General features: G+C 51.4%; 44 protein-coding genes and 3 pseudogenes. 10 read left to right on the top strand and 37 right to left on the bottom strand.

Features of this window, described 5'->3' with window-relative positions:
- Nucleotides 1-92 precede the first annotated feature (92 nt).
- From J3482_RS13005 to J3482_RS12990, 4 genes are all read right to left on the bottom strand, one after another.
- Nucleotides 93-572, bottom strand: a complete 480-nt coding sequence (locus J3482_RS13005; protein WP_206922508.1) for an FAD-dependent oxidoreductase — start codon at nt 570-572, stop codon at nt 93-95.
- Between the two features lie 68 nt (nt 573-640).
- A complete protein-coding gene (locus J3482_RS13000) occupies nt 641-1,456 on the bottom strand; it encodes an alpha/beta fold hydrolase (protein WP_223204191.1) in 816 nt (271 codons plus the stop codon).
- A 115-nt stretch (nt 1,457-1,571) separates the two neighbouring features.
- Nucleotides 1,572-2,621: a 2,5-dihydroxypyridine 5,6-dioxygenase NicX family protein gene (locus J3482_RS12995; RefSeq protein WP_188332292.1), complete on the bottom strand. Its 1,050-nt coding sequence runs from the start codon at nt 2,619-2,621 to the stop codon at nt 1,572-1,574.
- Nucleotides 2,622-2,642: 21 nt separating this feature from the next.
- Complete coding sequence (locus tag J3482_RS12990) at nt 2,643-3,296, bottom strand: isochorismatase family protein (RefSeq protein ID WP_146823704.1); 654 nt, start codon at nt 3,294-3,296, stop codon at nt 2,643-2,645.
- A gap of 686 nt (nt 3,297-3,982) precedes the next feature.
- On the opposite strand from J3482_RS12990, the gene J3482_RS12985 reads away from it, so the two are divergent.
- Nucleotides 3,983-4,759: an isochorismatase family protein gene (locus J3482_RS12985; RefSeq protein WP_223204192.1), complete on the top strand. Its 777-nt coding sequence runs from the start codon at nt 3,983-3,985 to the stop codon at nt 4,757-4,759.
- Between the two features lie 111 nt (nt 4,760-4,870).
- Here the strand turns inward: J3482_RS12985 and J3482_RS12980 are convergent, their stop codons facing one another.
- The 14 genes from J3482_RS12980 to J3482_RS12915 form a co-directional block, all read right to left on the bottom strand.
- Complete coding sequence (locus tag J3482_RS12980; protein ID WP_206922506.1) at nt 4,871-5,902, bottom strand: Gfo/Idh/MocA family protein; 1,032 nt, start codon at nt 5,900-5,902, stop codon at nt 4,871-4,873.
- Between the two features lie 35 nt (nt 5,903-5,937).
- Nucleotides 5,938-6,906, bottom strand: coding sequence for a sugar phosphate isomerase/epimerase family protein (locus tag J3482_RS12975; RefSeq protein ID WP_206922505.1), 969 nt, complete (start codon nt 6,904-6,906; stop codon nt 5,938-5,940).
- A gap of 43 nt (nt 6,907-6,949) precedes the next feature.
- On the bottom strand, nt 6,950-7,780 hold the full coding sequence (locus J3482_RS12970; RefSeq protein WP_206916087.1) for a carbohydrate ABC transporter permease: 831 nt from the start codon (nt 7,778-7,780) through the stop codon (nt 6,950-6,952).
- A 13-nt stretch (nt 7,781-7,793) separates the two neighbouring features.
- Nucleotides 7,794-8,705: a carbohydrate ABC transporter permease gene (locus tag J3482_RS12965; RefSeq protein ID WP_236018218.1), complete on the bottom strand. Its 912-nt coding sequence runs from the start codon at nt 8,703-8,705 to the stop codon at nt 7,794-7,796.
- A gap of 69 nt (nt 8,706-8,774) precedes the next feature.
- Nucleotides 8,775-10,037 (bottom strand): ABC transporter substrate-binding protein, encoded by a 1,263-nt coding sequence (locus tag J3482_RS12960; RefSeq protein WP_206922504.1) that lies wholly within the window; start codon nt 10,035-10,037, stop codon nt 8,775-8,777.
- A 196-nt stretch (nt 10,038-10,233) separates the two neighbouring features.
- The gene (locus J3482_RS12955; protein ID WP_206922503.1) at nt 10,234-11,259 is read right to left on the bottom strand and encodes a 2-keto-3-deoxygluconate permease; all 1,026 of its coding nucleotides are present in this window, start codon (nt 11,257-11,259) and stop codon (nt 10,234-10,236) included.
- A gap of 53 nt (nt 11,260-11,312) precedes the next feature.
- Complete coding sequence (pdxA, locus tag J3482_RS12950) at nt 11,313-12,344, bottom strand: 4-hydroxythreonine-4-phosphate dehydrogenase PdxA (RefSeq protein ID WP_146823713.1); 1,032 nt, start codon at nt 12,342-12,344, stop codon at nt 11,313-11,315.
- Between the two features lie 23 nt (nt 12,345-12,367).
- Nucleotides 12,368-13,663: a four-carbon acid sugar kinase family protein gene (locus J3482_RS12945; RefSeq protein WP_206922502.1), complete on the bottom strand. Its 1,296-nt coding sequence runs from the start codon at nt 13,661-13,663 to the stop codon at nt 12,368-12,370.
- Between the two features lie 14 nt (nt 13,664-13,677).
- Nucleotides 13,678-14,436: a DeoR/GlpR family DNA-binding transcription regulator gene (locus tag J3482_RS12940; protein ID WP_146823717.1), complete on the bottom strand. Its 759-nt coding sequence runs from the start codon at nt 14,434-14,436 to the stop codon at nt 13,678-13,680.
- A gap of 690 nt (nt 14,437-15,126) precedes the next feature.
- Nucleotides 15,127-15,756, bottom strand: a complete 630-nt coding sequence (locus tag J3482_RS12935) for a ThuA domain-containing protein (protein WP_146823719.1) — start codon at nt 15,754-15,756, stop codon at nt 15,127-15,129.
- Nucleotides 15,757-15,829: 73 nt separating this feature from the next.
- A complete protein-coding gene (locus J3482_RS12930) occupies nt 15,830-18,205 on the bottom strand; it encodes a glycoside hydrolase family 3 N-terminal domain-containing protein (protein WP_206922501.1) in 2,376 nt (791 codons plus the stop codon).
- Nucleotides 18,206-18,225: 20 nt separating this feature from the next.
- The gene (locus J3482_RS12925) at nt 18,226-19,104 is read right to left on the bottom strand and encodes a carbohydrate ABC transporter permease (RefSeq protein ID WP_146823723.1); all 879 of its coding nucleotides are present in this window, start codon (nt 19,102-19,104) and stop codon (nt 18,226-18,228) included.
- 1 nt (nt 19,105) lies between these two features.
- Nucleotides 19,106-19,996 (bottom strand): carbohydrate ABC transporter permease, encoded by an 891-nt coding sequence (locus tag J3482_RS12920; protein WP_206922500.1) that lies wholly within the window; start codon nt 19,994-19,996, stop codon nt 19,106-19,108.
- A 63-nt stretch (nt 19,997-20,059) separates the two neighbouring features.
- Nucleotides 20,060-21,400 (bottom strand): extracellular solute-binding protein, encoded by a 1,341-nt coding sequence (locus J3482_RS12915; protein WP_146823725.1) that lies wholly within the window; start codon nt 21,398-21,400, stop codon nt 20,060-20,062.
- A gap of 308 nt (nt 21,401-21,708) precedes the next feature.
- On the opposite strand from J3482_RS12915, the gene J3482_RS12910 reads away from it, so the two are divergent.
- Both J3482_RS12910 and J3482_RS12905 read left to right on the top strand, forming a co-directional pair.
- Entirely contained in the window at nt 21,709-22,650 is a 942-nt protein-coding gene (locus tag J3482_RS12910; protein ID WP_206922499.1) for an HD-GYP domain-containing protein, read from the top strand.
- Between the two features lie 12 nt (nt 22,651-22,662).
- A complete protein-coding gene (locus J3482_RS12905; protein WP_146823726.1) occupies nt 22,663-22,878 on the top strand; it encodes a hypothetical protein in 216 nt (71 codons plus the stop codon).
- Nucleotides 22,879-23,089: 211 nt separating this feature from the next.
- Here J3482_RS12905 and J3482_RS12900 read toward each other — a convergent pair whose 3' ends face one another.
- The 10 genes and pseudogenes from J3482_RS12900 to J3482_RS12860 all read right to left on the bottom strand — a co-directional run bounded on the left by J3482_RS12900 (nt 23,090) and on the right by J3482_RS12860 (nt 31,268).
- A complete protein-coding gene (locus J3482_RS12900; RefSeq protein WP_236018217.1) occupies nt 23,090-24,400 on the bottom strand; it encodes a hemolysin family protein in 1,311 nt (436 codons plus the stop codon).
- A gap of 50 nt (nt 24,401-24,450) precedes the next feature.
- Nucleotides 24,451-24,774 (bottom strand): DUF2653 family protein, encoded by a 324-nt coding sequence (locus J3482_RS12895; RefSeq protein WP_146823727.1) that lies wholly within the window; start codon nt 24,772-24,774, stop codon nt 24,451-24,453.
- Nucleotides 24,775-24,820: 46 nt separating this feature from the next.
- Nucleotides 24,821-27,385 (bottom strand): sensor domain-containing protein, encoded by a 2,565-nt coding sequence (locus tag J3482_RS12890; protein ID WP_206922498.1) that lies wholly within the window; start codon nt 27,383-27,385, stop codon nt 24,821-24,823.
- 130 nt (nt 27,386-27,515) lie between these two features.
- A complete protein-coding gene (locus J3482_RS21850; protein ID WP_146823729.1) occupies nt 27,516-27,608 on the bottom strand; it encodes a zinc ribbon domain-containing protein in 93 nt (30 codons plus the stop codon).
- Nucleotides 27,609-27,652: 44 nt separating this feature from the next.
- Nucleotides 27,653-27,826: pseudogene (locus tag J3482_RS21845) on the bottom strand (transposase); the annotation flags it as partial.
- The gene (locus J3482_RS21840; protein ID WP_438938621.1) at nt 27,783-27,902 is read right to left on the bottom strand and encodes a hypothetical protein; all 120 of its coding nucleotides are present in this window, start codon (nt 27,900-27,902) and stop codon (nt 27,783-27,785) included. The gene J3482_RS21840 and the pseudogene J3482_RS21845, both read right to left, overlap by 44 nt.
- 83 nt (nt 27,903-27,985) lie before the next feature.
- A pseudogene (locus J3482_RS12875) lies at nt 27,986-28,153 on the bottom strand (transposase); the annotation flags it as partial.
- 135 nt (nt 28,154-28,288) lie between these two features.
- Complete coding sequence (locus J3482_RS12870) at nt 28,289-29,383, bottom strand: pyridoxal phosphate-dependent aminotransferase (protein ID WP_206922497.1); 1,095 nt, start codon at nt 29,381-29,383, stop codon at nt 28,289-28,291.
- Nucleotides 29,384-29,475: 92 nt separating this feature from the next.
- On the bottom strand, nt 29,476-30,453 hold the full coding sequence (cbiB, locus tag J3482_RS12865; protein ID WP_206922496.1) for an adenosylcobinamide-phosphate synthase CbiB: 978 nt from the start codon (nt 30,451-30,453) through the stop codon (nt 29,476-29,478).
- Nucleotides 30,454-30,458: 5 nt separating this feature from the next.
- On the bottom strand, nt 30,459-31,268 hold the full coding sequence (locus J3482_RS12860) for an adenosylcobinamide amidohydrolase (protein WP_146823733.1): 810 nt from the start codon (nt 31,266-31,268) through the stop codon (nt 30,459-30,461).
- Nucleotides 31,269-31,507: 239 nt separating this feature from the next.
- Here J3482_RS12860 and J3482_RS12855 point away from each other — a divergent pair, with 239 nt between their 5' ends.
- The gene (locus J3482_RS12855) at nt 31,508-32,311 is read left to right on the top strand and encodes a DUF2935 domain-containing protein (protein WP_146823734.1); all 804 of its coding nucleotides are present in this window, start codon (nt 31,508-31,510) and stop codon (nt 32,309-32,311) included.
- A gap of 457 nt (nt 32,312-32,768) precedes the next feature.
- Nucleotides 32,769-34,835 (top strand): peptidoglycan D,D-transpeptidase FtsI family protein, encoded by a 2,067-nt coding sequence (locus J3482_RS12850; protein WP_146823735.1) that lies wholly within the window; start codon nt 32,769-32,771, stop codon nt 34,833-34,835.
- 91 nt (nt 34,836-34,926) lie between these two features.
- Here J3482_RS12850 and hbs read toward each other — a convergent pair whose 3' ends face one another.
- From hbs to J3482_RS12830, 4 genes are all read right to left on the bottom strand, one after another.
- On the bottom strand, nt 34,927-35,199 hold the full coding sequence (gene hbs / locus J3482_RS12845) for a non-specific DNA-binding protein Hbs (protein ID WP_021297794.1): 273 nt from the start codon (nt 35,197-35,199) through the stop codon (nt 34,927-34,929).
- A gap of 303 nt (nt 35,200-35,502) precedes the next feature.
- Nucleotides 35,503-36,528 carry a zinc-binding alcohol dehydrogenase family protein gene (locus J3482_RS12840; RefSeq protein WP_223204196.1) on the bottom strand — a complete coding sequence of 342 codons (1,026 nt, stop codon included), beginning with the start codon at nt 36,526-36,528 and terminating at the stop codon, nt 35,503-35,505.
- 181 nt (nt 36,529-36,709) lie between these two features.
- Nucleotides 36,710-37,531 (bottom strand): G1 family glutamic endopeptidase, encoded by an 822-nt coding sequence (locus J3482_RS12835; RefSeq protein WP_236018216.1) that lies wholly within the window; start codon nt 37,529-37,531, stop codon nt 36,710-36,712.
- Between the two features lie 92 nt (nt 37,532-37,623).
- Entirely contained in the window at nt 37,624-38,025 is a 402-nt protein-coding gene (locus tag J3482_RS12830) for a hypothetical protein (RefSeq protein WP_146823736.1), read from the bottom strand.
- 239 nt (nt 38,026-38,264) lie between these two features.
- Between J3482_RS12830 and J3482_RS21585 the strand changes: the two genes are divergently transcribed.
- Entirely contained in the window at nt 38,265-38,822 is a 558-nt protein-coding gene (locus tag J3482_RS21585; RefSeq protein WP_188332295.1) for a C40 family peptidase, read from the top strand.
- Nucleotides 38,823-38,897: 75 nt separating this feature from the next.
- On the opposite strand, the gene J3482_RS12820 is transcribed toward J3482_RS21585, so the two are convergent.
- A complete protein-coding gene (locus J3482_RS12820) occupies nt 38,898-39,233 on the bottom strand; it encodes a hypothetical protein (protein WP_223204198.1) in 336 nt (111 codons plus the stop codon).
- A gap of 92 nt (nt 39,234-39,325) precedes the next feature.
- On the bottom strand, nt 39,326-39,505 hold the full coding sequence (locus J3482_RS12815) for a hypothetical protein (protein WP_146823738.1): 180 nt from the start codon (nt 39,503-39,505) through the stop codon (nt 39,326-39,328).
- Between the two features lie 494 nt (nt 39,506-39,999).
- Here J3482_RS12815 and J3482_RS12810 point away from each other — a divergent pair, with 494 nt between their 5' ends.
- Complete coding sequence (locus J3482_RS12810) at nt 40,000-40,383, top strand: DoxX family protein (RefSeq protein ID WP_146823739.1); 384 nt, start codon at nt 40,000-40,002, stop codon at nt 40,381-40,383.
- 124 nt (nt 40,384-40,507) lie between these two features.
- Here the strand turns inward: J3482_RS12810 and J3482_RS12805 are convergent, their stop codons facing one another.
- A complete protein-coding gene (locus tag J3482_RS12805) occupies nt 40,508-41,572 on the bottom strand; it encodes an NAD(P)-dependent alcohol dehydrogenase (RefSeq protein ID WP_146823740.1) in 1,065 nt (354 codons plus the stop codon).
- A gap of 326 nt (nt 41,573-41,898) precedes the next feature.
- Here J3482_RS12805 and J3482_RS12800 point away from each other — a divergent pair, with 326 nt between their 5' ends.
- The 3 genes and pseudogenes from J3482_RS12800 to J3482_RS20960 all read left to right on the top strand — a co-directional run.
- On the top strand, nt 41,899-43,068 hold the full coding sequence (locus J3482_RS12800; RefSeq protein WP_146823741.1) for an ROK family transcriptional regulator: 1,170 nt from the start codon (nt 41,899-41,901) through the stop codon (nt 43,066-43,068).
- 285 nt (nt 43,069-43,353) lie between these two features.
- Complete coding sequence (locus J3482_RS12795; protein ID WP_328702701.1) at nt 43,354-43,557, top strand: diadenylate cyclase domain-containing protein; 204 nt, start codon at nt 43,354-43,356, stop codon at nt 43,555-43,557.
- Nucleotides 43,558-43,569: 12 nt separating this feature from the next.
- Nucleotides 43,570-43,832 (top strand): annotated as a pseudogene (locus J3482_RS20960) (diadenylate cyclase); the annotation flags it as partial.
- Nucleotides 43,833-43,900: 68 nt separating this feature from the next.
- On the opposite strand, the gene J3482_RS12785 reads toward J3482_RS20960, so the two are convergent.
- Nucleotides 43,901-45,487 carry an APC family permease gene (locus J3482_RS12785; protein ID WP_146823742.1) on the bottom strand — a complete coding sequence of 529 codons (1,587 nt, stop codon included), beginning with the start codon at nt 45,485-45,487 and terminating at the stop codon, nt 43,901-43,903.
- A 258-nt stretch (nt 45,488-45,745) separates the two neighbouring features.
- Entirely contained in the window at nt 45,746-46,201 is a 456-nt protein-coding gene (locus J3482_RS12780; protein WP_146823743.1) for a hypothetical protein, read from the bottom strand.
- Between the last annotated feature and the right edge of the window lie 214 nt (nt 46,202-46,415).

Raw genomic sequence — 46,415 nt, 5'->3', positions numbered from 1 at the left:
GCAACGCAAAAGGAGACGTCCTTTTCCATTCCTAGGATAAGGACATGATATACGTCAACTCCTGGACAGGCAATTCAGTCAACTTTCGGCCATTATGGATTGGCCAAAACAATATCTGCTTCAAAACTGCTCCCGTCATCAAATCGCGCAACAGGTTTTTCTTGATCCCAATCTATCGCAACGCACCTCGTATTAAACGTGATACAGTCTTTTGACAATCCCTCCGTTAAAATTGCATGCAAGTCAGCCCGATGCACATGATAAAAATTTGCTCCGTACAGACTTGGGCAGACGCCTTTCAGCGGCGTGTGGAACAATTCCTTACCTGAATGCCAATCCCGTCCAACCATCGCTTCGGGCAAAAAGCCGACTTCGCGTAACTCGTCCCCAAGTTTCAATTGTTCCAGAACCTTGACGGCGTTAGGGGTCATTTGAATCCCCGCTCCTACTTCCCCAAATTGTGGCGCCTGTTCAAACAAATGATAAGGAATCCCTCTTTGTTGAAGTGTTCTTGCCAATGTGACACCGCCGATACCAGCGCCGATGATACAGATAGTCGGTGAATTTTTCATTCAAACCCTTCCTTTGCAGTAGTTTAGAAAGTCCAGCAAATCTCTATGTTTTACGTCTGAATGCAACGTCACGGTGCTAGCTTATCAACAAATTGTGTCACGTAATCCGTGAAGCGTTCCGGGTCGTCCTTGTAAATCATGTGACCAACTCCAGGAACCCGTATCGCCTCCATAGCGGGATTAAGTCGACTTAGCAATTGAAATTCTTCATCCAAAATGGTACCACCGAGCTCTGCGGCCAATAACAACGTAGGACAGTCTAGCGCCTTCACGTAGACGTGGAACGGCTCGGTAAAGAAGGCGTCATACGACTGGACAATGGCCTCTACGCACACATTTTGGTACTCTTCCTCCCGCAGCTGAACCAGCATTTCCGAGAGGCCTGGAAACTGCGCCTGAAACGCTTCCCGACGACCACTGTCTGCGAGACGCTTTTGATAGAGGAAAGTATCGAGTGGTGTTGGATACTCGTCGCGTTGCCCAGGACCGTGAATGGGCGGATCGACAAGAACGATGCCACTCACCAATTTGGGATACCGAGTGGCAAACGCTGCAGCCACGCGCGCCCCCATGGAGTGTCCTACAAGAATGGGCGAGATAGGGTTATCAATGAGCAAATTTACCACTGCCAGGACGTCGCTGACATAGTCACTCATCCGATAATGATCTTTCACGTGTGTCGAACGTCCACGGCCACGCATGTCTACCGACACGCAGTAATAAGAGTCGGGCAAGCGTTCAACGATGCCATTAAAGGACTTGGCAAGGCTTGTAATCCCAGGGAGAAACACCAACGGAACCCCGTTTGGGGAGCCAGAGGTCAATAAGTGCAGCTCTACATCGCCAGTGTTTAGTAAACGGCTTTCCATCTTCTTTTCTGGCAAAGTGATTTCCTCCAGTCCGTGTGTATCATTACCTCAATCAAATTACAACGTCTACCAATCGAGCACATGCATTACTCCATGTGGTAGATCTCATAGCTGACAATCGTACACAAATTTATAGCGTTTCCTTTACTACTCCATTAGGAAGTAACGAAGGAATGACAATTTCACCTTTATCAACAATCAGTGTGTCGTCCAACCACAGGGAGCAGTTGCACATCGGGATATCTAGGTGACACGCCGTGTCGTTCGTGCCGCCAATCTCCGCATTCGGCCCGGTAGAGAACAAAACATTGCCGAGGAAAGCCCGACCATCCATGCCAATTCCACGCGTCTCGGTCACCAACGCATCCCAGCGAGCGCGTTCATTTAATCCAAATCCGATGTGAGAAATTCCATAAGCGTTCGGGTCGTCAAAGCTCTTCATGTATTCAGAAATAAGCTTGGCATCAAAACCGCCTTCAACACTCACCACGCGCCCCTTGCGAATTGTGAAGCGAACCGGTTCCTGGACATAACGTTTAAACGGAAAGACAATGTCGCCCTGTTGAAGCACGACCACACCATTTACCCCATCATCATTGCCACCTGTAAAGGCAAAGCCACTTGTAAAGTGATCCCAACGGCCTGGCTCGTCTGCGAAGCCATACTCGGCAACAGCCGGATATTGCCCCAATTCATATGTGACATCTGTCCCCGCGTCATTCGTAAAGCGCAGCGTTTTCGCCTGTTCGAGCATACGTTTTTCTTCCAAAACGCGCCGCTTATCATCTTCCTTGGGGAACATCCGCATCAAGGTTTCTGGAGGTTCGACACACAAGAGAATGCGCGTGTTCGCCGCCTGGATAGCAAGCTGTTCCTTGGAAAAAAGGAGGAAGACGAGGTCGATAAGCAAATCAGACTGCTTAAACGCCTCTACAACCAACGGATGGTCGCCCAGGCCCGTTTGTCCCACGCGCCACTCCACGTCCCCGGCCGCTTGTGGAGACGGCAAATCGACATGAAAGACTTTCGCCCCGAGTTCGGTAGCAGCTGCACTAAAGGCTTGTGCGTAATCTAGTCGTTCAAGGCCTTGAGTCAGAATGCCAACCGTTTCACCGGGCCGAACCTTACACATCCTGAGTTCCTCTCGGAACATGGGCAACAATTTCACTGCACTACTCATCAAACATCCTCCTCTATGTCCCTATGCCTTTGCGGCGTGCTCATAGCGTTGTGCCAACTGTGTGAGTACGGTGTTACAATCTACGATGTCCGCATATTTTTGACGCATATCAAAGAGACCGACACGATGGGAGTCTGGCCACCTATCTCCAACACAATCTTCCACCACAATCGGTTTAAATCCGTACTGTAACGCATCGACTACCGTCGCACGTACGCACCCACTTGTGGTGCATCCGGTAACCAACACCGTATCCACATGATCGTTGATGAGTCGCGACACCAAATCCGTCCCAAAAAACGCAGAAGCGAACTTCTTTGTCAATAAGGCATCTTCATCTTTCACGTGAAGTCTGGCATCGAGTTCAACGGTGCGTGTCCCCCTTACCAGCGTTTCAAGACCTTGCATCTTGTGCGCCCAAATCCCTGCATCCGACATCGATGCATCGTACGCTATCGTGGTAAAGTACACGGGTATACGATGGGCATGAACAAAGTCGAGCAATCGATTCATTTGCTCTATTTGAAACGAGAGGTCAGAACCCATCGGTAAACTTGAATCTGTAAACCCCACGATGACATCTACGACGATAAGTGCTGGTTTCTCACCAAGTTCGAAAGGTTGACCGAACCCTCGCTCTGCAAAAAATACCTCCGCTTCCTGTGTTGTGCTCATATGCTGTCTCCTTAATTTCATTCTAGATGGCTCATTCTCGTATCGCTGTTGACCAGACAATGGACAACGCCATCCTTCACCGCCGGCCAGTGTAAGCGAATTCATTCCAGGTTTCGATTAAACAGTCTTCACTTGCAAATATTTTCGGTTGTACCAAATGATCAGTAATACAAAAAGGGAGAAATAACCTTTCCAACATCTAGGAAACCATGCGGTGTCAGACACAAAACCGTATTTTTGATTTCAAAATCTGTACCCATTGTGCAACGTAAAGGCGAAGGACAAATTATGTGGATTTAGGCGTTTCGTTACATAGCTATTGAGTTAAATTATCTAACACGTAAAGCGGTTGAATTTCACCTCCTCAAATCGTGTACCTTCATAAAAACCACCCAAAAATAACTAAAGCTATCATATGATAAGTTTTGTTGCGTGTCAATACGGTTTATCTAAATTGACAGAATCATTTCAGGGAGGTATATAAGATAAGTCCACAGAAGCACCTCACAAAACATTCCGTTCCAGAGACGATTTATGTAAATTATATTTACATATATTTCTCATCTTGGATGCAAACTGCATCAAATATTGATTGGACATTCCAGCGGCCAACATGTTAAATGGTTACAGGAATTGATCAACATTGTCAGATGACAAGTAATAACCTTCTGGAGGCGATGCTTAGCATGCAAAATATGTTGAATATATCACAGGCAGCTAAGCTCCTCGGCGTATCACCTAGCACGCTTCGGCGTTTAGAGAAGGACGGCGTTGTCGAGGGGTACGGGCTGAAAGTCGTGTATACACCCGGTGGGCAGCGTCGATATATCTTTGACGAAGTTCAGCTGTTGTATACACAGGAAGGATTTTCTGGACAACTCGGCTTTGGCAGGCGACCATTATTGATGGTTCGAGATCTCGTCGCCGCGTTTACAGACCCAAATTCTCGTCTCGCCATTGAACTAGACAAACAAGTCGAAACGACCAAGGCGCTGATTGAGTTATGTATAGGGAGGAACATTCCGGTCACCTTCACCCGCACAATCTATGATCCGACCAATCTCAGTTCACAGTTGTGGGGGCAAAAATTTCCGTCGATTTGCGCGTTAGAGGACAAAAAATGGATCCAGATTCACCCTGAACTCACCGACTATTCATACAGTATTATCAGCGACACGCCCTACATCACAAACTTTCACAAATCACCCATCGAACGTTTCGTTGAGGAAAATGAAATCGACACCGTGATTCTCGTCGGTGCGACGACCAGTGGTAGCATTCGAGCCACCGCGGTGGATGGTATCCAACGGGGGTTGCGCGTGATTATTCCGAAAGAAGCGGTGGGGGACCGAAACCAGACGATACAAGCTAGCGCCTTAACAGATCTCAACGCGCGCTATGCAGACGTGATGAACGCATCGCGCGTTTTGCAGACCTTAGAGGTAATGACTTCATCGCCATAAATACCACTCGCCAGCAGATGGTGTTCGCGAAGGAACGATGAAGAACGAATGGATTCGGCCGATCCACCGTGTATTTAGCGGATCGGCCGATGTTTGCTTGGGTCATGCGAATCATACCAAATTGCGCAAATATACTTTCTGTCCAATCCGTGCGCTCTCAATCGCACCGAACACCATGGCAACACTGTAGATGTTATCGGTGCACTCGGTCTCCGCGGGGCGGCCTTCATTCAATGCGTCAAACATCTCGTCCAGACAGCCCCAGTGTCCTTCACGTCCACTCCAAGCGACTGGAATTTCCACAGTCCGCGTCTCGCGGTGGAGTCCTGTGGGTTCGCGGTCGAGCAAAGCGACTTCGCAAATCGGATCATTGCGACCATCCCACAGAATGGTTCCTTCACTCCCCGTCACCCGCCAGTCGGATTCCCAAGAAGTTGGAAATCCTTCTGTACACCATGCACCCCGATAACAGAACACCGTTCCGTCACTCATCTCAAAAATGCAGATTGCCGCGGCGTTTCCTTGGTACCAAGACCCCGGGGGATTAAACTCTTGGCAGTATACAGAAACTGGCTTTGCGCCGGAAATGAAACGGGCCTGGTCAAACGTGTGAATCGCCATATCGAGAATTAGTGGATTGTCCATTGCATCCCGAAACCCGCCAAAGTGGGCGCCGATGAAAAAATCGGCGTAGAGTGCGCCGAGGCGGCCAATTGCACCATAGTTCACAGCGGCGCGCACCGCACGAATTTGTCTGAGGTAACGTCTATTTTGCATCACGGCATAACGTTTACCTGATGTGCGAGCAACCCGTACCATATCGGCGGCATCTGCCATGGACGTCCCCATCGGCTTCTCGCCAAACACGTGGCAACCTGCGTGGAGTGCCGTTGTCACCACCTGCTTGTGACTATCCGGAATGGTGATGTCGAACACCAAGTTGGCGTCGGTGGCCGAGAGTGCATCTTCGATATCGTGAAACGTGGGAACATGGAGGCCTCGCCTCTCTGCCATCGCGATGGCCGTCTCTTCATAAACGTCAACGAGTCCGACCACTTCTGCGTCCGCTCGCTGCGCTACATAGTCAAGCCACGTATTCGACATGCTCCCGCATCCGACAACAAGCACCTTGTGTTTTGCCATTCACATTTCTCCTCCTCTGTTCTACGGATACCGAATTAAGCCCACCACATGTCTTTGACACGCTCGTCAATCAACAAGTCCTGAAGAAAGCGGACGGCTTTCTGAAAGCCTTCGTCAATCGACATGAGGCCATCCTCGTGCTCAATACTGATGGCGCCATCGTAGTGCACCAGTTGTAGTGCACTGATGATATCGCGCCACATCTGTTCGCCGTGGCCATAGCCTACCGTACGAAAAACCCACGACCTGTCCGCCAAATTGCGGTACGACTTCGTATCTAACACACCGTTGAGCGCTGTATTGCGCCCGTCCACGGCGGTATCCTTCGCGTGGAAGTGATAAATCGCGCCCGCGCGCCCAAGTGTTTTGATACACTCGACGGGATCCATCCCTTGCCAGAAAAGATGGCTCGGGTCAAAATTGGCGCCAATCGACTCGCCACAAGCGTCTCGCAACCGCAAAAGCGTTTCCGTGTTATACACGCAGAACCCCGGATGAGGTTCGATGGCAGCGCGAACCCCGTGGTTCGCAAGAAAGTTTGCCTGCTCCTGCCAATATGGAATAACCTTTTCCGTCCATTGCCACTCCACGACGCGCGAAAAATCGTCAGGCCACGGACACGTAACCCAAACAGGATTCAAGGAGTAATCAGATTCCCCTGGACAGCCGGAGAATGTCACGACATTCTGTACCTCCAGTTGTTCTGCCAAACGAACTGCATTCTGAAATTCCTCATGAAACTGCGTCGCCAATTCCTGATTGGGGTGCAGCGGATTACCATGGCAACTCAGCGCGCTAATTTCCAGCCCTCTCGCTTCAAATTGCTGCCGGAAGTCGCGCAGTGCTTGTGCATCAGACAACAGCTTCGATGCGTCACAATGCGGTTTGCCGACGTAACCACCGACCCCGATTTCTATCGCCTTGAGACCGCTTGCCGCAATATAGTCCAACATTTCCTCAAATGAACGGTTTCGGAACAATACCTGAAAGACGCCTAATTTCATCGCGATGCACTCCCTTTACTGTAGTGGTGGGCAACCATCAAAATTACCCTTTTAAACCTGTACTCGAAATTCCCGCAGTAATGTACCGCTGCGAAACAATCAAAAAAATGGCGGCCGGAATAGATGCAATCACAGCGAACGCCATGAGTTGATTCCAATTTGAACCATACGTACCGATGTACTGATAAATCGCGACAGTCACGGGCTCAATGCGGGTGCTGGTCGTCATGGTGACGGCAAATAGAAAATCCGACCACGTGAACAAAAAGGAGAATAACGACGCAGTGACGAGCGCAGGCTTGATAATGGGTAGCACCACGCGGATAAATGCGCCTGTATCACCGGTGCCGTCCACCTTTGCTGCTTCTATTAACTCTTTTGGAATGGACATCATGAAAGCGCGCAAAATCAATACAGAAAATGGTACCGCGTACGTGGTATCGGCCAGCATCAACCCAAAGTAGTTGTTCAACAAGTGAACTTTATGAAAGATAATAAACAGGGCATTTGCCAAAGAAATACCTGGAATCATTTGAACAATTAACAGGACCAATAAAAAAACCGGCACCGCTTTTGTTCGAAACTGAGCCAAGGCATAGGCGGCCGGAACCGATATCAACAACGCCAAGATGAGCGAGCCGAACGCGACGATGAGACTCGTAATTAGGTGCGGCCACTGCTGCAGAAACACATTCGCATATATCCCCCACTGTGGGGTTTGCGGGATGATAGACGGATGACTAGAGAAGAGCTGCATCTGCGTCTTTAGGGAAGACACGACCGTCCAATATAATGGAAAGATAAGGATAGCCACACACACGATTGCAACTGCCAGATACCCCATTTGCCCGAATGCCCTTCGATTCGTGCTCACAACTTCACCTCCCTCAATCGAGTGCGCGCTTGTTGAACCAGAGGTACACAGCAGTGAAACACAGCGCGATGACAATTAATCCATTGGCAATTGCCGCCCCTTGGCCAAAGTCGAAGTTGGTAAAGGACAGCGTGTAAGACCAAGTCGATAAGAGTTGCGTCGCGTTCTCGGGCCCCCCACCGGTCAATGTCATCACGATGTCAAAGACCTTTAGGGTATAAATGAGCCCCAACATCAAAACAATGGCGAAGACCGTGCGCACACTCGGCACCGTGATATGGAGAAACGACTTCCACTTACCTGCACCATCGATTTGCGCGGCTTCATAAAGCTCCTGCGGCACATCCTTGAGTCCGCTGTAAATCAACACCATATTAAAGGGGATACCAATCCAGATGTTTGTGATGATAATGACAATTAGCGCCGATTGCGGATGCAATAGCCAGGAGATGGGGTGATGGATAATGTGTAACCCAAGAAGAGCTTCGTTGATGATACCGTCCGTTGAATCGAACATCCATTTGAAGATGGTTCCAGAAACCAACTGGGGAATTAACCACGGAACCAGGATGAGGGCGCGGAGAAACCCATTCGCCGGGAACTTTCGATTGAATAGCAACGCAAGCAGCAACCCGATGACAAATTGAAAGATGATAGACAATACGGTGAACTCAATCGTATTGGCGACGATATGCCAAATACCGGAGCCGGACCAGGCTGCGATGTAGTTAACGACGCCATTGAAGGGCGCGTGGCCGCGGATGACGGTGATTTGGTTCAAATGCTGAAAGCTAATAACGATGCTATAGTACAACGGGTAACCAAACATGACGAGCAGATACACGGCAAGTGGAACCAGGAACCACGCTCGTTTATACCGCGCCATGCGAAACGCGCGTGACGGCGTACTTGATTCAGAGAGCATTTGTCTCCCTCCCCTTCCCTTCCAAGCCAATCAGGCGTTCATCCGGAACACGCAATCCTTCACTGGTCGTCAATCGCTTGATTGAAGCATTTGCTGTGTCTCCTGCTGCGCCTTTCGAAGCGCTGCATCGACGGAAGAGGCCCCCGTCAGCACACTTTGCACCGCGCTTCCCCAAATATCGACCGCTTTCGGATAGTGAACGCCCAAATCTGCCGTTCGTGCCCGCGCGTGCTCGACTTCTGTCGCAAAGCTCTGCAGGTACGGGTACTTCTTCACCACCTGCTGTGCTACAGGTGTGTACGCCGGCACTTCTTGGGACTCTTCTGCCCACGTAATCTGCTGAGCCTTGGTATCATCCAACCATTTGAGAAACGCAAAGGCTGCCTGTTCTGAAACCATGTTTGTCTTTGGAATGGTCCATTCTTCCCCTCCCAATGGCGCAATAACCTGGTCCCCTAATTTGGGAACTGGAACAGTTGCAATCCCATAATCGAGTCCCTTCATCGTCTGCAGCGTCGGGACAATCCACGGGCCGTTAATCATCATCGCCACTTTGCCCTCTTGAAACTGGTTCTGGACGTCTTGCTGATCCCAATTGACAACCGCCTGTGGCATCGATCCGTCATCGACCAACGACTTCAAAAAATTGAGCGTATCGCGGGAGCCTTGTGAATCGATGTGTGCGTCGAGGTCTCCACCTGCAGTCCACAAGAAAGGTTCAGTTTGCCACGCGACATTACCAAGACCACTTGCCCCTGAAAATGCAAACCCGTACACGGAACCGTGTGTTAACTTTTTCGCATCAACGCGCAACTGTGCCCAAGTCTTTGGCGGCGACTGAATGCCCGCCTGTTGAAACATTTGTTTGTTGTAAAACAGTGCGATGGTATTGTTCGCGTTCGCCAGCCCGTATAACGTATGGTTGTATGTTCCTTCGCTGATAGAACCCTTCGCGAAATTCTCCGTGTCGATGTGGCCGAGTTGTTGCAGCGGCACCAAAACGCCTGTGCTCGCAATTTCTGGTAGGTTGGGATTGTCGAGCATCAGTAAGTCCGGCATGTCGTCGGCCATGGCTTGTTGAATCACTTTTTGCAAATACGTGGCGTTTGGAACGAGTTCACGCTGGATTTTAATGTTGGGGTGAAGTTTTTCATACTTGTCAATCAACGTTTGCATCAGTGCGCCTTGTGTGGATGTATAGTAATCCATCTCGGTAATCGTGATGGTGCCGGACTGGTGATTGCCTACATTTGGCCCTTGTCCACAACCGGACACCCCTGCAACCGTCCCGGCAATAAAGGCACAACATGCAAAGGTCGACCATCTTCGCATCCATAACCCCTCTTCCCCTCGCAAGCGATTTCATCATGAAGCTGTGTCGTCTCCATTTGTTCATCCATTTGACTGACGATAAAGGATATGAACGAGCATGGACAATGATGACGACTGACAAAAAAGCCCTATCAGGCAGAGACTGTGCCTGATAGGGCTTTCGTAGACGCCACATGTTTATTCCGTGGGTAGAATGTTAGTTATGCGCTTCCTTGGCGGACACATCTACGTGGGACTGTTGCTCCGCTTCCTGCTGCACAGACTGTTCACCCCGCGTCACCCCCGACCGCTTTGCAAAAAATGCCGTAATAATCGGTACACAAATCGAGGTGACAATAACCGCTGCAGCAACCTGCACGGTCGCTTGCCCAGCTACCGACTGGTAACCAGTATAGACCGCCGCCACAGCCATCGGAACCGCCGCTGCGTTGCCTGCGGTCGATGCAGCAGCGACACCAGCCAAGCCTGTACCACCCACTAGCCTATCGACCAAGTACAGCACGACGCCCGTTACGACGACAACGCCAAAGCCCAAAATGATGCCTGCGAACCCAGCTTGAAAGACGTCCTTTAAGTTGATGCCAAAGCCAAGGCCGATAGCGAACAGCGGAATGAGTACGTCTTTCCCCTTGCTGAGGAACTCCCGCATATTCTTATCGAGATTCCCTAACACCATACCAATGATGAGCGGTAATAGGGCAAAAATGAATGCGCGCAACGGAAAAGCTGCGAGTCCAGCGACGCCGAGAATCAGCATGGTAAAGAACGGCCCTGATTCGAGAGACATGATAGAGTACGCCGCAACGTCTTCCTGTCGTTTGCCGAGTTGCCCCATCAGCGCCATGTACAAACCACCGTTGGAATCCGAGAAGGCAGCGACGATGGCTAGAGCAGATAGCCCTAAAAACATGTGATTCTGATCTGGCGCTAGGAACTTGATAAGAAATCCAATGATGGCAGCGGTTACAATCTTACTCAACCAAAGTGATACACCCTTCTTCAAAACGTAACCTGCTGCGCGAAACTCAATGGTTGATCCCAGACAAATATAGAATGCCGCTAACAAAGACGTGGAGCCTGTCAGCAAACCGCCGGTAAACGAACTCTTAAACACCGTATCGTCAGGCAATCCCGGCCAAATGGTTCGGATAATCGCACCAATGAGAAGTGGAAAAATCATCATGCCACCCGGAACTTTATCGACCACTGCTTTAATCTTCATGTTAATGCCTCCCGTCGCGTTAAACGCTTACTTGAACGCCGGGGGATAGCGCATTATTGCGCAGCCCCGGCAGCTTTCCCTTGTAAGAAATCAATCGCCACCTGCAGTGATTGGACCATGCTCTGTTCGCGAGCAATGCCTTTGCCGGCGATGTCGAAGGCGGTGCCGTGATCGACAGAAGTCCGTAAAATCGGAAGTCCCAGCGTGACATTGATACCTGTGTCAAAACCGAGCATTTTGATGGCAATGTGACCTTGGTCGTGATACATGGCAATGACGGCGTCAAACTCGCCACCCGCCGCACGCGCGTAAATCGAATCTGGCGGCCACGGACCACTGACATCCATTCCAGCTTGTTTCGCCTGTTCGATAGCTGGCGCGATTTGTTCGATGTCCTCTCGCCCAAACAGGCCACCCTCGCCTGCATGTGGGTTGATACCGGCCACCGCAATACGCGGCTGTTTCATCCCGAATTGCTCCAATGAGCGGACTGTCAGTTGAATTCGTTCAAACACACGATTTGTCGTCGCCATGGCAATCGCATCCTTCAGACTCACATGTGTCGTCACGTGAACCACGCGAAGTCCGTGATTAACGAGCATCATGGCTGACTTGTCCGATCCCGACAACGCCGCCAACGCCTCCGTATGCCCGGGATATGGCACGTGCGCGAGTTTCCATGCCTCCTTGTTGATTGGAGCGGTACAGATGGCGTCCACTTGTTTCGCCACAGCGAGCTCGACCGATTTCTTGACGTAGTCAAACGCCGCAGCCCCCGCTTCAGCCGACACCTTTCCCCACGGCAAGTCCCTTGGGACGTTGTTTTGATCTAATACATCCAGAACGCCTGGTTGGTACATCGCTTCGGAAATATCGGCAATCGGCCGCAGCGTCACTTGATTCGCTGACAACCGTCCAGCCTTCACCAGCGCTGCCTTCGCGACCTCAAGCCGGTTTACGTCCCCGACGACGACCGCCTCAACCTGCTCTGCAATCACCTTGTCCTGCAAACCCATCAGCGTAATTTCGGGACCAATGCCGGCAGGGTCTCCCATCGTTACTGCGATATGCGTTTTTTTCGTCATCCTGATTCATCTCCAGTTTGTGTTCAAGCTTCGTGACACAAGCGATGTACGACACTGCAAAGCGTCTGCGCGTCGCCAAAGCCACCAGCCTTGGATACCAGTGTCAACTTTTCATCCTGCCCGCCGACGAAACTCCATGGAATACCTGGGAGCAGTTCGCCTTCAGGCCAAATCTCTGTATATCCGACCGCCTTGCAACAAGCCAACGCCGTGTCACCACCCGTGGCAAACACGGCCAAGTGCGGTTGTTCCGAACGCCCGAAATCCGCACTTGAACGGTGTACCCATGCCTTGGCCACCTGGGCCAACGCATCGACCAGTCGCGTTCGGTCGACGGTCGACACACGCTCAGGTGATAACGTCAGGACCGTAATGTCTGCGTCATCTGCTGCAATTTGCGCGATGGCTGCCGCTATCTCATCTGGCGCCGTGACATCATCGACAACCTTTGTCGCAGACAACTCGAGGGTGCGCACCACTCGCTTGTTTTGCAGCTCCTGCACCTGCTCTCGCGCCAACTGGTTGGCACTGCCGATGACATAAAGCTGTCTCTGCGCACGCGGCGGTCGCGAACCCACTGCTGCGTCGCATGCGCCCCCGGACTGTGTCCAGACCTTTGCTAACTGTCGGGCTAAGCCGGCGGATCCACACGGTAAATACGTCGTGTCCCGACTGAACACCTCAGCCAACACGGCCAAATCTTCATCCACCTCGGTATCGGCCACAATGAGGACCGGCCCATCTCCTTGATCCGCCAAGAAATGTTCAACCGCATCAGCCCCTTGACGAATCGTCGACAAGTCAAGTTGAACCGTCGGCCACGCTACTTTCGTGCGAACGTGCTCTGCAACATTCGCGGACAGAATCGGATGGTGCGGGTCGTTCGCGAATGCTGTTTCGTTCACGGGCACGCCGTGAACGTACAGCACACCGCCAATCACCGTCCGCCCCCCAGCCGGGAAAGCCGGCGCCAGTACGGCGATGTTCCGATTCAATCCGCGCACGGCCGCCTCAATCTCCGCCCCAATATTGCCCCGCAACGTCGAGTCGACTTTCTTGTACACAAGCGCCCCCGGGCTCGCTTGTGTAATATGCGCACAAGCATGAAGCACCTTCCCGAAGGAAACCTCTGGCGACAGATGCCTTGTTTCTGCGTCAAACACCTGAACCGTTTCGTGCGTTAACCTGAAGTCCCACGGCATCGCCGAATCGAAACCGATTCTCACGCGACGTTCTGGCGTTCGAAAGTAACTTGCCGCATCTGCAGCGCCTGTCAGGTCGTCCGCTAGAATAAAAATCGGCGTGCTCTGGTCAGTCACCGCGGCCACCCCCTTTACCTAGACGGCGCTCCAACCTCCACCACATGAATACCGTTTTCAAACAAACGGTCTCGGAATTCTTCTGGTACATAATCCGTAATGAGCAAGTCCACCTGTTGCAGCGAAGCATATGTGCGAAGCGATGCGTCACAAAACTTGTCGTGATCAGCTAAGAGAATCACTTCCTTCGCGCACTCAATGGCCGCCCGTTTCACGGAAGACGTCACTTGATTTACGTTCCACAACCCATTTTTGACATCGACGCGGGCGCTGGACAGAAAGTACTTCGTCGCTTGACGGTTCCGAAAGTAAGCCTCTGTCTCTTCCCCGAACACCGCCGCCATTTCTGGCACATACAGCCCAGGCGCCAGGTGAACGTGCAAATTTCGCCGCGCAGCCGGTTGCAGGATTGCGAGTGAGTTCGTATACAACAGCGTGCCTTCACTCAAATAGGGAACCATACCAGCGACAGTCGATCCCGAATCCAACACCACCACATCCGACGGCTTAATCAACTCCGCGGCCTTCGCAGCAATTTGCTGTTTGGCTTCCCAGTTGTGCTGGCTCCGCAACTCGAAATCCGGCCCCAATTGGCTATCGGTTTTCCGCCGCAGATTGCGCCCCGCCTCGTTGGGACGATAATTGAGCTCCTGTATCGCTTTTCTGACTCTCTCAGCGATTTCAGGATTCACAGTAGAAACGCCATTCAAAACCCGTGAAACCGTTGCGGGTGATGTCCCTGCGGCTTTCGCCACATCTTTCACCTTCACCACGAATTCCAGCCCCTATCTTGAACACTGCCCTACGATTCCCGATACACTTCGTGTCTCTTTTTCATATCAACCTCAATTTCAAAGAACCTACGCTTCATGAAACGCTTAGAGATTCGTGAAATCGATTTCTGAAATCGGATTCTGAGATTAGTATGATACGGCTCGAAGAAGTTGTCAAGTGTGATGATGGATGACCATGGGGAAGCTTTCGGGCCGGCGCCACCCGCATGTCCGTGTCTTAATGACACAGCCACTGAATAGCCGCAGACCCTGTCGTCATTCACCGAGCAACGTAGTACCGAAGGATTGTTTCAACCACGTTGAGGGCGCAAGTGTCCTAATATGTAAAAAGGCCACCCAAGGTGGCCTTTCAAAACATTAATATACGCCGTAACCGCCTGTTGCACAGCTACAGCTGCAACTGCAGCTACTTGCAGTAATGCCAACAGCTGGTACCAGTAAGAAGAACAACACAAAGATGATCAGAAACACGACAGCCCATTGCGTATATCCACCGAACGTACCCATTTAAAACGCCTCCATTGCTTTCAGGATGGTGTATGGTACGTGCGGAGGAGACGGATGTACACGGACATATGGCCGAACCGTTCCCACCACGCCGAGCGTATATGCCGACCTGCGAAGCATTGTGACGCAGCGCGGCGTGATTGTGAAAAGGCGACGCAGGAATTACGCTTCTGCAGCCGCCCACGCCAGACCTTGTCGAGTCAAGCGAAGGACTTCTGGCATCCGTACCACATCCGGGTGGTGACCCAGTGAGTGGTAAAACACCTTGCCGGATCCATAGCGTTTCGTCCACGCGACTGGCATCACCGTGTCACCAAATCGGGTGGTGGCTAAAGTGTGGATGGCGGGGTCAATATGCATGTAATACTGCTCAGAAGTCACGGTGAAGTTCGGAACACCCTGGGTGATGGGGTGATTCAGGTCCGTGACGATGACGTCATATGTGACGCCATCATTTCCTGGGTGGGCGACCCACTGGCCGCCGACCATGTACTGGAACTCAGGCATATTGCGAAAGGCGTCCCCGAGTCCACCGTGGATGCCGGCCAACCCAACGCCCCCGTGCACCGCTTCCCGCAGTGCCGCGAACTGGTTGGACGTGATATCGCCCTGCGTCCAGTGCAACACAATCAGTTGAAACGCCCGCAAGTCATCTGCGGTCGTAAAGCTGTCGAGACGGTCACTCATCGTCACGCCAAAGCCAATCTCACCGAGCAACTCGGCAAAGATATCGGCGATTTCGCCGGGATAGTGCCCCTCCCATCCGCCATAGACGACTAATGCCTGACGCATGCGTATCCCTCCAGATATGCTTGGTTTCACTATCCTCAACTACCGCCATTGCCTGTCGTAACCACGTGTGCGGTTACGCCTGTACGCTTCCGAGAGATACGGCACGAACCGGGGTCGTAAAGATTTTCTGCGACGCCACATCGCTCACCTCTCCCGTGATGGAGAAGCTGCCGGTCAGTCGAATGTCGTTGGAAGCGGCGCCAATCCCAATGTCAATCACGCCTGGTTCCACGACATAGCGCATCTGACGATTGTAAAAGCCGAACTGATGGGCCGAGAGCGTGAACGTTACCTGCATCTGTTCACCCGGTTGCAGAAAAATTCGTGTATAGCCACGTAGTTCCTGCAGTGGACGCGTGACATCGGCCTCGACGTCATGCACGTATAGTTGCACAACTTCCTCACCACCGACGCCTGACGTGTTCGTCACAACACACGAGATATCGACAGAACCGTGAACGTCAATGGTATCTGTGGACAACGTCAAATTGCTGTATTCAAACGTCGAATAGCTCAACCCGTAGCCAAATGCGTACAGTGGTTCATTGCTCTCGTCAACGTAGGTACCTTTCCAGTGTGAGCGGCCGCCGGACGGTTTGTGCGCATAATAAATGGGAACTTGACCCACCGAACGAGGCACCGTCACTGGCAGGCGACCACTTGGGTTATAATCCCCGAACAACACGTCTGCGACTGCAGCGCCCCCCTCTTCACCTGGCAACCACGCTTCGACAATCGCCGGGACATGGTTTGCAATCCACGGCGTCGCAAGCGGACGACCACTGACAAACACGACGACAGTCGGCGTGCCTGTGGCGACAATTGCCTGCACAAGCTGCTCTTGAACGCCAAGCAGCCCTAACGTAGCCCTATCCCGCGATTCCCCAGTCGTGCACTCGTCGGTCAACCCAGCTCGATCACCGACCACCACAACCGCCACATCCGCACCGCTCGCAACTTCCACCGCTTCGGCGAATCCCGTATCATCCTGGCTAAACACATCGCACCCTTGCGCGTAAGCTATCTCCACGCCGTCGCCGACTTTCGCGGTCATCGCCTCGAGAATCGACTGCATGGGCACAAATTCTTGAACCCGCTCCACGTCCTCCGGCATCGGCGTCGCAAACACGTTGTCCTCGTCGCGCATTTCGAGCAGCGACTCGATGTGACACGGGTACGCGTAGTCGCCAACCATGTTGCGCGTGTTATGCGCATTTGGCCCAATGATAGCCAACTTTTTCAATGCACTCACCCGAAGTGGCAATAACTGTGCCTCGTTTTTCAACAAGATGATAGACTTTTGCGCGGCCATCCTAGCTAAATGCCGCTGCTCTTCGTTATCAAAGACTTCAAGTGTGCGCGATGTGTCCACATATGGATTTTCGAACAGGCCCAAACGGAATTTCATCGTAAGAATCCGCCGCACCAGTTCGTTCACCTCGTCTACCGTCACGAGTCCCGCAGTAATGGCCTGTAGCAGGGATTCTCCATACACGTCACGACTTGGCAATTCCACATCCACACCGGCCTGCACGGCAAATTGGGCCGCTTGTACCTTATCGCGTGCAACATGGTGATATTCGTGCAGCATGTTCACCGCAAAATAATCGGACACGACAATTCCATCAAATCCCCACGTGTCGCGCAGGATGTCAACTAATAATTGCTTGTTGTGATGACACGGAATGCCGTCGAGCTCATGATAGCCGGGCATAATCGACCCTAGATTTGCCGCTCGGACGACCGCCTCGAATGGATACAGGTACACTTCGTGCAATTCCCGCTGGGGGATGTGTGCCGGCGCCCAGTTCATGCCTCCCTCCGAAATACCGTAACCGACAAAGTGTTTGCCGGTCGCAATAACGCCCTCAGATAACCGCTCCCCTTGCAGCCCTTGAACATAGCCAATCCCCATTTGTGCGACAAGATACGGGTCTTCACCAAACGTCTCTTCGATGCGCCCCCACCGTGGATCCCGCGTGACATCGAGCAGTGGCGCCAACGCCTGATGGGCCCCTGCCGCGCGCATTTGCTGGCGGATGACTTCACCAACGCGCCGGGCAATAGCGTCATCCCACGTGCTGGCGATGCCGATGGACTGTGGAAAACAAGTCGCGCCCTTGGCCATGTACCCACTACACGATTCCTCGTGAACGATGGCGGGGATTTTGAGCCTCGTATGCTGCATGAGGAACGCCTGGATCTCGTTGGCAATCTGCCCTGTCCCCACGGCATCGTGATTGGTCGCACCACCAATGCGCGTGATTTGACCAATGCCGTATTGAAAGTGACGCTTGGCTTTTTCTTCCGAAAACGTCAGACCGTCCAGCACTTCATACGCCCAAACAGCCGATAACTGGGCAATTTTCTCGTCGATGGTCATCTCGGAAAGCAACGAGCCTACTCTGTCCTCGAGAGACATTTTCGCGTCTTGGTACTTTGCAGTCATAACGTTTTCCCTCCGTAAGTTTATTTTCCAAAACCAGCCAGCATACCTCGAAGCAAGTAGCGCCGACCGAAAATATACGCCAAGATGAGCGGCAACGCAGACAGAATGACTGCCGCCATGGTGACAGGTACGTTCATCGTGTACTGCCCCTGGAAACTGACAATGGCCATCGGCATCACGCGAGAACTATCGCTCTGCGTGAGTACCAACGGAAATAAAAAGTTGTTCCACGCCTGCACAAAATCGTAAATCGAAACAGAAATGAGCGCCGGCATTGCCAGGGGAATGACGAGATGCCGCAAAAGCCGAAAGTCACTGGCTCCCTCCAGTCCCATCGATTCGTAAAGCTCATTCGGAATATCTCGGACAAAGTTCACGAGAATCAACAGCGTAAGCGGCAGCCCAAACGCCACAGATGGGAGAATCATGCCAAGCAAGGTGTCGTACAAGCCCATCTTCGTAATGAGCACGTAGATTGGGATAATGGCCGCCTGAATCGGCAGTGCCAAACCGACCAGAAAGACATCAAAAATCACGCGTACCGCACGGTTTCTGGACCGCACGACGACATACGCACAAAGTAGTGAACACCCGACAATCAGCGCGACCGAACACACGGACACAATGACACTATTTAAGAAATAGTGCACAAAACCGGCCTGCAGCACCGTAGCGTAGTTCTCAAACGTCGGATGCAGCGATGGAAGCCAAGGGATGCCAAGTAAATAGCCCTGTTGGGATCGGAGGCTGGTCATCAACATATAAAGCACTGGATAAAACGCGATAATCAACCATACGACGCCAAGGGCGGTGAATACCACGTTATACCACCTCAGCCGCCTCCGGCGTGGCGCACGCAAGTTTACGCTCGCGTCTGTCTTCACCACTTGAGAAGCCATGTCACATCCCCTCCAGTTGACTTTCCATGCGGCTAAACCCTGTAAACCGCAGCGTCAAAATAGACAGGATGACACCAGCCACCGCCAAAATCACGGCCAATACACTGCCGAGTCCGATGTTCTGATTCACAAACGCCTGTTTGTACATATCCATCGCCAATACCGTCGTCGCATCTCCTGGCCCGCCGTCGGTCAACACGTAGATGAGGTCAAAATACGTGAGCGATCCGGTCAGCACCAAGACACTGGACGTAATGAGCGTATACTTCAACTGCGGCAAGGTAATCGAAAAAAATGTGTTCCAAACGTTCGCTCCGTCAATGGTGGCCGCTTCATATAAGGAGTCTGGAATTTGTTTTGCGCCTCCCTGATACAACAGCGAGTGAAACGGAATGAACTGCCAGGCGATAATCAACGTCACAACCAGAAGCGCCAAGTGCGTGTTCCCTAACCAGTTCTGATTGCCATTTCCGATATGCAGAGACTTTAACAGCGCGTCCAACAATCCAAAGTTGGGGTTTAAAATGTAGGACCAGGTCACGCCAATGGCCACTGACGAAAAAAGTAATGGCACAAAGTAGAACACGCCGAACACTGCGCGATGCCTTTGCCGCCCCGCCAAAAAGACACCGACCAGAAGGCTAATTGGCGTCTGGACAACCCAAGACAACACCATGACTTCCGCAGTCAAGCGCAACGCGTGCAGCGCGTCGCCGCTGCGAAACACACTGCCCCAATTGGCCAATCCCACCCATTTCGCACTGCTGATGCCATTCCACTGGAGCCCGCTGTAATAAACCGCCATCAGCATCGGAAACAATGCGAAAACGGCAAAGAATACGACTGCCGGCGCAATCATCAACCATCTCTGCCAATTCATTTTGGTTCCCATAGTGGTTCCCTCCAACCATCGACTTTGCAGGGGACGGATAATGGATTATCCGTCCCGCCGTTGTTACGACTGCATGTGCTGATTCATATCGTCGGAGAACTGTTGCGGCGTCATTTGATTGAGGAACAACTTACTTAAATCGGTTAACAGCTCCTGTGCTTCGCTCGGCGGGAGCGCCTGATCCCATGACGCCTGGAAATTCGGTGCATCTTTGACCATGTCATAGGTGAACGACAAGTAATCGCCGTACGTCGCCTGCTTTAGTTCCGACTCAATCCCTTGCACAGGCGGAACGTCGCCAATGCTAATCCATTCTTTCACGTTCTGATCATTGAGCACCGCGTCCTTTAAGAAGGTCACAGCCGCCTTTTTGTTCTTCGAGTCATTCGAAATTGAGTAGTAGTTGGACGGATTGCCGACGATGTCGTTCGGATTTCCCTTGCCACCAGGTACAGTTGGGAACGTCATGAAGCCCAAATTACCCTGATCAATAAACGATTTGTCATCCGACAAAATCGTAGCAAATCCCCAGCTTCCCATCAGTTCCATGGCGGCTTTCCCCGTATACAAAAGCGCCGCATCCTCACCTTGGTTTGAACTGACCGAACTGAATCCTTGCTCAAACGCCCCAGCGTTTACCAGTTGTTGAATCATCGTATTCGCTTTCAAAAATGCCGGATCTGACCATGCATTTTTCTTCCCGGCAAGAACATTGTTAAATACCTGCGGTCCACCAATCCGGTCAACCAAGTACTCCTCATACATCAAATCTGGCCACTGATCTTTGCCACCTAGAGAAATCGGGGCAATGCCGTGAGCCTTAAACACTTTGACATCATTGAGCAAGTCGTCCCACGTCTTCGGCGGCGTAAGATGATATTGTTGAAACACCTGCTTGTTATAAAACATCATGACTGGCTGTACGTTGTCGTTCGGAACACCATAAATTTTCCCATCAAAAGTAACCGGTTTCATGACAGACGGTAAAAAACGATTTGCCCAACTCGGGTCAGCCTTTAAATCAGAGGTCAAATCATAAACATCCCCAGCATCGATGTACGACTTAAGTACACCGCCACCCCAACCAGTAAAGATATCTGGTGGATTATGTGCGCCCATGGCGATTTGAATCTTCTGCTTGTACGGGTCGTTTTCAAAAAACTGTACGGTCGATTGGATATCCGGATGAGACTTGTTAAAGTCGTTCGACATGTCTTGAACGACCTTTTGCGAAGCGCCTGTTTGAATGTCCCAGATAGTAATGGAGCTTTTGCCAGATGTACCCGATGCCCCACTGGATGAATTACTCCCTCCGCTTGCATTACCGCATCCGGTGACAAGAGCACTCGCCGTCAACGCGACAGTCACGCCAGCCGACAATACTACTTTTGGTCTCTTCAACATTTGATCCCTCACCTTTTATTCGGATGGTAAACAAACTTATGAAATGATATTCGCAAGCGCTTTCGAAATTCCTGCTTGATGTGCAACATTCAGTGAATATCCTTCTTAAATATTTCATTGACAGTTCCAGTCCAACTTATGTGAAATCAAAATGCCTAAATCGACACGCTATCCCACTGGAAGACAGAAAATCTATCGAAACTGACGAAAGATCTGATATGATAACCACAATGCGTACTCAAGGAGAATGCGCTGTATTTTGGCATTTTTATTTAGATCAATCATTAGACAAGCAGGTGTATTTGCTCATGGAGCTCAAAAAGGAATATGCAACGAGCTGGCTCCATCACATCTCGCAAGAAAACGGCATCGAACGCGTGGAGTCTGGCAACACAACCCTGACACTGCTTGCGAGTAAAAATGGAACAGAAATCATACACCACCGCTTGAGCAAAGGAAAATCATGGGCCCTTACTCCACTTGAGGGTTGGGATGAGCTCGAATTTATACACCTTCTCAGCGGGAGGCTTCATTATAAACTAGGAGATATGGGAGGTATTTTAGAACCCGGGGAGTCCCTATCTGCAGAGCCTGTACAAGACTATGTCATCTTTACTGCGGATGAAGATTCCAATTTTATTTACGTATGCTCAAACTACGTCTTTCATCAATACAGTGAAATTACCAGAAAATTCAATACATTAGCGGTTGAAATCGCCGAAAAAGATGGGTATACCGCAAGCCATTGCGAACGAATTAAAACGCATTCGCTAGAGATTGGTAGGCAGATGTCTCTAGACACGACAGAACTGATATCCTTGAGCTTCGGGGCATTTTTTCACGATATCGGAAAATTAAATATTCCTGATGAAATTCTACTGAAACCGAGCAGACTAAATGATGAAGAATTTAGTATAATACGTATGCACACGCTTTTCGGAAAGGACATTCTTGCTTCAACAGGCCTTCCGCACCTTATTAGGGCTGGAGTAATTGCAGAGCAACATCATGAGCGTTTTGATGGAAGTGGCTATCCCTATGGCTTGAGTGGTAATGAAATTGACATAGGGGCTTCGATTGTAGCCGTCGTCGACAGTTACGATGCCATGACATCCAACCGTCCCTATCAGCGAGCAAAATCAAAAGATCAAGCGATTAGTGAAATCCGCGACCTTCGGGGCACCGCTTATCATCCCGATGTCGTGGATACATTTCTATCGCTGGTCGATACATTTCAAGACATTGAGTAGGAGGTCAAAGTGATGAATCTGTTCAAAAAAGCAGCAGTCATTGGTGCATTGAGCGCCAGTTCGGTGGTTGCCGTACCAGCATTAGCAAGTGCGAGCACAGGAGATAACCACGCCCTATGTGTACCAGGTGTAACCATTACCTCGTCCGTCGAAGGTAGCCATCTTTATATCACGATTACATATCCAGGTGGAAGCGTAACCGTAGATCCACCGCTCGTGATGGATTAACTCGTGATGGATTAAAGTGTCTCCATGAAGACGGTAGGGGCTGTCCTTAAACCATCTGCGTTGACTTCTGGACAGCCCCTTCGTGAAAACTTTCGCGTGACAAATTTGCCACTGACACGAGAAGCTATCAACTCCCCCCTCACTTACTACGCCTGCGATGCAAAGCCAGCAGTCCAACATAGTAGATTCGTGCACCAAATGCCCCTATCTGCTAGACGTCGCAAGAATGTTGAGCGCCCAACTTTGTAATACGCACTCGAGAGATTCGACCGTGCTCGGCTCGCTCGACCGTGAAGGTGAATCGGTCGTAATCGACCGCGTCGCCTTGTTCGGGAATTTTGGGCAGGCGGGATCGGATAAAACCACCGATGGTGTCGACATCAACGAAATGAAACTCGATGCCGAGCAAAGCTGCGACGTCATCGATCAGCAAATGGCCATCCACCGAGTAGCCATGGTCTGATTGCACCACAGGGACCTGCTCGTTATCGAACTCATCCTGGATTTCGCCCACTAGTTCCTCAATAATGTCCTCCAAGGTGACGAGCCCAGCCGTACCGCCGTACTCGTCCACGACAATAGCAATTTGTGTCTTATGCTTTTGCATCCGCCGCAACACATCGTGAATTTCTGTGGTTTCAGGGACCTTGAGGATGGGCCGCAGATAATCGTTCACGCTGCCATTGGCATCTCGCACCCGCATATACAGGTCGCGGATATGGATGTACCCGATGATATGATCTTTGTCCCCCTGCGCCACAGGATATCGCGTATGTTCATGATGCTCGATGAGTTGCAAAATGTCCTCGCGGGTGTCGCCGCAGAAGATGGCGATGATGTCGATGCGCGGAATCATGATTTCGCGTGCAACCCTGTCGGAGTACTCGAAGATGTTGTCCAACAACGACATCTCAGTACTGTCGATAAGGCCACTCTTATGGCTTTCGTTCATGAGAATGCGCAACTCGTGTTCTGTATACGCCTCCCCCTCTTCCCCGGATACGTTCATGCCGAGGAATTTAAGAAAAGCATTCGCAGAACCATTGAGCATCCAGATGAATGGATGCATTAGTCTGCCGAGGATGGTCAACACCGGTGCGGAGTTTAGAACCACGGCTTCCGCGCGATGAATCGCTAAGGATTTGGGCGTCATTTCGCCTAAGACAATATGCACGTACGTAATCACCACAAAACTGATGATATACGCAATCGTATCGACGGCGCCCCCTAAGCCTACGCGGGTCAGCGGATGCTCCAACAAGTGAGCGACAGTCGGTTCGCCCACCCAGCCGAGGCCAAGCGATGTCAGGGTAATACCCAATTGGCACACCGACAGGTAAGTGTGAAGATGATTGACCACGGATTTTGCCATTCTAGCTCGCTTATGGCCCTGAATGACGAGTTCATCCACTCGGCTTGAACGAACCTTCACAAGGCCGAATTCTGCCGCCACAAAAAAACCATTGAGAAAAATCAAGACCAAAATCAAAATGATATTCACAATTGCCGACGAACTGTTCAAATATTGTTGCCCCGCGTTGGGACTCCACCTCCGTCAAAAATCGTCATCTGTCATAAGAACTGAACAATCGCATACACGCCTCGATGCTCCGCAAACTGAAGTTCCACGTGAGTCACACCGCTGTCACCACCGCGAAACCGCTCACGGTCCGCAACATATTCTTGAATCGCGTCGATTAGGTCGAGCTGCTGCATAGGTTTCTCCCGGATACCGCGCACAGTAATCTCTGCTCCAAAACCGTCCTCGTCGCTAAATGTCAATTGAACCAACACATCTTGAGGCATGCAGCCCAGTCGATTGGCGATAAAATCACAACATGCATCGGCGATGTCTGGCTCACTCAATTCGAATTCCCGACGGTTTCGTCCAAACATAAAAACTCCTCCCAATGATAGCCCGTCTCATAGCATTCCCCGAAATTCAGTAGATGTGCAACTCGTCGTTCGACAATTTCGTGACAATGTCGTCTGGAGACATCGGTTTCGCCAGCAAGAAACCTTGGATCTCGTCACACCCCTGTGTGGTCAAGAATTCTAACTCATAGGGCGTTTCCACACCTTCTGCCACCACCTGCATGCCAAGACTATGGCCCAACTGAATAATCGCCGTAACAATGTCGGGCTTTTCGTGGTCTCGCACAAAACTCTGATCAATCTTCAGAAAATCGACCGGAAACGTTCGCAATAAGTTAAGCGAGCTATGGCCCACGCCAAAATCGTCGATGGACAACGAAACGCCAATCTCACGCAGTTCCTGAAGCTTAGCGAGGATGTGGTCTTCATCATAATGTTGCATAAGAGCGGTTTCCGTGATTTCAATGTCAATTAACTTTGGATTCACATCGTACGACTCAATCGTTCTCCTCAACCAATCCGTGAAGTCAAGTTGCTGAAAGTGAATCTGTGAGATATTGACACTCACTGGCACATGTAGACCCGCTTGTTCCCAAACGCGAATCTGGCGGCACACCTCGCGCAAGACCCAATCGTCGACGGCACTAATCAGGCCCGCTTGTTCCGCTACAGGGATAAAGTCACCTGGAGAAATCATCGCACTGCGTGGATGTCGCCAGCGAATGAGCGCTTCCAGACCTGTCACCGAGCGGGTCAGCGCGTCAAACTTCGGCTGATAGACCATATAAAACTGATGTTCATCAATCGCATTTTGAATATCGCTTTCCATAACCAAATGGTCGTATGTAACAAACCGCATGTGCGGGTCGAAAGGCTTAATATTGTTTCGCCCACTATTTTTCGCCGTGTACAGGGCAGTATCCACATTGCTCAACAGCGCCTCGACGTCACGCTCTGCTTCGGTCGACAAATACGTGCCAATACTGGCTGTGACGCGCAGGCTGTGTCCATCGATGTGAATCAGTTTGTCGGACAGGCGGAGAATTTGCTGAGCGACCCGCATTACGTCTTTCTCCGTGCGAACATCCGGAACGATAATCGCGAACTCGTCACCACCCAACCGCGAAAACAAAACGCGCCGGTCAAGACAGTCTGACACCCGCCTGGCGTATTCCGTGAGCACCTTGTCGCCGAACACGTGGCCTAGTGTGTCGTTGATCCACTTGAAGCGATCGAGATCGAGAAAAATCAATCCCACCGGCTCTCCCGCCTGTGCAGCCTGCCGCAAGTGATTCATAAAATAGCGGCGGTTTGGCAGCCCCGTTAACGGATCTGTATTCGCCAAGGCGTGCAATTTTGACGCATTCTGATGCCTCGAAATCGCAAGACCCGCTAAATGCGAAAAGGTCCTTAAAGCCTCAATGTCTGCCGCGGTCGGCTCCCGCCGCGTTCGGTAATACAGTTCAAATGTCCCAACCACTTGCTGGTCATCCAACAAAATGGGGATGGCGAAACACGACTGTAGCCCCTCCGACTCGGCCAACGCCCGGTAGTTGTCCCAAATCGAGTCACGCGCAATATCCGTCGTGATAACGAGATCATTATGATACGCTGCACTGCCGCAGCTACTTGAATTTGGGCCTATCGGAATTCCACTCATGGCACTCAAATAAGTCATCGAGAGTTTATCCGATGACGCTGCCGGCAAAAGCGTATCGCCCTCTTCACTGACGAGCATCATGCAGGGAATCGCATCCTCTAAGAGTTCTCCTACCCGATTCGCAATACGCTCAAGCGTGTGTTCGATGTCGTCGCCTGCCGCAATCTCCTTCGATACGGACATTTGCGCCAACAGTAATTTTTCTTTGTAGCGGAGAGCCGTAATGTCCTTGGCAATCCCATAGATTCCGACAATCTCATCGTCGACCACAATCGGCACCGTCGTAATGTTGAGCGCGAGGCGGTTCCCACCGCGATGGATGATGGTCACGTCTTGCTCCCCTGCCTCGCCTTGACATGCGAGCATAAACCGCCGAATGACCGCGTCCAACTCCTGCGGGGCCACCAGCCCATGAAACGGCATACCAAGAAGCATGTCTTGCGTGTACCCAGAGACGCGGACACAAGCCTCATTCACCTCGATGAAGCGCCCATTTAAATCAAGTGCAAACACCGCGTCCGCATTACATGCAAACAGGGAGTTGTAAACCTGCTGGCTTCGGTGTAATTGTGCTTCAATGCGGCGCCGGTCTGTGACATCCTGGGCGCAGACGACGACACACTGCAATTGTCCCGTATTTACCGCGTGCGGGATGACCGTAACTTGCAGCACCAACGCCTCACATGCCTCCCGCAGCCAGCGCCACTGCGCTTCACATACACGAGGCGTCTGACCGTTTCGCAAATCGCGAAGCCACGCTTCCAATTGCAAGCCATCGTGTGGATGCAAATATTGCGATAGTGGCTGGTTCACAAGCACGTGCTTTGAGATTTGCGTGCTGTGAGACACAGACGGCGATACGTCCTGAATATGCCCGTTTATATCCAACACGAACACGAGATCTGACACGTAACTGACAACAGCGTTAGACACATCCTCCAACATAAAACGCAGTGGTCCGTCTGAGGCCATTCTCACCGACTCCAATGATATGTAAATTCGTGACCACTCCCCATGCCTAAAGGCAGGGGCTTCTCAGAACACGCATGACGCAACCGCCTACGTCACGTTCTGAAGGCTCAGTCCAAGCCAAGTAGAAACGCTAGGCTAAAGCACGTTTCAAAATGTTTTGTGCGGCATTCACGTCCCTGTCTTGAACGTACCCACCATGTTCACAACGATGTACACGTTCCAAAACGCATCAACGATGCTTTTGGCAATGTGGTGATTTTTAACCATGTCCAGCACGTTTAGGTTCTCATAAGCGATAAACCCGTATTGATTGACGAATTTTCGTGATACCTTATGTGCGTAGTCTTTGCGTTGATTCGAGATGTGTTCATGCACCTTTGCCAGCTCACGAATCGCTTTACGAAGACGATTGCAACCCTTTCTTCTTCCGTGACACCGCACGTTGTTTCACCCGCAGTTTTCGTTCCGACTCGCGCAGAAACTTCGGATGTTCGTAAAACTCTCTATTCGAGGTGATTGCTAGATGGTTGACGCCTAGATCAATACCTACTGCATCTGTACAAGGAGGCAGTATTCAGTTGAACAGTTCCAACCGTTACAGTACAAATTCGTCCACAAGGACGGCAAGCGGCTCTTTAGACTCTTGAATTCATCTCGCAATATCCTTGATGTATACCCCTTGAGTTGTTTTACTACTTTGTGTATCCCGTTCTTTCTTTCAACAGAATCGACAAGTACTTTACGGCGATGTTTGGGGCAAAAGACTATCGCCTAACGGCGAGCACCTGATGTTCCCCACATCTGAAGCTAGAGGTTTTACGGCGTGAAATATAAGCGTGCCACGCTCTAAGTTCTCCCCCAATCCACTTTGTTCCTTCTATGCGCCACCAGAAATACAAAAATTCACAGCGATTCACAGGGGATGGCGTCAAGCGCAGCGACAACTGCCGTCCACAACAATTGATTGTCCTGATGGCTGCGAATGGCAAAACGTACATACGTGCTGTCGAGCCCGTGAAAGTCGTCGCAAGATCTACTAAGAATGCCGCGCTGGCGCAACGCGTCTTGAACGTGCTCCCGGACATGTGGCGTCGCGAACGAAGCAATAAAAAAGTTGACCTTTGGCACGTGCCAAACCAGGCGCTCATCCGCGCCCCACGTCTGTTGCAAATAGTCGTGCTCAGACGCAAGCCACGTGTGCGTCTCCTCGAGGAATTGCCCATCACAGTAAGCTGCGCACGCCGCGGCCTGGGCGAGCGCGTTGACGCTCCAACCGTCGCGATTCGCTTCAATCCCCCGCACAAAGTCCCGGTGCCCAATGCCAAAGCCAAAGCGAAGCCCGGGGATGGCGTAGATTTTCGTGGCGGATCGGATGACGAATAACCGAGGGTACATACACGCATCAGCGATGGCTGAAAGGCTCGAACTCTGCAGGAGAAAGTCGATGAACGATTCGTCAATCACGACCGTCACCCCCCGCTCGCACCAGTTCAAAGCGCATGTCCGAAAGGTATCCCACGGCCAGACAGTACTGGTCGGGTTATGTGGGGTGTTGATGACGACTAGGTCACCGACCTCTAACCGTGCATCCAGTTCGTCCAGCGGCAAATCCCATGTGATTTGTGTGCGTTTAAGCGACACCCGCTCTATTTGTGATCCCATGCGTTGGGCGATGTCGGCATACTCGGAAAACGCAGGATCTAACACAAACGTCCGCCGCGGGCGCACCGCCCGAAAGACGAGTTCTATCACCTCTGTGGCACCATTGCCGCAGAAAAGTGCGGAAACGTCCACCTGGCAGGCCTGTGCCAGGATTTCTTTCACTGCCTGATGGCGGGCATCTGGATAATGAACAATGCGGGGCATTGCAGTTTCGATGGCCTTTAACACGCCCGCAGGTGGCCCAAGCGGGTTGATATTGGCGCTGAAATCTACGATATTGGCCACATCCATACCACTTGCCGCCGCATACTCGTACACTCGTCCTCCATGTGCCATGTAAACGCTCCTCTATATAATCCTCAACTAGTATTCCGCAATACGCGCCATTCTCACAGCCGTCTCTCCACAATCAGCAGTGACAAACAGGCTCACCGACTGAAGACGGCCACCACGACACCCGCTGCACAAACGGCCGCCGAGAATAACACCCATGACACAGTCGACACCAAGCGCAGGGTAACTCGGATATCAGCAGCTGTCAGTGGGCGCAGGGCGTCACCCATCGTCGCCCGGTTCGAAATGATACCACCGTAGACGTTTTGCCCGCCGAGGCGAACACCTAGCGCCCCAGCGACCATCGACTCTGGGATACCGCTGTTTGGACTTGGGTGCAGATGCGCGTCGCGGCGATAGATACGCCATGCACGGCGCGCCTTGCCACCAGAAAGTGCAATGGCGATGTAGAGGAGGCCCGCGGTAAGCCGCGCAGGGATGTAATTCAGCACGTCATCCAGCCGCGCAGATGCCCAGCCAAAATATCGATAGCGGTCGTTTTTGTACCCTACCATCGAGTCCAATGTGTTCGCCGCTCGATACGCCATCGCGAGCGGTGCACCCCCAATACACCCAAACACGACAGGGGAAACAATCGCATCGACGATATTTTCAGCGAGCGTCTCCACGCACGCGCGGGTGACCTCCGCTTCGTCGAGGTGGGCCGTATCGCGACCGACAATCATCGAAACCGCCTGCCGTCCAGCGCCAATGCCTTCGTTGTGCAAGGCGTCATAAACCGACTTACCTGCCTGTACCAAGCCGCGCCAGGCAATCGTCGTCGAAATCAGCCACACATTGACGACCACGGCCAACCAGGGTGAGATGAGGTGCAACAAGATCATCAGCAACCAACAAAGACCACCTGCCCCGAGTACGGTCACCGCCGTCAAGAAAACGCCAAGTGCGCGAGTGGGCAAAGGGCGCTCTGGTTGCTGATTCCACGCGCGGTCCGCCCATGCAATCCACTTTCCGATAATCACGACCGGATGGGGGATACGAGGCGGATCCCCCAAAACACAATCGGCCAGCATCGCCGCTCCCGTCAACAGACAGGGATTGACCCACTGCATGTAAATTACGACCTCCCTGTCACATTGCGAAAATTGACGTCTTCGACACACCTTGCGACGCTCGACAGTTGCAGTCGAGCGCGATATTTCGCGCCGGAATCGAGAACGCCATGATAGACGGTCTGCGCCAGCGCCTGGCCAAACGGCGTCGCAAGCCCCGTATACGTCACCTGGTGCGCCTTCGCAAACTTATCACAGCCGATGACGATGGCGTCTGACGTCGTGCCCGTCGCCCAGTTATTGGCTGAGCGCGTTCGCACGCCCAACGCCACAAGCGCAGCGGTTTTCGCCTCTGTAGCAGTCATGACAGCATTGACCAAAGCCCCATCCGTCAGCCAACCGTGGACGACGCTGATGATGTTGATAGTTCCCACTGTCCGCACACACTGTCTATCGTCAGGTCGACCATCCGACAAAAAATCTGCAACACTCGCCGCATTGCGAAAGCCACACGTGACGACCGTCAGGATATCCCAACCCTCTCCCTTTGCCACGACATAACTCGCGTCGGCGAGGCGAACAGCCGTCATCAAGGCTAGTGCATCGTCCGGATGAATCCCACGTCGCTCTAATCGCGATGCGATATCATTTTCCGGGTCAGTGCGCGCGTAGTCCGCCTCCACTTGAAAGTTCAATACGTGGTGGCTATCGCGCAGCCCCGCCCCCAACACTGCCGAACTCAGTACGCGCAGTGGTTGTTCCGCTGCAAGATGCAATGCATCCGACTCTATGTCAATATGAACTCGACCAGGTTCCCACCAATTGGGTGCCATCTGCCCAGGCTGTGGGGCAAGAAAAGTCCAGTTGTTTTGCAACGCCGTCTCCTCCAACCCACTCGCGCTGCATTTGTTGGCGCCTGCAGCACAGAACTCTGGCCATTGTAAGCAAATTCGCCCGCATTCGTGCTCACCCCAAAAAGTGTGGTGCTTCTCATTCTAGCACGATTGCACGCCCTAGAAACGCTCACGAGCGCGGTTTTGCAACCTCCTCTCCCTGTCACCGGCCTAGCCGGCAAATCATAGGCTAGTGCTGACGAATGGAGGGCGATACACAAATGGAATTCGTGCAGGCAGCGCTGTTTGAACACCGCTTTTGGTTACAAGTTTTAGGCGATCACGCCCGTTTCTTTTACACCAGCCTCGCGCCGAAAGAAGAGAAGGAAATTCGCGACGCAATCTATTTCATAAACCGATTTGACCGATTGCTTGACGTGGCGAAGATGGACGATGCGGCCAGCGCACTCCCAGACATCAACCAACGCGCCTACCGCTACGCAAACAAGTTGCGCGCTTATAAGCTTTCCATTCTCGAACGCCACCTGGTCGGCCGCATCTCCATCAGCTTGCCGCCGACGTTTTTGAACCATATGCTCAACGAAATTGACGAATATCTGCGCATCCTTCAGTATTTGTGTGCGGGTCAGGTGCCCCCTTTGCAAAACCCCGTGCACCACCACCTGATCTGGCTTCAAGACGCCTACGGACACGCTGGAACCATCACACAACAGGTCGACCCGTCGCAAAAACAAACCTCCGCCAAGAGCGAGGCGTTTCGCAAACAATTTGAAACCTACTACCTAAAAGCCGTCGAATTCGCCGGATTCCTGCGCACACAATTGACCGACTTTCCAGCACTTGCAAAGTTCAACCTTGACGTTGGCCTCGAAATGAAGCTATTTTCAGAGTTCCTAGGCGAAATCAAGAAATTGCGTCTGTCCGACGAACAGTTGGGCATTCTCGAACCGCTACTTCCAGACCACATGGCACGTGAAGAATGTTATTACCTGCTCAAACTGGCAGAAGTGACAGACCTCGAGACGCCCCACTGTGATCCCACTGCCCCTCGCATACAAGCGTAGGTAGCGGCTCCTCATGACGACGCCCATGACATGGGCGTCAGCAAGTGGAGCAGATGATAAACAGCGGGATTAAGGACATAGATTTTAAACGGTTTTCGACAAATCTCTCAATTTCTCGATTCTATTCTCCAAACTGATTCATCGGACGGCTATAATAGAAAGAGCATTTCTTCACGGGTTCACCGCAGCTGAAAATGCACCGCAATTTCCCTGAAATGGTCGCGGGTAAACGGCTTCCAGATGTCATACGGGAATGAGATCATTTCCCGTTGAAACCCTATGGTTTTTAACGGACACTGGTTATGTCGTCGCGGAAATCAATCATAGGCATCAGCGTGTGCCTTTTTTATGTTTCTTCCGTACAAGCCCAATCCCACATTGCGTCTAGGGCTGCACTTCCGAAAATACTGGTGGTCGGTAAACTTCTCCCGACGCGCCCACGACGAGGTATGGTTGCATGAATCAGGATAAGCCGAAAAAAATGAAAAAAATGCTCCGCATCAACACCGTCTACTTCATTATTTTCTTGTCATTTACCGGGCTCATCTTACGCGGGGCGTACGTTCAAATTGTCAAAGGACCCACGTTTCGCAACGCCGAAGTCAATACACAATTTGTACGCGTAGCGGAAACGCCACAGCGCGGGTGGATTTACGACGCCAATGGCCAGGTCTTGGCTTGGGATACGCCATCCGATACCATCGTGCTCGACAATTTTACGTCGATTCCAAAAACCACGTTACACAAGGTAGCAAACGAATTGGCGCCCGTGTTAAACAAGACGCCGCAAGCTTTGTATCACACGATGACAACAGACAAAACCGACTTGCAGATTCCCTTGCAAACCAACGCGACTAAGAGTCAAATCGCGTACGTGGTTGAACATAAGTCGGATTTGCCCAACGTGGAAATCACGCAGACGTATCAACGTCAATATCCAGAAGGGGATTTGGCAGGCCAAGTCTTAGGCTACGTCAGTAGCATCACAGCCCAAAATAAAAATCAGTACTTGAAAAAAGGTTACATTGTGAGCCAAAAAGTTGGTACGACAGGCATTGAACAGGAATACGAATCAAAGCTTCAAGGAAAACCTGGTGAAGAACTGTTGACGGTAGATCCTTCGACCGGCACAGTCCAGACGGTCGGCTCGGCACCAGCGGCGACACCTGGAGACAACCTCCAATTGACACTCGACGGTCACATGCAAGCCGAAGCACAGAATATCATTATGAACGATATCAACAGTTCGGATAACAAGAGCTTAATCACCAACGCAGCGGCGGTCATGCTTAACGTCAAGACCGGCGGTGTCATATCGATGGTGAGTTACCCATACTTGAACCCAAACTGGTTTACCAGTGGCAAGCCCATGACAAGTGCACAAGTAAACTACCTGGAGAATTCAGGGGCCCAGTTGAACAATGCGATACAGGACATTCAAAACCCCGGTTCAACAGTGAAACCGGCAAATTTGCTCACCGCGTTGAAACAAGGCGCCATCACCCCCGATTACACGTTGGACGACGAGGGCGGGTTGTATATCGGCAAAACTTGGTTGAACGAGGATGAAGGCATGCGGTTTGGCTGGCTGGATCCCATTCACGCCATCGCAGTCTCCAGTGACGTCTTCTTCTATGAAGTTGGACTCCGACTCGGAAAGTGGTTTGGTAGCAGTTCAGTCAGTGGGGGTAGCTATCCGCCGAGTGACGGCAGCTACCAACACTATTTAAACACCGACTTCGCGAAGGGTATCAACGCGCTCTTCCAAGGCGAGTGGGATTTCGGATTGGGTCCGAAGACGGGCATCGACTTGCCAGGTGAGGAGCCAGGGCAGTTTTATATCTACGACACAAGTAAGGAAAAAGAAATTCCGTACGACCTGCAGGCGAGTGAAGCGTCAATTAAAAAGACCGGGGAGTACGCCAACAACGGCACCCCCGCCAGTTTGGCAGAAGCAGGCATTGGACAATCGCAATCGTTCACGACCATGCAGTTAGCCGAGTACGCAATGACCCTCGCAAACAACGGCAAGAAATTGCAGCCACATTTGCTGGACAAAGTGTATAGCCCAACAGATACGCCGACGAACGGAGCGAAGCCTTTGTCGACCGTGAAGACAAAAGTGACTGGGCAAGTGGGCGGGTCGCAAACGTATTACGATTTGATTAAGCAAGCGATGTACGAAGTGACGACAGGTGGCGAGGACGCGACGGCAGACGGTTTGTTCACCGACGCACCGTACAAAGTCGCTGCAAAGACGGGTACTGCACAAATCACGATTCACAACCAAAAGACGGACAACTCGGTGTTCATCTGTTACGCACCGCTTGACCATCCACAAGTGGCGATGGCGATTATGATTCCCGGCGGTGGTTATGGTGCATCGCTGGCCGGTGTTATTGCACGCCAAATGCTCGATGCATACTTCGACGAACACCACGCATCATTTATGCCGAAACAGGATTGGACGAACACGAAGATTCCATCCAACTGGTTGTCCTCCCCCGCCAACCAATTGCCGTGAGCTGGCTGACGGTGTAAACGCCAAAAGGGCAGCGAGCACGAGGAACGTTCCTCGAGGCTAGCTGCCCTTTCTTTCGTAAAGCCTAGTCGATTTACTTTACTTTTTCTTTCAAGTTGTTGCCTGGTTTGAATGCCGGAACGGTAGACGCCGGAATCTCAATGACTTCCCCAGTTTGTGGGTTGCGACCGGAGCGAGCGGCGCGCGCGCGCGTCTCAAATGTGCCAAAGCCGATGATTTGCACCTTTTCGCCAGCACTCAACGCTTCCTCGATGGTCTCAAAAATCGCGTTGACCGTTGCTTCGCTATCCTTCTTGGTCAGGCCAGTCTTTTCTGCTGTCTTGTTAATCAAATCTTGCTTGTTCATCTAAACAACCTCCTGCAATGAATACGTATTAGTGCTGCAGTTTTCCACTGTTCCCGTGATTTTCACGATCCAATTGCGTGCAGTGTATCATGATCCGGGCTTGTACACAATCTCTTCCTTGTGTAGCCTAAACACGTGGAATGTCACAGGCGTGCCCGGGTTGCATAAATATGCGTCCGGGCTCTTCTGTGTCTCGTGATGCTAACAGCATTATGGTCAGTACATCACGATACTATACCACGGTTCCCATAAAAAATTTGTACCGCGGCTAGAATTGTTCAACCCGGCCACACCTCGGCCCCATTAAAAGTGCTCCAGCACAATCTTCCCAATGGTTGACCCCGACTCTATCATGGCATGCGCCCGCCGTAGATTTTCCGCATTAATCGGCGACAGCACATCGGTCACAGTCGTCTGAATCTGACCCGAATCAATGAGTTTCGCCAATTCATTTAGGAGATGGTGCTGTTCTATCATATCATCCGTTTGAAACATTGCGCGGGTAAACATGTACTCCCACACATATGTACCGCTCTTTTCCTTCAGCAAGTTCAGATTCAAGTCTGACTTTGCTTCGACGATAGAGCAAACCATACCTTGCGGTCGAACCGCCTCTGCCATCTGACCCCAATGCGCCTCCGTGGCGTTCAAGCAAAAAACATAGTCCACATGCTCAACACCAATCGCCTTGAGCTGTGGGACAAATGGCTCGTAATGATTGATTACATAATCTGCACCGTGGTCTTTGACCCACTGGCTTGACTGCTCGCGTGACGCAGTACCGATGACGGTCAAGCCCACCAATTTTGCCAACTGCGTCGCAATCGAACCCACGCCGCCAGCCGCTCCGACGATGAGTATGCTGCGCCCCTGATTGTCGGCTGGTTTGCGGGAAATGCGAAGGCGGTCGAACATGCCCTCCCACGCCGTGATGCTCGTCAACGGCAACGCAGCAGCCTGTGCAAAACTCAAGGAGCTTGGCATCCGCCCAACAATCCGCTCATCCACCACATGATAAGCCGAGTTCCCACCTTGACGTGTAATGCTTCCCGCATAATACACCTTGTCTCCTGGAGCAAATAGCGTACAGTCCGGTCCTACAGCATGGACGACACCTGCCACATCCCAACCGAGGATCTTCGGTTGCGATTCCACCTTATCCTTTGGCGCACGCACCTTGGTATCGACTGGATTCACGGATACCGCCTTCACCTCAACCAAGATATCTCGCCCAGTCGGGACTGGCATCTCGACTTCGAGGTCAATCAGACTTTCCTCATCCGTAATGGGCAGATATCGATACAACCCAACTGCCTTCATCGTCTGCATATATAACCACCTCCGTTGGAGCATCTGCCCATATCATGCCGGAAAGCGCGCACCCGTTGCAAGGCATTTAGCAGGCGGGCAAAAAACCCGCCCCTCACCACAGAGTGAAAAGGCGGGCAAAAAGACGGGTATTGTCACACGCGTGCTGCGCGTTCACAAGTTCAGCGCAATCGCTGAGGCATCAGGTACTCGGCGCGGACGGCTGCGTCGCCCCGTATGCGATGTTAAAATCATTGCCATTGGGGCCAGGTGCAGACGGCGTGGACAGTTGCTGGTTCCCCTGTACCAACACACCTGCTTCGCTAATTTGTAAATTCGGGTTTGCACCATTTACTGTAATGTTGGAAAACATCACTTGACCATAGTTGGCCAGAATAGTAATCGATCCGTTGACCTCCGGCGCCTCTTCAATCCACTCAACTGACGTTTGCGGTCCAGTGTACTGAATTCCATTCTTCAAAAATGTCCAGCCGCGCGTCTGGTTGGCCAATTGAATTTGCCATGTCCCATCCGCTTGTTTGGCGATAGCCGCCGTCATCATGTCTCCAGCGGAAACCGGATATTGCACTGGGTCAATTTCGGTTTCTGCCACCGGTAAAATCTCCCACCAAGCGTAATATTGAGGCTTTCCATTCACGATATTCTGAGCGGTGCCCGTTTGAATCAGGTTGCTGTTGTTAAACCCATCAATCCCAATCCACGTAGCTGAATATGCGTCCATCGACGACTGTCCGCCCCCGCCAAACAGCCAGGAGAAGAGGCGACCCAACCATCCCCAACCAGACGGCGCGGGGCTTGTCGGCGTAGCTTGCACAGCAGGAACCTGCCACGACGCAGAGACACTCTGATATGTCCCATTGGTGTCACTCGCAATCGCATACCCAGACCAATTTGAAGAGGACCATCCAAACAAAGCCGCCTGGATGGTCGCCGACGCATCCATTGGACGCGGTGTACGCCTATGCTTGCGCGTGAAGTGCGGCACATGCTTGAGATTTGCCATCAGACATTGACCTCCTTGTCTCACATCTCGTGTAGCGTATGAGTAGTGAGACAAGGCTGTCGCCGACATTCACCAGGGGACAAACGCGCGATTTAGCCGGCTTGATACTTATCTAAATCCGCCTTCAGTTTAGCCAACGCCTTGGACAAGTCGCCGGCTGCCCTGGCGGGTGCCCCTTCGGCATTCATCGCATCATCCAGGGCAACCACCGTCGCGGCATCCTGGTACAACACCGCATTCGGCGTTCCCTGCGGACTGTTCTGGCCAATATGCTCAATTTTGTTCAACTTATCATCGAACTGCGTGTCCTTATTTTGGCTCACAGCCGTCTTGACACTCGTATAAATATCCTTGCAAGTCGCATACACCTGCGGATTCAATGTGGTCGATCCGGCCGTTTGCGCCGTATTGGCATCCGCCAAATGGTTGAGTTGCCCACAGCCGCCCAACGTTAAAACGACTGCAGCAGACAGACATAACGCCTTTATATTCACATGGACTACCTCCAAAAACATCGTCCTATCTAGTGTACCGCAGGAGTGCGCCTCGTCCAATTTATCCAAACGAGGCGCCACGAAGTTGTGACATTTATTTTAAACCACGCCCAAGAAACAGGAATATGACTCGAATAGGTAGTATACATTGGGGAGCGAGATGGAGTGGAATTTATTCTTGTTGAATTATGAGGAATCCCAAATCGACCTTATCATCAGCAGGAAAGCGGGGACAAACCGTGAAAACCGGGTATAAAATGGTTGCCAGCGGGATGCTGGGTGGTTCCGTCGTGGCTGTTGCGGCAGTCATCCTAAACATCTGGGGACCTTTCTCTTCGAAGCACCAGTCGGCACCCCAACCTACAGAACCGGTAGTCAAAAACACGACAACAAGTCCTGTATCAAATGTAATCATCAAACTCGTTCCTACAAAGCCCGGCAACATGCAGAAGCAAAACCAGGTGTACGCGGCTGTACAAGAGGCGCTTGCCAACCCTAGTAGCATCTCATTGGATGCATCTGGATTTGTGCAATACATATTCGGAAAAGCCGGCGTTCAACTGCCGCGAACCATCGCGGAACAGGCCCAAGTCGGTACCATGATTGCACGTTCGCAGTTAGAGACGGGCGACCTCGTTTTTTATAATCTCTACGGGCAAAATGGAACGGCAACATTCGACGGCATTTATATTGGGAACCAACAGTTTGCAGCCGTGACAAGTCACGGACTCATGACGGTCAACATGAATGACAGCTACTGGTCGAACAAGTTTTTGTACGGACGCCGCGTGTTGTAAGACGGGTTAAACAGATAAACGTTCAACCGAGAACCGCCTTGGTGCAGCGGCTCCCGGTTGAACGCCCCCTATCACCTATTGTCGAAAGCCAGAACTCTGCCCTGCATACGGCTGCGAAACCCCGGCAACCACCTGCATGTGTATCACCTGTTCCATCTGATTACACGCTTGTTCGACTTGCCGCATCTGTTCCATAACGGTTTGATGCCCCTGTAACACTTGGCCTATCATCTGGGCCGCTTGATGTTCACGCTGTGCCAACTGCTCTAAGGTTTGCGCGTTCTGAAGTTCCTGTTGCATCATTTGTTGATAGCGCTGACTAGATTGTTGCGTCTGTTGCATCATGTGCTGCGCAATCTGGCGACATTGGTTCAACTGTGCGCTCATACTCTGCATTTGGTGACCGTACATTTAACCACTCCTCATGATGTCCTGTCATGTAGGCCGTATGCCAGGCCAGGCCAGCCTGTTGCATATCCCGGCGCTGTTGCATAAAATTCACTTTACGATTCACTCGGGTCATACTCGTCGTACTTCAGTTTGGTGACCTTTGTCATATTTTCCTCCGCGATTTCCTCAGGAGTCGCTTCCGCGTCTAACCCCTTCACACCATCTAACCCAGGAGCTAAACGTGGCTCGTGGGGGTTTGGCGCGGCATATTGATCCGGCCTCTTGTGTTCCAAACTGCTCCCTCCTTATCCCTTACGCTGGGACCCCCTTATTGTCAGTCGGAAGTCAGCTGACTATCCATTCGAGAGAAGACGGTGTCCCGGTTTTCGCCGCAGGAGCTAAAAAGTGTATATGTAATTTAGCGGCCTTCACACCATCCTATAAGCAGAAGGAGCGTGGTGGATAATGACCGTGCGACATGCAGACTCCAACAAACGTAAAGGCAACGACATGACGCTAGCGCTCAGCGGACCTGACAATGTGAAATTTGACAAACGGTACCACGTTCAAACGGAAGCAACGATGCAAATGATGATGAAAAACACTCGCAAACAACAAGGCCTTTCCAACGAAAGTCCCACGCAAACTCCTCACAGCTGACCAGTCCAATTGGACTGGTTTTTTATAAACGCCACCATGAAAACGGGATTGACGATACTCGAAATATGTACTATTATTCAATTCGTGACTTATATTTAGTAAGTTTATATATTAAGGAGTGTAAAAGTTGAGTGTAGGGTTACTTATTATTCGTATTGTTATAGGCGTAACATTCGCCGCGCATGGCTCACAGAAATTGTTTGGCTGGTTTGGCGGGCCCGGACTAAAAGGAACCGCCGGCTGGCTCAATTCACTTGGCATCAAGCCCAGTACGCTAGCGGCACTACTCGCTGGACTGGGAGAACTGGTGGCGGGTCTTCTGTTTGCACTCGGTCTATGGCTGCCAATCAGTGCTCTACTGTTCATCATCACGATGGGTGTGGCCATTCTCACCGTCCACAATAAAAGTTATTGGGCAACCCAAAACGGGTTTGAATACCCATTGGCACTCATAGCAGTTGCCGTTGGCGTGGCGTTCATTGGTCCAGGCGCCTATGCGATTCATATCTAAAAATTACAGGAACGCGGGGCACCCTCGCGTTCCTGTTCACATAGATGTAACGTGTAGATGTCCTGTTCTTCATCGCTTTACACAATTCATCGGATTGGCGTTTCTTCATACGCATCCTCATTACTCAGTCGTTTGGATAAACCATCACTTTCAGACTGCCGCTTCGATTGGTTCGCGCGCGCTCCATGGCCTCCTGCGCAGCCACGAGTGGAAACCTGTCCGTCACAATGCTTTTTACGTCAGCGATACCAGAAGACAAAATTTGAATGCCGCGTGCATACGTATTGGCATATCGAAAAACGCCGTAAATGTCGATCTCGTTATCGACAATCGACGGAATATCCAACGCGATATCGTCTGTCGCTGGCAAACCGACAATCGCCACTTTTCCTCCCCGCCGCGCACTCGCCACACTTGCTCGCAACGCCTCTGGATTCCCGGCAGTTTCCAACACAACATCGACGCCCACTCCATCTGTCAACCTTCGAATCGCCTGCACAGGATCTTGATTGCGGACATTTATCGCAAAAGATGCGCCAAGATGCATCGCCGCCTTCAATCGAATCGGCTCAAGGTCGGTCACAATAATGGTCTTAGCGCCACACGCCCGAGCGGCCACCACGGTCATCAACCCAACGGGACCGACGCCCATAATGGCAACAGTATCCCCCGGTTTGACACCTGCTCGCGTAACCGCCTGGATGCCGACGGAAAACGGTTCATTGAGCGCTGCTTCTTCAAACGATACATGCGGCGGAATGGCAAACACATTGTCCTGACGGACACAAATATATTGCGCAAACGCGCCATTGACTGGCGGTGTCGCAAGAAACTGGACATCTGGACACAGATTGTAACGTCCTTGTCTGCACGCATCGCATTTTCCACAGACGACACCAGGTTCAACAGCCACTCGGTCCCCGAGTTGAAATTTGGTCACCCGTTCCCCAACTTGAACGACAACCCCTGCGCATTCATGGCCGAGAATCAAGGGCTGCTCAACGACATATCGACCAATTCTCCCATGTTCGTAATAATGGACATCAGAGCCACAGACACCAACGGCCATCACTTGTACAAGGACTTCATCCGCTCGCGGGGACGGAACCGGCACAGTGTCCACGACGATTTCAAAGGGTTGTTTCAACACCGCTGCCTTCATCGTGGTCGGTAGGGTTGCGGTTTGCATAGTTGGCGTCACACTCCTCTTCATTCAGCACTCACACATAAACTTCACATCTACGAGTGCGGCACCTCACGCAGATGAAGTCGCACTGCTCCATTTTTGGAAAACCTGATAATATCCAGACTCAATTCACTTGAAGTTTCAGCAAACGAGTAGGACAATGATTACGGTTTCATAAGTGTATATATATTATCAAAAAATTCAATATAACTCAATTGTAAGTTCATTGCGTTGGTTCGCAGTGCCATTGGAAAAAGGAAGCGTTCCGCCGGACGTGATATAATCAAGAAATTCACTGACCGATAACTATTGTGAACAGGGGTATTTTTGTGACAAGAACTGGAGACCAAACATATATCAAAAATTTAAACCGCTCGATTGTATTAAACCTTCTTCGCTTTCAAGGTCCGCTGTCTCGCGTCGAGCTCGCCCGCCGAACTGGTCTGACGAAAGCGACGATTTCCAGTATGGTCGATGAGCTTATTTCAGAAAACTACGTATTAGAACTAGGCCAAATGCCGTCCAACAGCGTGGGGCGTCGACCCGTCCAACTACAGTTCAATCCAAGCGTAGGTAGCGTGATTGGCGTGGAGTTAGCTGTCGACTTTATCAAGGTTCTGTTGCTGGATTTATCTGCACGCGTAATCGCCTCGCACGAAGAAGCCATCGAAGATACGCAAAATCCGCACGAGGTCATTCATCAAATGTCATCCATGATGACTTCCCTGATTGCAAATGCCCCTACGTCGCCACTCGGTGTGATTGGAGCTGGGATTGGCATTCCCGGGCTCGTCGATTCCGCACGCGGCATCGTCCTAAATGCGCCGAACCTGGGGTGGAAAAACATCGAACTCTGCTCCATCTTAGAGGAAGCCTTACAGATTCCTGTCGTCCTCGACAACGAAGCCAATGCCGGTGCGATGGGAGAGCAGTTGTTCGGTGCCGGGAAGGGCGTTGCCAACATGGTGTACGTCAGTATCGGAACAGGTATTGGTACTGGCATTATCCTGAACAATCAGTTGATCAGAGGGCAAGGGGGGATTGCTGGCGAGTTCGGTCACATGACCATTGACCGGAATGGCCCAAAATGCTCCTGTGGAAACCACGGCTGTCTCGAAACGTACGCTTCAGAAAAAGCCATGATTGAGCATTTTCAACGCCTGACAGGGATACGACAACCGTTTACACAAATTGCAGCGCTCGCCGCGTCCGGCGACACAAACGCGAATCTCGCCATTGAAACCGCCGCCAACTACCTCGGCATCGGTATTGCCTCCCTGGTCAACGGGTTAAACCCAGCGCTCGTCGTGATTGGAAACCGTGTGGGCCCAGCGGCTGATCGACTGATTGAAACAGTTGACAATACCGTCCGCGACCGCAGTTTCACCGAGCCATACTCCCCAGCGAGTATCCGCAACAGCTCACTTGGCCATTTAGCTTGTGCCATCGGCGCCGCATCGCTCGTTCTACATGAACACTTCTCCGGCCCACAAGTGTAGCCAGTGCGCAGGCGCGCGTGGGCAAGGCTGTGCAAGACACAGAGACGCCTGTGCACGCCCAAGCGGGCGAGCGCGGAACCAGGCCCTAAGACACTGTCTTGGAAAGAAAACACCCCTTCGTACTGCAGCGATTTCGGTACATACGGGGTTGACTTCGAACCGTCGTCGCCTTCGCGCATCTCCAGTCTGATCTCGTCACTTTTTCGGAGATTGCCAAGTTCGAAATGGAGTTCAAACTTTTTATAGAAGACATAAGCCCTCACAGAGAGTATCAGCCCTTACCAAGTGGGCAGGACAAAATTGAGTGTGTTCAACACAGATTTCGGAGGGAAGATTGTGACCAAGACGACACACCCAACGTATTCGCTACCCGATGCCGTTAAATCGGAACTCAAGCAACAAATTGGGATTGTTCGGCGTGAAATAGATGACTTATTGAATCGCTTAAATCGCAATGATCATTGTATTTTATGTGAATTCGAACGATAGCCTCATCCACTCGGGGTTGCCATTGGCGCGACGCTCACCAGTTCCTTGTTAGAATCTATCTTTTATCCAGGCGGACCACTCCACGACGGCGCCGTACTGGTGCGAGAAAATCAGATTATCTCCGCAGGCAACGTGCTGCCGTATCCAATGTCGCGATGGGAGAAACCAAATTGGGTACGCGTCATCGCGCTGCGCTTGGTCTATCTCAGCATAGGGATTCCCTCGTGCTGGTCATTTCCGAAGAAACCGGGACAACGTCCTTCGCCTTCGGCGGAAAATATTCCTGTTCACCGCGTCCGACGGCACGGTATAAAAAAGGGAAGAGCGTCGTCGCCCTTCCCTTTTATTTCAATGTCTCCATCACGTGTGCCGTTGCATCGTCCGTATCTGCGTCGACGTCAAAATTCGGATTCGGTACAGCAGAGTAGACACCCCAATAATACGCGCCAAACGACATCAGAATCACGACAATTTGATCCCACGGCGTCGGCAGAATATTGGTACCACCAAATGTCGTGCCACCCAAATACGAGACGACCATCATTACCGCGTAATAGACGACTAGCCACCATGAGGATTTCAACTGCTGCCCGAACGAGACCTGTGCGCTCGGCGCCAATCGGTTAAAGATGAGGTACAATACCCAAACAATCAGCTGCATGCCAATCAACAGCCTATCCGTCTGCCACCCCGACCAATAAATAATCAACGATGCAATGACGAACGAAATAGGCGAAATGATACCCATTCCCGCTAATCGAAATGGCCGCGCAAGATTAGGAGCTGTCCGTCGAAATGCGTGAGCCGATACTGGACCAAGGATATACGTGAGCACGGTCGCCGACGACACCACGCCGACCAGCTTACTCCACGATGGGAATGGCAATGTGAAAACAATCGCCATGACGAGCGCCAACCACAACGCTGGACGCGGAACTCCCGACTTGTTGTCCACCTTCGCAAACAACTGGAAGAACGTCTTCGTGCGCGCCCAGGCGAAAATGACACGGGCCGTCGCAGACAAATAGATGTTTGCCGTACCACTCGGAGAGACAATTGCGTCCGCCAAAATGACGGTCGACAACCAGCCCAACCCAAGTGCCGCGGCCAAATTCGCAAACGGCGACGTAAACTGTACCCCTGCCCATCCATGTGTCAGGAATTTACCAGGAAGCGCCCCAACAAAGGTCACTTGCAACAGCACGTACAGCAGCGCGCTACCAAGCACGGCCAACATAATGGCAATAGGGACATTGCGCTGTGGGTTTTTCGCCTCCCCGGAGAACCCAACGGCTTGCTGAAAGCCTAAGAACGCAAAGATAATACCGGCTGTAGCCACGGCTTTTTCAATTCCAGAAAAACCGTACGGCGCAAACCCATGTGAAGAAAAATTCACGGTTTTCATATGTGTCAACAACACGATGACCGTTAAGATAGGTACAATGAATTTGATGATTGTAATGATGGTGTTGGCTTTACCAAACAAATTGACGCTAAAGAAATTAAGCGCAAAAAAGATCAACAACAACACCAATTGCACAAACCAACCCAGTAACGTCGGGCTGTCGGATCCTAATGACGTCCACCAAGTATCCATGTATTGTCGCATGGCCTCTGCCTCGATACCTGCAACGCTCGCAAAGGCGATGAGCGAGGCAAACCCGAGTAAATACCCCACCAACGGCCCGTGGGAGTACTCTGGGTAGCGAACCGTACCGCCTGTCCGCGGCAGTGAACCGCCAAGTTCCGCGTAGACAAATCCAAGCAAGGCAACGGCCACCGCGCCAATAATCCAAGATATCCAAGCGGCAGGTCCAGCAATTTCACCCGCTCTTTGAGAGGCAAAGAGCCAGCCGGATCCGATGATGGAACCAAGCCCAATAAATGTGAGATCAACAAGTCCGAGTTGCTTTTTAAACTTCCCCTGCAATGAATGTTCTCCTTTCAAAACCACACAAAACTAACACTCCAAAAGCATTAGTTGCCTTATGCAATATGTTATCCAGGACAGTAAATTTTGCGCACCACAAAGTGATGCAAATTGTTCCTTTTATGTAAATTTCGAAAAGTCACTGCGTCAACGAATGACGTTCCGCACCGACTCTATCCATCCACCTCATCAGATAGCAATGACGTCGTCACCTCCTTCATTGAACGCTTTACGCCCTGACCGGCACCGCGTACCGGCCTATTGACGGCGGACATTAAGCCAATCTCTCAATATGATACCCATCCCTACTCCGACGAAGGCCAGCAACATTGGAAGCCACATCGGCCCTAGTAGCACTCCACATATTTTTACCACGGGGGAATAGATAACCCCAACGGTACCCAAATAGGCTGGCAAGACGAAAGGAAGATACCCGTACGGCACCAAATTTCCTCCTGCATCCCGGTATGCGTCCCATATCGCGTACATATAGACACAGGGATAAAACATGAGCCATTGAAAGTTCACCACGGCTACCGCAGCCGATGGGCGCCCCAAAAAGCTTAGCATAATCACCTCGTTGAGGTGTGCATGAAGATTGATAAGAAATTCGAACGCAATGAATAATACACCTTTTAGGTACTTGCCGTTAAGTAGTTGTCCAAATCCGGGGATTGCGATACTCCACAAGATGCGTTCGATGGATTGGCTCATATGAATAGGTCGCTCTTGAACTGCCAGATTCCCATGTGCCCGCTTGGGCATTGTCCATCCCGATAGGTCCCCAAATCATTCAAACATACACCGACTTCCATAACGGCCTCACACCCTAGTTCATATTTTTTAAGGCTATTGTGGCTTCGGCAAAGAAAGTTATGCTCTGAAACCTGTGGTGGACCTTGACATATTTTTGTCAATCGGCTATAGG

It is taken from the genome of Alicyclobacillus suci, assembly GCF_017329615.1.
Taxonomy (GTDB): Bacteria; Bacillota; Bacilli; order Alicyclobacillales; family Alicyclobacillaceae; genus Alicyclobacillus; species Alicyclobacillus suci.
Note: the sequence above shows the minus strand (reverse complement) of the source record. Positions and strands in the feature narration are given on the sequence as shown.

Excerpts from the sequence above, each read along its gene's own strand:
- J3482_RS12960 (WP_206922504.1), bottom strand. The coding sequence starts at position 10,037 with ATGCGAAGATGGTCGACCTTTGCATGTTGTGCCTTTATTGCCGGGACG.
- J3482_RS12855 (WP_146823734.1), top strand. The coding sequence starts at position 31,508 with ATGGAATTCGTGCAGGCAGCGCTGTTTGAACACCGCTTTTGGTTACAA.
- J3482_RS12985 (WP_223204192.1), top strand. The coding sequence starts at position 3,983 with ATGCAAAATATGTTGAATATATCACAGGCAGCTAAGCTCCTCGGCGTA.
- hbs (WP_021297794.1), bottom strand. The coding sequence starts at position 35,199 with ATGAACAAGCAAGATTTGATTAACAAGACAGCAGAAAAGACTGGCCTG.
- J3482_RS12870 (WP_206922497.1), bottom strand. The coding sequence starts at position 29,383 with ATGGCACATGGAGGACGAGTGTACGAGTATGCGGCGGCAAGTGGTATG.
- J3482_RS12910 (WP_206922499.1), top strand. The coding sequence starts at position 21,709 with ATGGAGCTCAAAAAGGAATATGCAACGAGCTGGCTCCATCACATCTCG.
- J3482_RS12835 (WP_236018216.1), bottom strand. The coding sequence starts at position 37,531 with ATGGCAAATCTCAAGCATGTGCCGCACTTCACGCGCAAGCATAGGCGT.
- J3482_RS12850 (WP_146823735.1), top strand. The coding sequence starts at position 32,769 with ATGAATCAGGATAAGCCGAAAAAAATGAAAAAAATGCTCCGCATCAAC.
- J3482_RS12955 (WP_206922503.1), bottom strand. The coding sequence starts at position 11,259 with ATGAAGATTAAAGCAGTGGTCGATAAAGTTCCGGGTGGCATGATGATT.
- J3482_RS12780 (WP_146823743.1), bottom strand. The coding sequence starts at position 46,201 with ATGAGCCAATCCATCGAACGCATCTTGTGGAGTATCGCAATCCCCGGA.
- J3482_RS12935 (WP_146823719.1), bottom strand. The coding sequence starts at position 15,756 with ATGCGTCAGGCATTAGTCGTCTATGGCGGATGGGAGGGGCACTATCCC.
- J3482_RS12965 (WP_236018218.1), bottom strand. The coding sequence starts at position 8,705 with ATGCTCTCTGAATCAAGTACGCCGTCACGCGCGTTTCGCATGGCGCGG.
- J3482_RS12930 (WP_206922501.1), bottom strand. The coding sequence starts at position 18,205 with ATGACTGCAAAGTACCAAGACGCGAAAATGTCTCTCGAGGACAGAGTA.
- J3482_RS12995 (WP_188332292.1), bottom strand. The coding sequence starts at position 2,621 with ATGAGTAGTGCAGTGAAATTGTTGCCCATGTTCCGAGAGGAACTCAGG.
- cbiB (WP_206922496.1), bottom strand. The coding sequence starts at position 30,453 with ATGCAGTGGGTCAATCCCTGTCTGTTGACGGGAGCGGCGATGCTGGCC.
- pdxA (WP_146823713.1), bottom strand. The coding sequence starts at position 12,344 with ATGACGAAAAAAACGCATATCGCAGTAACGATGGGAGACCCTGCCGGC.
- J3482_RS12905 (WP_146823726.1), top strand. The coding sequence starts at position 22,663 with ATGAATCTGTTCAAAAAAGCAGCAGTCATTGGTGCATTGAGCGCCAGT.
- J3482_RS12925 (WP_146823723.1), bottom strand. The coding sequence starts at position 19,104 with ATGGCTTCTCAAGTGGTGAAGACAGACGCGAGCGTAAACTTGCGTGCG.
- J3482_RS12990 (WP_146823704.1), bottom strand. The coding sequence starts at position 3,296 with ATGAGCACAACACAGGAAGCGGAGGTATTTTTTGCAGAGCGAGGGTTC.
- J3482_RS12840 (WP_223204196.1), bottom strand. The coding sequence starts at position 36,528 with ATGCAGACGATGAAGGCAGTTGGGTTGTATCGATATCTGCCCATTACG.
- J3482_RS12915 (WP_146823725.1), bottom strand. The coding sequence starts at position 21,400 with ATGTTGAAGAGACCAAAAGTAGTATTGTCGGCTGGCGTGACTGTCGCG.
- J3482_RS12805 (WP_146823740.1), bottom strand. The coding sequence starts at position 41,572 with ATGCAAACCGCAACCCTACCGACCACGATGAAGGCAGCGGTGTTGAAA.
- J3482_RS12980 (WP_206922506.1), bottom strand. The coding sequence starts at position 5,902 with ATGGCAAAACACAAGGTGCTTGTTGTCGGATGCGGGAGCATGTCGAAT.
- J3482_RS12895 (WP_146823727.1), bottom strand. The coding sequence starts at position 24,774 with ATGTTTGGACGAAACCGTCGGGAATTCGAATTGAGTGAGCCAGACATC.
- J3482_RS13005 (WP_206922508.1), bottom strand. The coding sequence starts at position 572 with ATGAAAAATTCACCGACTATCTGTATCATCGGCGCTGGTATCGGCGGT.
- J3482_RS12920 (WP_206922500.1), bottom strand. The coding sequence starts at position 19,996 with ATGGGAACCAAAATGAATTGGCAGAGATGGTTGATGATTGCGCCGGCA.
- J3482_RS12890 (WP_206922498.1), bottom strand. The coding sequence starts at position 27,385 with ATGGCCTCAGACGGACCACTGCGTTTTATGTTGGAGGATGTGTCTAAC.
- J3482_RS12820 (WP_223204198.1), bottom strand. The coding sequence starts at position 39,233 with ATGTACGGTCACCAAATGCAGAGTATGAGCGCACAGTTGAACCAATGT.
- J3482_RS12975 (WP_206922505.1), bottom strand. The coding sequence starts at position 6,906 with ATGAAATTAGGCGTCTTTCAGGTATTGTTCCGAAACCGTTCATTTGAG.